General features: G+C 57.3%; 37 protein-coding genes and 3 pseudogenes (1 of these 40 cut by a window edge). 22 read left to right on the forward strand and 18 right to left on the reverse strand.

Annotated features, from left to right (window positions below):
* Together BW09_RS06685 and BW09_RS06690 are read left to right on the forward strand one after the other, a co-directional pair.
* Positions 1-107, forward strand: the 3' end of a protein-coding gene (locus BW09_RS06685; RefSeq protein WP_101028115.1) for a family 43 glycosylhydrolase. The gene continues 874 nt to the left of window position 1, outside the view; 107 of the gene's 981 nt are visible here — the last part of the coding sequence; its start codon lies beyond the left edge, outside the window; the stop codon is at positions 105-107.
* 73 nt (positions 108-180) lie between these two features.
* Positions 181-1,134 carry a DUF4143 domain-containing protein gene (locus BW09_RS06690; RefSeq protein WP_241451298.1) on the forward strand — a complete coding sequence of 318 codons (954 nt, stop codon included), beginning with the start codon at positions 181-183 and terminating at the stop codon, positions 1,132-1,134.
* A gap of 117 nt (positions 1,135-1,251) precedes the next feature.
* Here BW09_RS06690 and BW09_RS06695 read toward each other — a convergent pair whose 3' ends face one another.
* Positions 1,252-1,422, reverse strand: coding sequence for a hypothetical protein (locus BW09_RS06695; RefSeq protein ID WP_003829636.1), 171 nt, complete (start codon positions 1,420-1,422; stop codon positions 1,252-1,254).
* Positions 1,423-1,842: 420 nt separating this feature from the next.
* Here BW09_RS06695 and BW09_RS06700 point away from each other — a divergent pair, with 420 nt between their 5' ends.
* Together BW09_RS06700 and BW09_RS06705 are read left to right on the forward strand one after the other, a co-directional pair.
* Entirely contained in the window at positions 1,843-3,744 is a 1,902-nt protein-coding gene (locus tag BW09_RS06700) for an ABC transporter ATP-binding protein (protein WP_044090448.1), read from the forward strand.
* Between the two features lie 10 nt (positions 3,745-3,754).
* Positions 3,755-5,563, forward strand: coding sequence for an ABC transporter ATP-binding protein (locus BW09_RS06705; RefSeq protein ID WP_044090445.1), 1,809 nt, complete (start codon positions 3,755-3,757; stop codon positions 5,561-5,563).
* A 25-nt stretch (positions 5,564-5,588) separates the two neighbouring features.
* On the opposite strand, the gene BW09_RS06710 is transcribed toward BW09_RS06705, so the two are convergent.
* Entirely contained in the window at positions 5,589-6,659 is a 1,071-nt protein-coding gene (locus BW09_RS06710; protein WP_044090443.1) for a Fic family protein, read from the reverse strand.
* Positions 6,660-6,937: 278 nt separating this feature from the next.
* Between BW09_RS06710 and BW09_RS06715 the strand changes: the two genes are divergently transcribed.
* From BW09_RS06715 to BW09_RS06725, 3 genes are all read left to right on the forward strand, one after another.
* Positions 6,938-7,897, forward strand: coding sequence for a TatD family hydrolase (locus tag BW09_RS06715; protein WP_140463036.1), 960 nt, complete (start codon positions 6,938-6,940; stop codon positions 7,895-7,897).
* A gap of 181 nt (positions 7,898-8,078) precedes the next feature.
* A complete protein-coding gene (locus tag BW09_RS06720; protein ID WP_308810340.1) occupies positions 8,079-10,748 on the forward strand; it encodes a KUP/HAK/KT family potassium transporter in 2,670 nt (889 codons plus the stop codon).
* A gap of 115 nt (positions 10,749-10,863) precedes the next feature.
* The gene (locus BW09_RS06725) at positions 10,864-11,724 is read left to right on the forward strand and encodes a class II glutamine amidotransferase (RefSeq protein ID WP_140463038.1); all 861 of its coding nucleotides are present in this window, start codon (positions 10,864-10,866) and stop codon (positions 11,722-11,724) included.
* Positions 11,725-11,814: 90 nt separating this feature from the next.
* On the opposite strand, the gene BW09_RS06730 is transcribed toward BW09_RS06725, so the two are convergent.
* The 3 genes from BW09_RS06730 to BW09_RS06740 form a co-directional block, all read right to left on the reverse strand.
* Complete coding sequence (locus BW09_RS06730; RefSeq protein ID WP_140463040.1) at positions 11,815-12,525, reverse strand: HD domain-containing protein; 711 nt, start codon at positions 12,523-12,525, stop codon at positions 11,815-11,817.
* 356 nt (positions 12,526-12,881) lie between these two features.
* Complete coding sequence (locus BW09_RS10930) at positions 12,882-14,159, reverse strand: ATP-binding cassette domain-containing protein (protein ID WP_044090439.1); 1,278 nt, start codon at positions 14,157-14,159, stop codon at positions 12,882-12,884.
* Entirely contained in the window at positions 14,156-15,643 is a 1,488-nt protein-coding gene (locus BW09_RS06740) for an ABC transporter permease (protein WP_140463042.1), read from the reverse strand. The genes BW09_RS10930 and BW09_RS06740 overlap by 4 nt, the downstream gene beginning before the upstream one ends.
* Before the next feature lie 558 nt (positions 15,644-16,201).
* On the opposite strand from BW09_RS06740, the gene BW09_RS06745 reads away from it, so the two are divergent.
* Complete coding sequence (locus BW09_RS06745) at positions 16,202-17,674, forward strand: LCP family protein (protein ID WP_181161712.1); 1,473 nt, start codon at positions 16,202-16,204, stop codon at positions 17,672-17,674.
* Positions 17,674-19,773: a DUF6541 family protein gene (locus BW09_RS06750; protein WP_140463046.1), complete on the forward strand. Its 2,100-nt coding sequence runs from the start codon at positions 17,674-17,676 to the stop codon at positions 19,771-19,773. Before BW09_RS06745 ends, BW09_RS06750 begins: the two co-directional genes overlap by 1 nt.
* Before the next feature lie 285 nt (positions 19,774-20,058).
* Here the strand turns inward: BW09_RS06750 and BW09_RS06755 are convergent, their stop codons facing one another.
* A complete protein-coding gene (locus BW09_RS06755; RefSeq protein ID WP_140463048.1) occupies positions 20,059-21,072 on the reverse strand; it encodes a glycosyltransferase family 2 protein in 1,014 nt (337 codons plus the stop codon).
* A 46-nt stretch (positions 21,073-21,118) separates the two neighbouring features.
* On the opposite strand from BW09_RS06755, the gene BW09_RS06760 reads away from it, so the two are divergent.
* On the forward strand, positions 21,119-24,808 hold the full coding sequence (locus BW09_RS06760; protein WP_181161713.1) for a YfhO family protein: 3,690 nt from the start codon (positions 21,119-21,121) through the stop codon (positions 24,806-24,808).
* Positions 24,809-25,904: 1,096 nt separating this feature from the next.
* Here BW09_RS06760 and BW09_RS10935 read toward each other — a convergent pair.
* Complete coding sequence (locus BW09_RS10935; protein ID WP_181161714.1) at positions 25,905-27,638, reverse strand: DUF6020 family protein; 1,734 nt, start codon at positions 27,636-27,638, stop codon at positions 25,905-25,907.
* 228 nt (positions 27,639-27,866) lie between these two features.
* Between BW09_RS10935 and BW09_RS06775 the strand changes: the two genes are divergently transcribed.
* Entirely contained in the window at positions 27,867-29,057 is a 1,191-nt protein-coding gene (locus BW09_RS06775) for an ATP-binding protein (protein WP_140463057.1), read from the forward strand.
* 909 nt (positions 29,058-29,966) lie between these two features.
* On the opposite strand, the gene BW09_RS06780 is transcribed toward BW09_RS06775, so the two are convergent.
* The 6 genes and pseudogenes from BW09_RS06780 to BW09_RS06805 all read right to left on the reverse strand — a co-directional run.
* Positions 29,967-30,533 carry a PIN domain-containing protein gene (locus tag BW09_RS06780; RefSeq protein WP_140463059.1) on the reverse strand — a complete coding sequence of 189 codons (567 nt, stop codon included), beginning with the start codon at positions 30,531-30,533 and terminating at the stop codon, positions 29,967-29,969.
* A gap of 36 nt (positions 30,534-30,569) precedes the next feature.
* A complete protein-coding gene (locus BW09_RS06785) occupies positions 30,570-31,094 on the reverse strand; it encodes a helix-turn-helix domain-containing protein (protein WP_140463061.1) in 525 nt (174 codons plus the stop codon).
* A 623-nt stretch (positions 31,095-31,717) separates the two neighbouring features.
* Positions 31,718-31,837: pseudogene (locus BW09_RS11155) on the reverse strand (excalibur calcium-binding domain-containing protein); the annotation flags it as partial.
* Between the two features lie 467 nt (positions 31,838-32,304).
* On the reverse strand, positions 32,305-33,573 hold the full coding sequence (locus BW09_RS06795) for an ISL3 family transposase (protein WP_140464818.1): 1,269 nt from the start codon (positions 33,571-33,573) through the stop codon (positions 32,305-32,307).
* Positions 33,574-33,711: 138 nt separating this feature from the next.
* Positions 33,712-34,041 (reverse strand): PASTA domain-containing protein, encoded by a 330-nt coding sequence (locus BW09_RS06800; protein ID WP_181161715.1) that lies wholly within the window; start codon positions 34,039-34,041, stop codon positions 33,712-33,714.
* A gap of 215 nt (positions 34,042-34,256) precedes the next feature.
* Positions 34,257-34,472 (reverse strand): annotated as a pseudogene (locus tag BW09_RS06805) (glycosyl transferase); the annotation flags it as partial.
* Between the two features lie 935 nt (positions 34,473-35,407).
* Here BW09_RS06805 and BW09_RS06810 point away from each other — a divergent pair.
* The 4 genes from BW09_RS06810 (at position 35,408) to BW09_RS06825 (ending at position 37,643) form a co-directional block, all read left to right on the forward strand.
* On the forward strand, positions 35,408-35,659 hold the full coding sequence (locus BW09_RS06810) for an ATP/GTP-binding protein (protein ID WP_140464089.1): 252 nt from the start codon (positions 35,408-35,410) through the stop codon (positions 35,657-35,659).
* Between the two features lie 197 nt (positions 35,660-35,856).
* Positions 35,857-36,102, forward strand: coding sequence for an RICIN domain-containing protein (locus tag BW09_RS06815; protein WP_181162089.1), 246 nt, complete (start codon positions 35,857-35,859; stop codon positions 36,100-36,102).
* A 197-nt stretch (positions 36,103-36,299) separates the two neighbouring features.
* Complete coding sequence (locus BW09_RS06820; protein ID WP_140464093.1) at positions 36,300-37,100, forward strand: hypothetical protein; 801 nt, start codon at positions 36,300-36,302, stop codon at positions 37,098-37,100.
* A gap of 174 nt (positions 37,101-37,274) precedes the next feature.
* Positions 37,275-37,643 carry a hypothetical protein gene (locus BW09_RS06825; protein WP_375137568.1) on the forward strand — a complete coding sequence of 123 codons (369 nt, stop codon included), beginning with the start codon at positions 37,275-37,277 and terminating at the stop codon, positions 37,641-37,643.
* Between the two features lie 77 nt (positions 37,644-37,720).
* Here the strand turns inward: BW09_RS06825 and BW09_RS06830 are convergent.
* A pseudogene (locus BW09_RS06830) lies at positions 37,721-38,287 on the reverse strand (glycosyl transferase); the annotation flags it as partial.
* 50 nt (positions 38,288-38,337) lie between these two features.
* Positions 38,338-39,054, reverse strand: a complete 717-nt coding sequence (locus BW09_RS06835; protein WP_140464098.1) for a glycosyltransferase family 2 protein — start codon at positions 39,052-39,054, stop codon at positions 38,338-38,340.
* Between the two features lie 303 nt (positions 39,055-39,357).
* Here BW09_RS06835 and BW09_RS06840 point away from each other — a divergent pair, with 303 nt between their 5' ends.
* From BW09_RS06840 to BW09_RS06870, 7 genes are all read left to right on the forward strand, one after another.
* Positions 39,358-41,556, forward strand: a complete 2,199-nt coding sequence (locus tag BW09_RS06840) for a hypothetical protein (protein WP_258185017.1) — start codon at positions 39,358-39,360, stop codon at positions 41,554-41,556.
* A gap of 49 nt (positions 41,557-41,605) precedes the next feature.
* On the forward strand, positions 41,606-42,628 hold the full coding sequence (rfbB, locus tag BW09_RS06845) for a dTDP-glucose 4,6-dehydratase (RefSeq protein WP_140464100.1): 1,023 nt from the start codon (positions 41,606-41,608) through the stop codon (positions 42,626-42,628).
* 6 nt (positions 42,629-42,634) lie between these two features.
* Positions 42,635-44,089: a sugar nucleotide-binding protein gene (locus tag BW09_RS06850; RefSeq protein ID WP_140464102.1), complete on the forward strand. Its 1,455-nt coding sequence runs from the start codon at positions 42,635-42,637 to the stop codon at positions 44,087-44,089.
* Positions 44,090-44,313: 224 nt separating this feature from the next.
* Positions 44,314-45,951, forward strand: a complete 1,638-nt coding sequence (locus tag BW09_RS06855; RefSeq protein WP_140464104.1) for an RNA-binding domain-containing protein — start codon at positions 44,314-44,316, stop codon at positions 45,949-45,951.
* Between the two features lie 131 nt (positions 45,952-46,082).
* The gene (gene rfbA, locus BW09_RS06860; protein ID WP_140464106.1) at positions 46,083-46,979 is read left to right on the forward strand and encodes a glucose-1-phosphate thymidylyltransferase RfbA; all 897 of its coding nucleotides are present in this window, start codon (positions 46,083-46,085) and stop codon (positions 46,977-46,979) included.
* Between the two features lie 20 nt (positions 46,980-46,999).
* Complete coding sequence (locus tag BW09_RS06865) at positions 47,000-48,301, forward strand: glycosyltransferase family 2 protein (protein WP_140464820.1); 1,302 nt, start codon at positions 47,000-47,002, stop codon at positions 48,299-48,301.
* Between the two features lie 80 nt (positions 48,302-48,381).
* Positions 48,382-50,343: a rhamnan synthesis F family protein gene (locus BW09_RS06870; RefSeq protein WP_044089844.1), complete on the forward strand. Its 1,962-nt coding sequence runs from the start codon at positions 48,382-48,384 to the stop codon at positions 50,341-50,343.
* 74 nt (positions 50,344-50,417) lie between these two features.
* Here the strand turns inward: BW09_RS06870 and BW09_RS06875 are convergent, their stop codons facing one another.
* The 3 genes from BW09_RS06875 to BW09_RS06885 all read right to left on the reverse strand — a co-directional run bounded on the left by BW09_RS06875 (position 50,418) and on the right by BW09_RS06885 (position 53,595).
* Complete coding sequence (locus BW09_RS06875; protein ID WP_140462932.1) at positions 50,418-51,677, reverse strand: ABC transporter ATP-binding protein; 1,260 nt, start codon at positions 51,675-51,677, stop codon at positions 50,418-50,420.
* Positions 51,677-52,507: an ABC transporter permease gene (locus BW09_RS06880; RefSeq protein ID WP_044089847.1), complete on the reverse strand. Its 831-nt coding sequence runs from the start codon at positions 52,505-52,507 to the stop codon at positions 51,677-51,679. The genes BW09_RS06875 and BW09_RS06880 overlap by 1 nt, the downstream gene beginning before the upstream one ends.
* A 122-nt stretch (positions 52,508-52,629) precedes the next feature.
* The gene (locus BW09_RS06885; RefSeq protein WP_258185018.1) at positions 52,630-53,595 is read right to left on the reverse strand and encodes a glycosyltransferase family A protein; all 966 of its coding nucleotides are present in this window, start codon (positions 53,593-53,595) and stop codon (positions 52,630-52,632) included.
* Positions 53,596-54,015 lie beyond the last annotated feature (420 nt).

Below are 54,015 nucleotides of genomic sequence, written 5' to 3' on the forward strand. Positions count from 1 at the left end.
GTTGCCATCGCGAAGTGGTATTCGCGCCGCTCGATTATGATTCGGACGGCTCGTTGGTTCCCGTTCGCCCGCAAGTTGGTTCCTACGTGCGTTCGCTGGCGTTCTGACCTGTAGGATGTCTGTCTCTGTCTGTTCTCGTTGTCTTCGCCTTGCTTGCGTTTTGTACGTTTTATCTGTTTCGTGAGTTTCGTGCGTTCTGCGGATTTCATGCGTTTCGCGCAGTGCCGTACGCTGATCACCATTCAGCGTGCGGCACTTTTGCATATCTCACGTGTTGCGGGAGATGCCGATTCCGTCGCACAATACGTAAAACGTGAATGTTATGTGGATCGACGGGAGGTTCCCGATTATCTACATGAACGGCTCACCGACCTGTGGTACAAGTATCTGCTGATTGGTGGCATGCCCGACGCAGTGCAGTCATTCGTGGATTCTGCCGATATTGTCAAGATCCGCAATACTCAGCAGGCCATATTCGATACCTATGAATACGACATCACCAAATATGTCTCCGATTTGGTGGAACGTCGTCATATCAAGAGCATTTACGAGGCGATTCCAAGTCAGCTCAATGCGGAAAACAAACGATTCAAGTTCTCCAAGTTGGGCAAGAATATCAGGTTCGCTCATATGCAGACGGCGTTCGATTGGTTGGCGAACGCAGGTATCGCCTTGCCTACTTCGCGCGTGCAGAACCCTGAATACCCGCTGACGGAGCATACCGACGAGAACACGTTTAAACTGTACATGAACGATGTCGGTTTGCTGACCTCCCGTTTGATACGCAGTGTGGACTTGGAGATTGTGAATCACCGATCCAGTATGAATTACGGGTCGATTTTCGAGAATGCAGCGGCTCAGGAACTGTTTGCACAGGGATTGGAACTGCATTACTTCAACCAGAACCGTATTGGGGAAGTTGATTTTGTTGTGCAGCAAGGTCTGGATGATATTTCACTGGTTGAAATCAAATCAAGCAAGGACTATACGCGGCATCGGGCCATGAACAACCTACTGGATACCGACAATTATCGGTTTGCCCATGCCTACGTGTTCCATGATGGCAACGTGGAGACTGTTGGCCGAACCGAATACCTGCCCATATATATGCTGGGTTGTTTGAGCGTGATGTAACGCGCACCACTTTCCCGGGAATGTGTCGCGGATTGGGTCTGTTGCCCGTCCTAGAGGTTCGATCCATTGACCCAGCCCTGTTACTTCACCCTTACCGTCCGCAATGGAGTGAACCGACTAATCCATATCCGCAAAATCGACAAGCGTCACTGTACCGTCTTGCGCCGCGCGGGCGGCGACGTGCTCGTCGAAGCCTGATTTGGAGAACAGCATGTAATGGCTGGTTTCGGGGTGCAGCAGTCTGGCGCGATTGCGCAGCACTTCCAACTGCTGCAGACCGGATGGCATGCTGCGCCATTTGCATTCGCAGAATAGAATCGTAATTTACTTAATTGTGATTCTATAATTTGGTCGACTGGTATGCAACAGGTCTCGAGCGTGCATTGCCGCATGCGCAACGTTTCGCGCGACACATTCCGGGGAATGCGTCGCGAATTGGGTCGTGCCGCGTTGCTAATGCGGGGAACACGCAGAGTTGCAGGCTGTTGCGATTGGACGCAGGCCGCCTAGACTAGTACGCGTTTGCGAAAGTCGAACGTGCTTCGACCGATGAAGGAGAGCTCCGGTCATGCGGCCAATGACAGGCGCAGTGCGAAGCACGGCACGGCTGATCGTGAATCGTGGCGGCAGCGATTGCCGCGTGCGGCGCAGGAGCATGCCGCACCATACCACAAGCAAACAATCCCCAAGAAACGGTGATCCCCTCACATGTACGTCGATCCGGGAATCAATACCAGCGCAAGCAACCTCAAATGGGTGCTGCCATACTGCAAACCAGACCTGCCCCGCGTGGTAGGCGCGCTCCTACTGTTCATCGCCAACAACACGATGGCCCTGACCATTCCGATTCTGTCCGGCATCATCGTGGACCGCGTCATCGTCGGCGGACATGCCGACGAACTGCCGCGTCTGTGTGGACTGATGATCCTCATGACCATCATCCGCGTGGGCGCGCGATACGGCTACCAGATGTGGATGGAGCGTTTCGGCCAGAACTCGGTCTACCGCCTCGTCTCCGACGAATACGAGAAGCTGCACGAGCTCGACTTCACGTACTTCAACCACACACGCACCGGCGACATCATGAGCCGCCTGACCTCCGACACTGACGCGATCCGCCACTGCCTGAGTTGGGTGAGCTATCAGATCGCCGACTGCGTGGTCATGTTCGTGGGCGCCCTGTGCGTGATGTTCGCTATCGATTGGCGACTCGCGCTCGTCCTGGCCTGCGTCACGCCGTTCATTTTTGTGCTCACGCGCGGCCTGTCCACGCACGCCCACCCGCTGTTCTTCTCCATCCGCAACTCGCTGGCCTCCCTCAACTCCATGGTCGAAGAGAACATCGAGGGCAACCGTGTGGTCAAGGCATTCGTGCGCGAACCGTACGAGACCGAAAAGTTCGACGAGCACAACGATGATTACATGCAGCGCAACATGGCCCTGGCCTACAACTCGCGCAAGTACATGCCTTGGCTGGACGGCCTCGGCTTCTCGCTGCAGCTCATCACGCTCGGCCTCGGCGGCTTTCTTGTCATCAAGGGCTACATGACCCTCGGCAATCTGGTGAGTTTCAACTCCTTCCTGTGGATGATCGACGGCCCGGTGCGCCAGTCCGGCTGGCTCATCAACGACTGGCAGCGATTCAACGCCAGCTGCATCAAGATTCGTAAGCTGCTCACCGAACAGCCGCGCATCGTGGAGAAGCCCGACGCGGCCGAAGCCGTCAAGCAGGCGGTCACGATCGTCGAGCAAGTCAAGCACGATGATGAGGCTACCGGAGCGCCCGGGGCTTCCGGAACATCCGGTGCCCAGCAGTCCGCCGAACGCAAGTCCTGCCCGCTGCGCATCAAGGGCGACATCCGCTTCGACCACGTCAGTTTCGCCTTCCCGGACGACCCGGAGACCCCGATCCTCAAGGACCTCGACTTCACCGTGCCCGCCGGCTCCAAGCTCGGCATCCTCGGCGAAACCGGCGCGGGCAAGTCCACGCTCGTCAGCCTTATCTCCCGCTTCTACGACCCGACCGTGGGCCATGTGCTCATCGACGGCATCGACGCACGCGACTGGCCGCTGGCCACCTTGCGCTCGCAGGTGTGCATCGTGGCGCAGGATACGTTCCTGTTCTCCGACACCATCGGCGGCAACATCGGTTTTGGTGCCAGCGATGATAGCGACGACCGATATATCCGGAAAATGGCCCAGATCGCCGGCGCGGACAATTTCATCAGGTCGATGCCGCAGGGTTATGACACCGTCGTGGGCGAACGCGGCGTGGGCCTGTCCGGCGGGCAGAAGCAGCGCCTGTCGCTGGCCCGCGCGCTCGCGGACGATCCGTCGATCCTGATTATGGACGATACGACCTCGGCCGTCGATATGGAGACCGAGGCGGAGATCCAGAAGCACCTCAAGGAGATGGACGGCGGCAAGACCATCGTCGCCATCGCCCACCGCATCTCGTCGGTCAAGGATTCCGACCTGATTCTGGTGCTCGAGCACGGGCGTATCGTCGAACGCGGCACCCACGCCGAACTCGTGGCCGCACACGGCCGCTACTGGGACATCTACCACAAGCAGCTCGGACTCCAGTCCGGCGCCGCACAGGGGTTTTAGAAGAGGACTTATGGCACAACGCAATACATTCCGCGAGGATGAGGAGCTGGAGGAGTCCATCGACCTCCACGACATCGCTCGCGTCGGCAAATATCTCAAACCGTATATGGCACAGGTGGCGCGCATTCTCGTCGTCGTCATCTCGATGAGCTGCATCGTCGTCGCCGTGCCGTACCTGACCAAGATCATGATCGACGAGGCGATCCCGAACAAGGACCTCGGCAAGCTCGGCATCCTCGCCGTAATCCTCGCCGCGCTGATCGTGCTGTACGAGTTCGGGCTGCGCTACCGCACGGTGGCGATCACGCGCGTCGGCCAGCTCATGCTCAAGGACATGCGCCGCGATATCTTCACGCATATCCAGACGCTGCCCTTCAGCTACTTCGATTCGCGCCCGCACGGCAAGATCCTGATCCGCGTGGTCAACTATGTGAACACGCTTTCGGACACGCTGAGCTCCGGTCTGATCAACGTGATCTCCGACGTGTTCACCTTCGTGATCACGCTGATCGTGATGTTCGTGATCGACTGGCAGCTGGCCCTGTGGAGCCTGATCCTGTTCCCGGTGCTCATCATCTGGGTGCGCGTGCTGCAGATCTTCCAGCGGCGCGCCTTCCAGAAGCTCTCCAACAAGCAGAGCAACCTGAACGCCTACATCCACGAGTCGATCGCCGGCGTGAAGACCACGCAGACCTTCGCGCAGGAGCAGGCCCAGTTCAGGACCTTCCAGGAGCAGCAGGGCGAGGTGCGTTCCGCGTGGATGCACGCCGTGCACATCCAGTTCCTCATGTGGCCGGGCGTGCAGACCATCTCCGTGATGACCATCTCGTTCATCTACTTCGTCGGCGTGATGGGCTTCGGGGGCGTGAACGTGACCACCGGCGTGCTCATCGCGTTCGTCGGCTACGCGAACAACTTCTGGAATCCGGTGATCAACATCGGCAACTTCTACAACCAGCTCATCACCTGCTCGGCGTACCTCGAGCGCATCTTCGAGACGCTCGACGTCACGCCGGAGATCCGCAACAAGCCCGACGCGGCGGACCTGCCGCAGATCCGCGGGCGCGTCGACTTCAACGACGTGGTGTTCCGCTACGAGAAGGACGGCCGCAACATCCTCAACCTCGTGGACTTCCACGTCGAACCGGGGCGCACGATCGCGCTGGTCGGCCCGACGGGCGCCGGCAAGACGACGATCATCAACCTGCTGTCGCGCTTCTACGACGTGTCCGAGGGCTCGGTGACGATCGACGGCCACGACGTGCGCGACGTGACGCTCGCATCGCTGCGCCGGCAGATGGGCGTGATGCTGCAGGACACCTTCATCTTCTCCGGCAACGTGCGCGAGAACATCCGCTACGGCAAGCTCGACGCCACCGACGAGGAAATCGAGGCGGCGGCGAAGGCCGTGCACGCGCACGAGTTCATCATGGAACTGCCCGACGGGTACGACACGGTGGTGGAGGAGCGCGGATCGACCCTGTCGGCCGGCCAGCGCCAGCTCATCGCCTTCGCGCGCGTGCTGCTCGCCGACCCGCGTATCCTGATCCTGGACGAGGCGACGAGCAACATCGACACGCGCACCGAGGAGGCGCTGCAGGCCGGCCTGCAGCATCTGCTCAAGGGGCGCACGAGCTTCATCATCGCGCACCGCCTGTCGACGATCGAGAACGCGGATGAGATCTTCTACATCGATCACGGCCAGATCGTCGAGCACGGCTCGCACGCGCAGCTGCTCGCCGCCAAGGGCGCGTACTACCGCCTCTACGAGTCGCAGTACGCGATGATTCGCGTGGCCAGCGGAGCGCCGGAAGAGTGACGAGATGTTGCGCACAAGGATGCGTTTAGCGGCGTTTCACATAGCGGGTGTTGCGACCAGCACCGATTTTGATGATCGTACCGGAGTCCAACAGTGATTTCAGCGTGCGCTCAATGGTGGTGGTGCTGGTATCGGGCATGCGAGCGAGAATATCGGCCTTGGAGAGTGGAACTAGGGATTGATCAAGCAGTGCTTCAATCCGCGTTCCCTTGGTGGCTACTCGCGGTGCTCCCTGCGTTCTGCCGCCTGCCGTGAGATTGATGCGTTCGTCGAATTCCTTGCACGCGGACAGTATGATGCCAAGCAGGTAGTTCGTGAATGGCGCATAATCATTGGCGTTGTCGTCCCATCCTTGGGTGCTTGCGGCCAGCGCCTCATAATAAGTGCTTTTACTTTGCTCGATAAGGTGTTCGATACTGATGTATTTGCCGACCATATAGCCATTGCGGTACAACATCAGGAGCGTGAGTAGCCGACTCATGCGGCCGTTGCCGTCATTGAACGGATGTATGCAGGTGAAATCGAGAATGAACATGGCGATGGCAAGCAATGGATCGGTATGTTCATCTCGGATTGCTTGCGTGTAGGCGGAACACGCGCGTTCGATCAGTTCCGGTGTGGCAAGTGCGGACGGTGGGGCGAATCGCACGGTGCTGGTCCCGTGTGCATCTCGTTCGATGATGACGTTGTCACTGTCCTTGAAATGCCCCGCAAAGGTCAGTGGTGTGTGCCGGAAGAGGTCGCGGTGCAGTTGAAGAATGACGTTCGGGGTAATCGGAATATAGTCGTGGCTTTCGTGAATAGCTGATAGCACGTCACGGTAACCGGCAATTTCTTCTTCATTGCGATTGCGCGGTGTGACTTTCTCCGAGACGAGATCGTTGAGCCTGTTATCGCTGGTAGAAATACCTTCGATGCGGTTTGAGGCATCTGTGCTTTGGACGCGCGCGACGGCAACCAGCGTCTCCAATATATCCGGTCTGATCGTTGTCTGTATGCTTTGGCGCCCTTTTGCCTCGTGAATCGCGGCAAGCAAACTCGTGGTGTGCGGGGTGAGCAACGTCTTACCTGATTCGATGTAGTCGAATGATCTCATACTGCCTCATTTTCTGCATCATACGAACTTTTCTGCATCATATTTTATCAAAATGAGGCAGAAAATGGGCTGATGAGGCAGAAAAGGCGGCAGGATGGTGGCCATCTCGCTTGCCGGTTGCGCTACTTTCCCGGGAATGTTGCGCTCGTGGCAAGAGACGGCAAGTTCAGGCGGCCGAGATTGGCGATACCCGTCGTGTAGTCGAACGTCTTACCGGACTGCCTTACGAGCGTTGCTGGCGGTAGCCTACACTGAGAAACAGCCTACACTGAGAAACCATGAGCAAGCACCACCATCGCGACCGTAGCTGGGCCCCGGCACCTGAAGCATTGCCGGACGACGCCCAGACCATCGACAACCACACTCACGTGGCCTCCGTAATCCCTTTCGCGCGCGCTATGAGCCATGAGGCGCAGGAGAAGGGGCAGCCCGAAGTCCCGGTGTACGACGTCGACCAATTGCTGGCGCAGGCGCAATCTGTCGGCATTGGGGGTATCATCGACTGCGGTTGCGAGCTGCCGCACCTGATGACCGCCGTCCAGATGGCCCTCGATCATCCAGGTAACGTGCACGCGGCGCTCGCAATACACCCCAATGAGGCCGTGTTGCACGGCCATCGCGGGGTCCCCGGGCCAGACGGGTTGCCGGTGACATACAAGCCATATCACGACGTGAGCTTCGAGGACGCGCTCGCCGAAGTGCATCGTCTCACCACGCAATACCCCGAGCAGGTGGTGGCCATCGGCGAGACCGGTATGGACTTGTTCCGCACCGGCGACGGCGCGAAGGAACTGCAGCGCGAGGCGTTCCGCGCGCACATCGCGCTCGCCAAGGAGCTGGGATTGCCGATGCAGATCCATGACCGCGACTCGCATCGCGAGGTCATCGAAACACTGCTGGCAGACGGTTCGCCTGAGCGCACGGTGTTCCATTCCTATTCCGGCGACGCCGAGATGGCGCAGATCGCGCGCGAGCAGGGATGGTACCTGAGCTTCTCCGGCACGGTGAGTTACAAGGGCAACGATGGCATCCGCGAATCGCTACGCATCGTGGGCCTCGACCATGCGATGGTGGAGACCGATGCCCCGTATCTGACGCCGATGCCATACCGCGGCCGCACCAATGCGCCCTACATGATTCCGTACACGCTGCGTGCCATGGCGGATACGCTCGACCTGCCGATTGCCGAGGTGGCGCGGGGTACGCGGGAGACCACGCGCGCGGTGTACGGCATCTGAGGTGTACTGAAGGGCGGCGGTACCTCAGTTTGTCCCATACGAGGCCTCTTATAGGACTGTCATGCGGCGAAGTTGTTAAGAATTCGTTAGGGCGCTACCATGGCTCTCGATACTTCGAGAATCGAGAAACGGGACATATTGCGGGATTGAGGTTTCCACGCCCGCACGGAGGACTGAACGTATGGCTGAATCGAACGAGCAGGCCGCGCGCGCCCAAAAACCCCAGGTCAAGGGCACAGCAACCAATCAGAATGCTCGGCCGGCCACCAAAGGGCAGCCGAAAGCTCGCAATACCAAGCCGGCGCAGGCCAATACCACCCAGGCCAAGCCTGTGGCCAATCCGAGCCAAGCCAAGCCGACTCAATCCAATACCACCCAGGCCAAGGCGGAGCCGAAAGCCGCAGCCAAGCAGCAGCCGGCGAAAACGGCCGCCGAACAGACCGCGAAAGCCCTGAAACAGGAGGAGGCGGCCTTGCTGCGAGCGGATACATACACCAACGCCCCCAAAGTCTCCCGCCGGACGCTCACCAAAGAGGAGCGCGAGGCCATCGCCAAGCAGCGTGAAGAGGAGAACAAGGAAGCCGAGAAACTCGCCTCCACCGCGGCGCGCGGCCGTATCGGCCGCTGGTGGGCACGCCTGCAGTCCGGTCCGAACAAAATCACGCTTTCCATGGCCATCGTGGCGCTCGGCGTGGTATACGGCGACATCGGCACCTCGCCCCTCTACACCGCGCAGACGTTCCTCTCCGGCCAGGGCGGTCTCGGCAGCGCGGACCGTGAAGCCGTGCTGGGCATGCTCTCGCTGGTGTTCTGGTCGATTACGCTGATCACCACCGTGAAATACGTGCTCATCGCCATGCGCATCGACAACAACGGCGAAGGCGGCATCTTCGCGCTGTATTCGCTGATTCGCCGTCGTGGCGCGTGGCTGGCCATCCCCGCCATGGTGGGTGGTGCCGCCTTCCTCGCCGACTCCGTGCTCACGCCGGCCGTCTCCATCAGCTCGGCAGTGGAGGGCTTGCAGACGCTGCCGCCGTTGGAACACGTATTCGAGGAGAATCCCAGCCTGACCCTGATGATCACCGTGGTCATCATTGTGGTGCTGTTCTCCGTGCAGTCGCGCGGTACCGAATCCATCGGCCGCGTGTTCGGTTCCATCGTGCTGGTCTGGTTCACCTTCCTCGCAGTCGTGGGCCTGGTCAACCTATCCAACGACTGGACCGTGTTCGAGGCGCTCAATCCGATTTACGGCGTCAAATTCCTGTTCAGCCCGCATAACGCGGCAGGCATCGCCCTGATGGGCACTGTGTTCCTCTCCACCACCGGCGCCGAGGCGCTCTATTCCGACATGGGTCATGTGGGCCGCGGCAACATCTATTTCACTTGGCCGTTCATCAAAGTGGCGCTCGTGTGCAATTACTTCGGCCAAGGTGCATGGATCCTCGCCAACAGCCGCAACCCCGAATACAACACGATGAAGACGCTCAACCCGTTCTTCCAGATGATGACGCCGAACGTGCGCTACGTGGCGGTCGTGCTGTCCGTCACCGCCGGCGTCATCGCCTCGCAGGCGCTGATCACCGGTGCGTTCACGATGGTCTCCGAAGCCACGCGCCTCAACTGGATGCCGCATCTTCAGGTGCGTTACCCGGCCCGTACGCGCGGCCAGCTCTACATTCCGGTGGTCAACGGCGTGCTGTGCGTCTCCACGCTGATCGTGCTCGGCATCTTCAAGGATTCCGAACACATCTCCGCCGCCTATGGTCTGGCGCTGACCATCACGATGATCACCACCACCGTGCTGCTCGCCGTGTACCTCTGGTATTCGGGTCGCCGCATCGGCGCCGTGATCTTCACCGTGGTGTTCCTCGCTATCCAGATCATGTTCTTCGTGGCCTCCATGGCCAAGTTCCTGCACGGCGGCTGGTTCACGATGCTGCTGACCTTGGCTATCCTGTTCGTCATGTACACGTGGAACGAAGGCACCAAGCTGGAACGCGCGCAGCGGCGCCACATGCGTCCCGTCGACTTCCTGCCCGCGTTGGACAAGCTCCACAGCGACTTCCGCATCCCCTATTTCGCGGACAATATCGTCTACCTGACCTCCGATTCGGAAACCAAGCGACTCGATACGGACATCTTCTTCTCCATCTTCGCCGATCACCCCAAGCGCGCCCGCGCCTGGTGGGCGGTGAGCGTGGAGACCACCGACGAGCCGTTCACCCGCGAATACTCGGTGGAGAACTTCGGCACCAGCTACCTGTACCGCGTGCGGTTCCGTCTGGGATTCAAGGTCTCCCAGTCCATTCCGGCATACATCCACCAGATCATGCACGACCTGTCCAAAACCGGCGAACTGCCCAAGCAGCGTTCGCTCTACCCCAAGGTGGACGCCGACCCGGATATCGGCACCATCCGGTACGTGCTGATTCACAAGGCGCTCATGCCGGAATCCAAGGTGTCCTCGCGCGGCGCCCTCTCGCTGCAGGCCAAGTACGCGATCCGCCACATGGCCGGCTCTCCGGTCAAATGGTTCGGCCTAGCCCCCTACAATCCGCTGGTCGAAGTGCAGCCGTTGTTCGTCTCCACGAGGCGGCCACCGCGTTTGAAGCGTACGGATTTCGTGCGTGGTCCGGTGCCGTCGCGTCGGAAAGCCGACCCCGCGGCCGTGCCCGATCCGCTCGACACTACCAACGGCCTCGGCGAACTGGTCAAGGCGGTGGAATCCGAAGCCTCCGCGCCGGGCGGTCGTCCGGCTTCCGGCAAGCCTCGCGGCAAGTCCGATTTCACCCGTGCGGATGCCGACACCGTGGCGCGCATGGCCCGCGCGTCGCGTCAGAAGCCGGAATAACCAATTATCGGATAGACAGACCATTGGCATGTTCCCCGGTGCCGGACGCGCTCTATAAGCAATCCCTATAACCCAGCCCGCAAGTCGGATGATATGCCCGGTAGATTGTGTTGGTATGTGCAGATTACTGGGATACGCGACGGCAGGTGCGGACCTGAGCCTCAACGACATCCTCGGCGCGAAGAACGTCGAGGACTTCCGCGAACTCTCGGAAATCCACAATGACGGCTGGGGCGTGGCGCAACTGACCAACCCCGGCGAGGCGCCGTACGTCCGTGATGGCGGCGCACCCTCGCCCGAGACCGGCGTGAAGATCTACAAGTCCACGGTGGCGGCCCGTTTCGATCATGCGTTCCGCGCGCTGGCCAGCGAGCCGGCTCGCGGGGCCATCTGGCACCTGCGTCTGGCGAGCTCCAATCTGCCGCTCATCATTGAGAACCAGCACCCGTTCTACGCCAATGGCTTGAGCTTCATCCATAACGGCGATATCTCTGACGCCAACGGCCGCAACATCGTGACCAACCGTTCCTACCCGGTCGACCGCAGCGTCTTCCTCTCCACCGGCGGACGCTCGGATTCCGCCATTTTCTTCGCGGTGATTCTTGAGTACGTCGGCTTCGGCTTCCCGCTTGACGAGGCGGTCGCTCAGGCCGTGCGCGAGCTGCGTCAGTCGTATCCGAAGTCCAGCTACAACTGCATCATCCAGTCCGAGGACCAGATGGTTGCCTTGTGCGCCGCGGGCCGTGAAAAGACCAGCCCGCGCATCGTCGAAATCTACGACGAATACGGCCGCGGCGAGCAGGCCGCCGACTACCGTGTGATGCGCTACCGCACTCTGACGGATCGCGACGGCAAGCAGAACGGCGTCGTGGTGTCTTCCTCCGGCTACGACCAGGAAGGCTGGCAGGAACTGGAGAACGACCAGATGATTGTGGCCTCCAATCGCAACGGCACTTTCCGTCTGCGTTCCATCTGATTCACTTGAGGTAAGCCCCTTATACCTCATACCCCTCGTTACCTCGTAGAGCCATGAGGAGGACGGACTGGGCCACTAGCGGCGGTTGGCTCAGATCACAATCTGATGGTATTTCTCGGCCAGCGCGGGGATATCCGGGACGCCGTACTTGTCGACCAGCTCCAGCCACTGACGCTTGTTCTGCTCGCCGAAACGCTCGGCGCGGGCGGTGTAGGCGTCCACGGTCAGGAACTTGGGCGGCAGCGACTTGCTGTTGAACTTGTCCGCGTACATCACCACTTCCTGCTCCAGGTTCACGGGCACATAGTCGTCCGGCGGCAGCGGCAGATCCTGCGCGACCACCGCCTCGCGCGTAAGCCCCACTCCGGTATGATTACGGGCGAATTGGGCGATCGACTCATCCACGCCTTCGTCGAGCAGGTACCTGTAGCCCCTCAGCCCGTGCGTGATGTACTTCTTGCCGCTGAATTTCAATGGTTCGCCGTCGGTGCCGTCATGCTTGAACACCAGATACGTGCCGATGTCATGCAGCAGGCCGCCGATCAGCACCAGATGCTCGTCCAGCAGTCTGGGCGGCACCTGGCCGCCGACCACGCCGTCCGGCGAAGGCACCAAGGACTCGCCGCCAGCCGGCAACGTGCATCGGCGAGTGAACAGGGCGTTCTGACGTCGTACGATCTGGCAGCCGATGGTCGCCACGATCACGCAATGCGTATGCACCAGATCATAGGCCGCCTGCGAAGGCGCAATCTTCTTGTGCAGCTCGTCGATCTGCTCCAACGTGGGGATATATCCGCTCATGGTGCCCAGCTCCATTCCGTGTAAGCCAAACTCTCCCTAAGAATATCGCGCGTGGGGCATTGTAATGCGTCAACACTGCACAGAATGGGAGTATCTGCCTTCAGTGAGGTACTTTTCCGCTTGCGCGGACAGATAACTGCTTTCAGTGAGGTACCACAAACATGAAATCCCAAGTATAAGTGTTGAAATGACGCCGCTTATACTTGGGATTGCTGTTATTTGGTACCTCACTGAACGGAGATACCTTTCTGCGCTAAGGGGAATGTACCTCACTGAAAGCAGTTAGGCAGTTAGAAGGGGCTCCATGAATGCGGTTCCTTCTAACTGCCTCTATTCGTTGCACGGAATCGTCTGCGTCACACTTCGAACAGCGTGTCGGCGGCCTCGGCGATCTCGCGGGAGGCGGTCAGCACGATGACGCAGTGCTTCGGATCACCACTGTGCGCCAACTTGGCCAGTGCGGCGAACACGGCCACGGTGTCGTCGTCGTTCAGCCCGCGCGTCGGCTCGTCCAGAATCAGCACTTCCGCCTCGGTGCTGATGGCGCGTGCGATGGCCACCAGTCGCTGCTGCACCAGCGGCATCTTGCCCACCGCCATGCCGGTCGTGGCCTCGGAGAAGCCGACCTTGGCGAGCAGCTCGCGGGCGATCACCGGGCGGGGCTTGAGGAAGTTGCGGTTCGAGGCATCCATCGCATACAGCACGTTGTGCTCGGCGTCCAGATACGGCTGCACGGCATGCAGCTGCGGCACGATGCCCAGACGGTGTCCACGCAGCTCGATCGGCTCCAATTCGGCGATGTTTGCGCTTTTGTTCATCACCGCACCGGAGGTGGGCTGCACGAGACCGGTCATCACGCCCATCAGTGCGCGACGCTTGAGGTCCGCTGTAATGCCGGCATCGGTGTCGTCGCTGACGAGCAGGGCATACGAATGCCCTGCATAGCAGGCGAACTCCACGTCATCCAACACGTTGACCCTGCCCTTGGCGCCCGCCAGCGTGACCTTGTTCAGCGCGAACGTGGGGTAGGTCTTGAGCAGGACGTCATCCGCGCCGCCGCCTACCAGCACGCGATCGATGCGCGAGGCCAGCGTCATGGTCGGCTCGGCCTTGTGCGAGGCGTCCTCGTGATCCACCAGTGTGGATCGTTTCTCCGACTTCGCCAGTCCGAGCGTCTCGTTCACGCGCGCGGCATTCCGCGCGGTGACCTCGGCGCTGGCGTTTGCCGAAGCGAGGGCGTCCGCCTCGGCTTCGCTGGGCTCGCGGCCATCGGCGGCCTCGGCATCGCCGGCAGCAGCGGCAGTATTGGCGACTGCTTCTTCGGAGCGGTTGTTTGCCTGCGATTCCGCGGCGTCAGCGGTATTTGCGTCGGCGACTGACTCCGCGGAATCGCAGGCATCCGCAGTGTCCGCCGCGTTCTCCGCAGCCGCGAGGCTGCTGTAGATGTCGTTCGCGGCAGCGCCCTCGGTGCCGACGGCACCATCGGTATCCTCGGTGTCGTCGTCCTCGTCATCAAAGGTGACGCTGAACTGGATGAAGTCGGCGGGGGAGCGATTGTCGTCGCCTTGCGCCTTCAGCTCGCCGTCCTGCTCCAATTCCTCGGAAGTGTTCTCGGAAGTGTTCTTCTCGCTCATGCCTGTGCCTCCGCATCATCGTGGGTGGTTGACGTCGTGGATTCAGCCGGGTTGGACTGTCCGGCAGGCTGCGACTTGCCGGCCTCCTGGCCTGAAGCCTCAGACTCAATGATTTCGGTCTCGCTCACGGTCCCCCAGTCGCCATCGGCGGCGAACAGCTTGTCGGCGCGGAAGAACGCCAGACGCACGGCCGCCAGGATTGCCAGCGCCAGAATGGCGCCGAGACCGCCCCAGACCATATTCCAGATGAGGCCGGATGCCACAGTCACCTCATGGCCGGTGCCGATCAGCGCGCCGGCCAGCGGCTTTGTGACGAAGACGCCGGCCACGAGGCCGATCACGTAGAACGGCAGTGTCTCGAAGAACACCTCCAGCATGAACTGCCATCCGAGGCGTCCACGCGATACGCCGGACACCAGAGCCATGCCGATCTCGTCATCGCGTTTCGGCCCCCACACGCCGAACAGTACGAGCGCGAGCAACAGCACCCCGCCAACGGCGAGCAGCACAATCGTGCCGGTCTTCACATTGCCAGTCACCGCATCGAGCGGCTCCAGCGACTTGGTGTACGCATCCAGCGCGGGGGAGGAGATCGCGAAGCCGGACGCCGGAAGCTTCGCCTTCTTCAGCTCGGCGACCAGCTTGTCGTAGGTTTCGGCGTTCGTCACGTTGAACACCACGTTCAGGTCGGGCACCTGCCAGCCGGAGACCGAGTGGTCGTCGGCGGACGGGTCCAGGCCGGCCTTGGAGTACGCCTGATAGTTGGTGAAGATCGCGTTCTCGCGGTTACGGGCCGTGACCACCGGATTGTCGGAGTCGGCGGCGGCCGTGTACTCGTAGATGCCGCGCACGGTGAGCTCATAGGTGGTATCGGCATCGGCCGCTGTGGCCACCTTGAACTTGTCGCCCACCTTCAGGCCGTTGGCCTTGGCGAAGGCGGAGGAGACCAGCGCGCTGGTCACGTCCGGGTCGGAGGACTGGTTGTCGTAGCTCAGGTTCTTGCCGTCCACCAGCTTGAAGGTGCCCAAGTCGCTCGCCTTGGCCGCGTCGGCCGTCCAGAAGGCGCGCCAGAGCAGCTGGCCGCCGGTTTTGTCGTCGGATGCGGAGTCCAGCGAGGACTCGCCCTCGACTGCCTTGAGGTCGCCAGTCGTGCGCGCCGGCACGGTTTCGGTCACAGTGAAGTCCAGATTCACGCCGGCCTGCTGGATTACCGTGGCGTATTCGGTGTACGACGTCCACGTCATGTACTGCTTGGTGCTCGCCGAGTCGGTGGGGGACACCTTCTTCCATGCCGCCGCGCTCGGACGGATGGCCAGATTGGCCGCCTGCGCGTTGTATTCATCGGTGTGCGCCGCGGTGTTTTCCTGCACGACGGCCAGCCCGGCAACCGTGCCGAACGTGACCGCGAGCGTAATCAGCGCGGTCAGGGCCGTGCGTCCTTTGGCCCGCATCAAAGCCCGCCAGGCATTGCTGAGGACGAACATGTGTACCTCTCCCGTTCTCCTAGGCCTCTCCTAAGCCGAACCCATCCGAATGCCTCACGCCTATCCATGCGATGCGGACGATTCGGATGATTCGAGCTTCTCGAAACTCATCAACTAATCAATACGGCTCCACTATTATTGCGCTTCGTGACCGTTGTCTTGCGCATTACTGTTATACCTCTCAATGAAGTCTGAAAGTATTCTGTGAATCATGTAGCGGTTTACCGGAGGCATCCGTTGTTTCAGGCCGTTCTGTTACACTATGCACCGACGTAAAAAGTACACCTATCAATTCGCGGGCGATGCGCTCCCGGGTGATGGGGTTTGCCCGGCGATGTCTTCGCAAGTCCCATGTCCCGTGAGTTCTTTCGGCCTTGAAGGACCGTTCGCGGTTCCGAAGACTTCGGAGCGCTTCGTTCGGGGTCGGTGGGCGGCTGGGCGTCGGAATATGGGATTCCGGCAGACGCTAGCCGTCCGTAATGCAGCCGGTCCGTTGGTCGTCGTCGGATTACTGCGTCTGCAGCAACCGCGCGCCCCGCGAAAAGGAAGGCAATGGTTATGGCAAGACGCAGTGCGCATGGCAGCAGACCGGTCCCGAATCTGGGCTGGCAGAGGGTGCAGGGTCCGCACCATACCGGCGCATACCGCGTGAGCCGCACTGGAGCCAAGGTCACGTCTCTGGTGGTGCTCGCCGTTCTGGCGTTCTTCGGCACATTCGCCGGGGTGACGTGGGCGGACCTCAGCAATACGGTGGAGCAGCAGGGCGTCGACCTTCTGCCCCAGAAAACTGCCAGCGGCAAGAAGACCGAAAGTCTGCCGGTGGACCCATATGCCAAGAGCGCGATCGATATTCTGCTGATTGGCCAGGATACGCGCGATGGCGACGGCAATGCGGCGGTGGGTGGCGATGACGCCGACCTGGCCTCTCTGCACAACGCCGATACCACGATGATCCTGCACATCTCGGCGGACCGCAAGTTCGTCGATCTGGTCTCCGTCCCTCGTGATCTGATAGTGACCACGCCGGGCTGCGAGACGTCGAACGGCACGATGTACGCCCAGTCCGAGGTGATGTTCAACTCCATCTTCCCCAACGCGTATGCCCAGGGCGGCGATATCGCTTCAGCGGCGAGCTGCACGGTGGCCGAAGTCAACTATCTCAGCGGATTGAACATCCAACAGTTCATGGTGGTTGATTTCAGCGGCCTGTCCAATATGATCGACGCCATCGGCGGTGTGGACATCTGCATCCCGACATACACGCGCGACGGCTACACCGGCATCGAGCTGGGCCGTGGCATGCATCACCTCGATGGCCAGACCGCCACCCAGTTCGCGCGCATGCGCCACGGTGCGGGCACCGACGGTTCGGACACCATGCGCACCACCCGCCAGCAGTATCTCATCAGGCGTGTGATCAATACCGTGCTGTCGAAGAACATGGTGACCCAGTCTGGCCAGCTCTATCAGCTGGCCAAGGCCGCATTGAAGTCGGTGCAGATGAGCCAGGGACTGGCCGATGCCGCCACGCTCGCCGGTCTTGCCGCCAGCATGAAGGACTTCGATATGAATCGCCTGTATTCGCAGACGATTCCGATCACCGAATACATCTATGATCCCAACCGCAGCCAGCTGGCCGACGGCGCGGAGGACGTGTGGAAGAAGCTGCGCGAAGACAAGCCGCTGGTGGAAGAGACTACGTCAACCGAGTCGACCGATTCCGCGAACGGTTCCGATGCCGGCTCTGATGCCGCCGACACCGGCTCCTCGACTGACACCGGTACTTCGACCGATGCTGGTACTTCGACCGACTCCGGCACCGCCGATACGTCCGGTTCGGATACGTCCGACGGCTCCACCTATGACGCCGCCACCGACACCTACAAGATGGCCGACGGCACCATCATCGACGCGGCGACCGGCGGCATCATCGACGCGGAGACAGGTGCTATCAAGAGTCAGGTCACCGGACAGTACATCGGTCTCGCGGCGCGGTACATCGAAGTCACCTACTGTGGCGTGAAGTACTGATGACGGTGCGTTCGCCATTGTCCGCGATTGCTGCTCCTGATGGGATGCAGTCTCAGGCTGGCGCTGGCAGGCCGATTCGTGTGCTGCCGGTGCTGGCCGGACTCGCCGGTGTAATCGCCGCGTTCTGCATTGTGGTGGCGTGGTTCCCAAGCGCCTTGTGGGGCACGCCGATTCAGGGCATCGACGCTCCAGCGCATTATTACTTCGTCCGCAAGCTGCTCAACCATGGCCCCTCGGTGCTGCTCACCTTGCAGTCCAACGATGGGTTCTATCCGCCGCTGTTCCATGTGTGCGCCGCGCTGCTGGTGGCGATTGGCGGGGCGCTCGGCATTCCTGCGTTCACCGGCAGCATGGCCGTGATGGATGCGGTCAACTGCGTGTGGATTCTTGGTGCCGGACTGCTCTGGCCGCTGGGCATGCTGTTGCTGTGCCGGTATTTCTTCCGCCGCGCGTCGGTGGTTACGCGCTGCATGCTGGCGTTTGCCGTGCCGGTGTTGGCGGTGAGCTCCGGTGCCAATCCCTATCAGATGCTCTATGCCGGTCCGCTGCTGAGCTACGGCTTCGCAAGCAATCTGCTACCGTTCCTGATGCTGGCCACGTTGCATTTCATGGACGCGATCACGGACACGCGCGCAGAGCGGAATGAGCGGAATGAGCGGCTGCTCAAGACCGGACTGCTCACGCTGCTCGCCTTCGTGGTGGTCGCGGGCGCACAGCCGAAGATGATGTTCACCTACATCCTCGTCATGCTGCCGTTCGTGCTGGTGCGTCTGCCGTGGAAGCTGATTGCGGCGGTGTTCGCCGGGCTCGCCGTGTGCGCAGTGGGATTCTTCATCTTCGCGGTGAACATCTACAAGAATTCACGCTACTTCCACCCCGAGCAGTGGTTCCATACACACAAGCCCGCCATGACCCTGCCCACCTCGCTCACCTATGCGTTCAGCGATGGCATGGTGACCGGAGATCCGGCCAAGGGACTGATTTCCTTTAATGTGCCGACAGTGGCTGGTCGGGCGATGATAGCGCTGCTGGTTTTTGCGATCGTGGCGGCGATTGCGGCGGTGGTCATGAACCTTGTTCCTTTCGTTCCGCGTTCGAAGGTGGTCCGCGGGCTCGGTGCTGCCGATCGGCCTGACGTCGCCCTCGGCAAGGATGCGCTGGCGCTGCTGCTGGCGTTCGGATTCGTGCTGTTCGTGTTCGAATGCGGCGCTACGCTTACCGGTGCGATTCCGAATGTCGTGACCGCCGTCTGGTATCGCAACGAAGTGCGCACGATGACGATGCTGCCGCTGGGTATCCTCCCATTGATCGCCTTCGCCGGCGCCTGCCTTGATCGATGGGTGATTCGTGTGCGGAATGCGGGCGATGACTCCGTGAGGGGTGGCAGTGCGATGGCCGCCAGCGCGGAGGCTGGCCGTACCGTGGTCGTCAGCGCAGAGACTCCCAGCGCGGTGGCTTCCCACGCGGTGACCGGCAGCGCGATGACCGCACGGGTAGTGGCTTCCCGCGCAGTGTCCGCGATTTGCGCATCGCTGATGGTTGCGGTGCTGATCGGCGCGCAGACCGTCAACCCGGTCAAGGCCATGATGGTCGAATCGCTGACGAATGCCGCGTCGTTGGAGAAATCCGACCCCAACGAGCAGCTCACCACCGCCAAGTTCGACGCACTCAAGCGCATGGTTGGTGTGACGGGCACGGATGCGCTGATCATCTCCGACCCGCTCAACGGCTCCATGTATGCCACCGCCTTGTTCAACGCGAACATGCTGTATCCGGTGTATAACCCGCAAGACACCATCCATGGTCAGATTTTCGGCCAGGTGGAACGCGATTTCGCCTCCGGCGACAGCGCCACGATGCTCGGCAACGCCTGCGGTATCAACCCGAGTCAGCCCACGTATTTCCTCTCGATGGGCCCGCAGGCGCCAAGCCTCGAGTTCCAGTTCAAGGCGCAGTTCAACCAGTTCCATGATGCCGCGCTCATCGCCAAATACGTGGAATCCGGCGCCCTGAAGCCAGTCGCCACCCTCGACCTCACCACCTACGGTGACTACGCCGCCGACTGGGCCCTCTACCAACTCAACTGCCCAGCGCGTTAGTATGCCGCGTCAGAAATTCGTCGAGTGATATTGGCCCCCTCGTCAGAGGAGGCCAATACCGGCTTGTATGGCTCCCCTTGTCAGGGGAGCTGTCGGCGTAGCCGACTGAGGGGTAGTCGTCAGAGGGACCAGCACCACTTAACCAATTATGAGACAGTCCGCTAGTATCCTGCGTCAGAAATACGTCAATGAATTCACTACCCCTCAGTCCCGCTTCGCGGGCCAGCTCCCCTGACAAGGGGAGCCAGAATACACTCAACCAATTACAAGCCATCAGTTAATCCGCTATTCCGATTCCGGCCAATGCCGGCGGTTCGGGCTCTTGTCATCGAGGCTCTCGCCGTCTGGATTGCCCAGATGGCTTTCCTCGATGAGGTAGTTGGGGCGGTGCTTGGTCTGCATGAAGACGCGGCCGAGATACTCGCCGATGATGCCTAGACAGAGGAGCTGCACGCCGCCGAGGAACAGCATGACGACCATCGTCGAGGCGTATCCGGGCACGTCAACGCCGGAAATCAGCGTGCGGAAGATGAGGAACAGTGCGTAGAGGAATGCGGCGGCCGAGATAAGGGAGCCCGCCCAGGTGGCGATTTTCAACGGCGCGATGGTGAAGCTGGTGATGCCGTCCATCGCCAGATGGAAGAGCTTCGGGTAGCTCCATTTGGTGGTGCCGGCGACGCGCTTGTCGCGATCGTACAGGAATTCGATCTTCTTGAACCCGATCCAGCTGAACAGCGCCTTGGAATTGCGCTCGGACTCGTCGAGCCGCTGCAGAGCTTCGATGCATTTGCGGTCGAGCAGTCGGAAGTCGCCGGTATCCCGCTGAATCTCCACACCGGAGATTTTCTGCAGCAGACTGTAATACCAGCGGCTCGTGGCCTTCTTGAGCCAGCTTTCACCCTCGCGGCTGCGCCGGCGGGCATACACGTCCTCGTATCCCTGGAACCAGAGTTCGGCCATTTCGGGAATGAGCTCCGGCGGATCCTGCAGATCGGCGTCGATGATGACCAATCCATCGGTATGCGTGTGCATGATGCCCGCATACATGGCTTTTTCCTTGCCAAAATTGCGTGAGAGAAACAGATAGTCCACATCATCGGGATGCCGGGAAGCGTATTCGCGGATGAGCGGACGGGTGTCGTCCTTGGAACCGTCGTCCACAAACAGGAGCGTGTACCGCAGACGCTCAGGTGCGTTGGCGATGAGCCTGTCCATGCGGTCGAACAGTACCGGCAACGACTCCTGTTCGTTGTAGCAGGGAATCATGATCGTCAACGTGCGAACATCAGCGTCACTCATTATTCACTCCTCAGCTCGCAGAACCAGCCACACTATAATAAGCCACATGTCTTCCAGCAATGCATCGGTACCCATACGCGCCAGTCGAACGCTTCCCGGCGTCATGGGGTATCTGGCTTGCTTCGCGTTGCCCATCGCGCTGCTTGCATTGCTGTGTGCGATCCGCGGCGTCTACCCGTTCGGCGGTGAATCGTTCCTCTCCGGCGATCTGCGCTACCAGTACGTCGATTTCTTCGTCTGGTTCCGCTCCCTCCTGCTGGGGCAGGGCGGGAACCTGATGTTCTCCTTCGCGCAGGGCATGGGCGTGGGCACATGGGGACTGTACAGCTTCTATCTGGCGAGCCCGTTGAACCTGTTCGTCGTGTTCTTCGACGACGCGCATATCGTGCTGTTCATCTGGCTGATCGTCGCGGTGAAGCTCGGACTGGCCGAAATGAGCATGGTGTTCTTCCTGCGTCGCCGATTCCAGCTCAACGGACCCATCGCAGCCATGTTCGGTCTCGCCGTGGTATTCGGCACATGGACGGCGAGCAACCTGCGCAGCCCCATGTGGCTTGACAACCTCATCCTGCTGCCGCTCATCTGCTGGGCCGCCTACCGGTTCATCAACCATGGACGCTGGCGGCTGCTCGTCGCCCTGCTCGCCGCATCAGTGATCATCTGCTGGTACACGGCCTACATGACCATCTTCTTCCTCGTCTTCTACGCCGTCCTCGAGCAGATGACGCTCGCCGCCCGCACCGGCACGCGATTCCGCGACAACAACCTCTGGCGCAAGGTATTGGGCATGGCCGGCTGCGGAGTGCTCGCCCTGCTCCTGAGCATGTGGACGTTCCTGCCGACCATTCAGGCGCAATCCGCCAGCCAGGGTGCGATGTCGTCGCGCGTGCGCGGCTATGTGGCGCAGGCGCAGCAGCTCGCCCAAGGCCTCGTGGGGCGATTCCTGCCGGTACTGCTGGTCTCCGGAGTTTTGGTGGTATTGGCGATCATCGCGGCGATTGCGTTGGCCGTGGTGCGCGGGCGTGCGCGGCGCGCGGATGTTGCGGGGGCTTCGGGGGCTTCGGGGGTTGCGGACCGCGATCGTATTGGCGTCGGCGAGATGGCTGCGACAACCGAAACGACGCCTGCAGCCACAGCGTCGGATTCCGGTGCGGCGGCCGGCAGCGCCGCCCGTCACGATGGAGACGCATCGTTTGGCTTGGTGGACGCATACGCGCACACGGTGGCATGGCGCATATGCGTGGCGCTGTTCGCTGCCGGCAGCGCGGTTCTGGCGATTGCGCTCGCGCGCATTCCAGCGCTCGCCCATATCTGGGACCTCGGCACGCGTACGGACCTGAAGGGACTGCTACTCGGCTTCACCCCTACCGCATGGCAGGAAGAGCAGATTCCGCAATTGTTCGCCGGATTCGCTGTGACCGTGCTCACTGTTGTGTTCTTTGTGCTGCCGTCGATTGCGCTGTCCGTGCGCAAAACCGCGGCGGTCATTCTGGTGTTTACACTCGCCTCCACATGGCTGATTCCTCTGGAAATGCTGTGGTGCGGTCTGCGATATCCGAAAGGATTCTATTCGCGTCCGGCCATCTATGCTGTGTTTCTGATGGTGTTGCTCGCCTCGGCCGCGTGCCGCGAGCTGTTTGCCGGGCGATTGCCGTGGAAGCGGGATTCGCGCGGCGGCGTTGTGGGGCCTGTAACGCAACCCAGCATCGCGGGCGCGGCTGCGGTTACAGGCGCTGATGGCGGTGTTGCCGGTATCGGCATCAGCTCTGGCGCGGGTCTTCGCAACGGTATCGGCATCGGCACTGGTTGGGCGCGCGCGCTGACCGCGCTTATCGTCGTCATCACCATCCCCGAGTTCATCATCGCAGCCAATCACACTTTCTCCGTCGTGTATCGAGATTATCCGCAGGCCCATGCGACCGCCTATGCCGCGAACTCGCGCGCACAGGCCCAGCGCCTCGCCGAACTGGACGACGGCGTGTACCGGTTCGAGAAGAACTACACTCGCGCCAATCTGGGAGCGCTGAACGAGGGCATGGCCTCCGGATTCAGACAGCTGTCCATATACTCGTCCGCCAACAGCGCGGCGGCCGTGGACTTCCTCGCCGCGCTCGGCTACAGCCAGACCGACGAGAATCTCACCCGTTACGCCGCGCCCAGCCTGCTCAGCGATTCGCTGCTCGGCGTGAAATACGTGTCGCTCAGCGGATTGAGTGGAGATGTTGCCGGTTCGGGGGATACAGATTCTGACGGTGCTGCCTCGGACGATGCTGCTTCTGACGATGCTGCTTCTGACGGTGCTGCTTCTGACGGTGCTGCCTCGGACGATGCCGGCTCGTCAGATTCGTCCCGGAATGCGTCCGGCTCGTCCGCGCAGTCCGTGAGCGGGCGCTCGCAATACCTTGGCATGACGCGCGTCTTGGATGCCGCCGGCGTGGGCGCTGAAGCGGTGTATCGCAATCCGAACGCCCTTCCTCTGGCGTATGGCGTGCCGGCAAGCGTGGCCGGCAGCGCGATGCCCAAGTCGGGCGACCCGTTCGAGAACCAGAACGCGTTCGCTTCCGCGCTGGTGGGACATGCGGTTTCCCCGTTCAAGCAGGTCGAGGCCAAGGCCGCTGACAATCCGGATGGCACACGTACGTGGACCATCCAAGTGCCCGAGGGCTCGGTCGGCTACGTGTATGTGTCCACGCAGGCCACCGTGGACTTCGGTCTGAGCATCGACGGTGGAGCGGTGATCACTGAAAACAACCGTTTCGAGCACGCCTTGCATCCGCTGGCGGGGGAGACGTCTGGGGTGGCTGGCGACGTTGAAGCCGATGCCGGTGCCGAGACTGATACTGCTGGCAATGGTGAGTCAGCGAGCAATCAGGGCGATACCGAGCGCGAGGCGGCCGACCAAGGGGACGCCAGCCATGGGACAGCTGATTCGGAGGGCGCCGATGTCCAGTCGGGTGATACCGGTGCTTCGCGGGGTGGAAGCGTCGGCGTGGGCACGGCCGAGTATGCCGGCGGCACCCACACGGTGACCCTCTCGTCGCCGACCGGAGCTCCGGTGACCGGCGACCAACCCGCCGCCACCTGCATGTTCGCGGTATTGGACATGAGCGAGGTGCAGTCGATCACCCGACAGCTCGCGCAGAACCCGCTTAATATCGAGCAATTCGAGGACGACCGCATCCGCGGTACCTTCGAGGCGGAGGATGGTGCTGCCGGTGACGTGGAATCGAGTGACAGTACTGACACCGGTGTGGGCGTTGCCGGGGACACGGATGCCGGTTCTGCTGATTCGAGCGCGAGCACTCATTCGGGCTCCAGTTCGGGTTCCTCCTCGGGTTCGGGTTCTTCCTCGGGCGCGGGTTCCTCCTCGGGCTCCGACTCCGGTTCGGGTGTGGGCTCTTCCTCGGGCGCGGGCTCCGGTTCGGGTGTGGGCTCCGACTCCGGTTCGTCTGTGGAAGCTGAATCCGGTGCGGCCGCACAGTCGCTGCTCGTCACCACTCCTTACAGCAAGGGCTGGAAGGTCACTGTCAATGGCGTAAAGGTTGCGGCCCAGCCAGCGTTCGGCGGCGCGGCCACCGTGATTCCCGTACAGCCAGGGCACAATACCATCGACATGCGCTTCATCACGCCCGGACTCATCCCCGGTGCCGTTGTTAGTGCCGTCACCGCTTTGGGCTGCGTCGGTGCCGCGGTCATCGCCGCCGCCCGGCGTAAGCACGGGCAGCGCAGGTTGTAGCTGACTGAGATTGTTGGTGCAACGCAACAACTACGATGATGGCCGTTAATAGGGTTTGTTGCCCAGGTTTGTCGTCGTAGCAGTACGTTTGCTGTGGTCTTACGGGCCCATATCTCGCTAAACGTACACTGAGAGCTGCTCAGTGTACGTTTAGCGAGGTCTTATCGGCAGAGTTCATGGCTGGCGTTCGCGTCCCTGTAGCGGTTTTCGCCCGTTTTGCGTTTCAGGGACAATGGTTCGTGTCTCTGTGTCGGTGTCAATCGATTGACGTGTTTACAGAGGCGAGTATTGGTGTCTTCTGTAGTGGGTTTTCTCCGATTTCGCGTTTCGGAGACAATAATGCATGTCCCTGTGGAGGTGTCAATCGATTGATTTGCTTACAGGGACAGGCGTTCGTGTCCCTGTAGCGGATTATCTCGGGTTTTGCGTTTCTGGGACAGCGATTCGTGTCTCTGTGGAGATGTCAATCGATTGACGTGCTTACAGGGGCAAGAATTCGTGTCCCTGTAGCGGATTTTCGCTCGTTTTACGTTTCCGGGACAGATTGGTGGTCCTGTGTGCGCCCTGCGCGCAGTCCTTCGATGCGGGCGTGGTGCTGAAAACCGCGGAATTCCGCCGTTTTGTAATGTGTAGTTTCGGGGTGTCAACGGCGTTCCTGTGCAGACGTTGTCCCTGTAGCTCCAAAAGGGTCGTTCCGGGCTACAGGGACAAGAAAACCTGCCACGCTGGCGCATTCGTGGTTGTTTTGCACTCGCGTGGCACGCCTGTGGTGTTGCGGGCGCGCCGCCGCTGTGAGTGCTCACATAAAACCGCAGAATTTCGTCGTTTCTCGGCGTGTGGTTTCGATGGTTCGGTGATGTTCCCGTGTTCGCGTTGCCACGCTGGTGTATTCTCGACGGTTTTGCACTCGCGTGGCACGAAGCAAGCGCGAAGTACGCGGAATCGCGCTTTAAGCCACTATTCGCTTCCGTGACAGAATTCAGATGGAATCCGGCAGTTGAAATCGGACGCAGCGCAGCCGGGATTCCATCAGGTGCCTCGGATGCAGCCCTTAATCGGTGTCGAGTCGCTGAGTGTGGTCTGCTGTGTCGGTGAATCAATCAGCCTTCGAGAGGTCGTGGCCTTCGTCGAATGATTCCTGTTCCCGTGCTGAATCCCGCACGGTCGGCTCATCCCGGCAGCTCGGATCGCCCAATCGGCCCGCATCTTGGTCCCCAAGGCACACGGCGGTGAGCATCGGTGCGCAGAGGAACACCGCAAGCAGCACGCGCAGTTCGACGTTCAGCGCCGCGACCATGATGGACAGCACGATTCCGACCGGAATCAGAAACAGCGACAAGAGCTGGGCCCGCCCGCGACGCACCGCCATAATCGCCAGTGCAACCAGCCACCAATCCAGCAGCGCCACGTTCAGCAGATAATGCGGCACCAGCCCCATCGGCGACTCGGCGAGCACTTCGGGCGCGGTATGCGTGATGCCCGAGGCATAGAGGTATTGGTCGTTCGCCACCATCAGCGGATTGACCAGCGAACCCTCGAACTGCCAGTATGCGTTCACGCATGAGCCGAAGTTCGAGAAGCACAATGACGCCCAGTTTGACAGGAACTCAGGAAGATCATCGTTGCTCAGTTCGAACAGCTTCTCCTGGTCGGCGATCAGGGGTTGATAGTTCTTCGCCCAGTCATCCGCCGATCGGAAGGAGGTGAAGTACCGGTCGGCGGACTCGGGCAGATTCTGCGGATTGCCGTTCTGGTTTTCGTGGTAGATGTATCCGATCTGCTGCAACGGAACGCCCAGCATCTCGGTGGTCTCGGACGGTTCGGCCTTGAGTCCGTAGTCCTCGAACGAGCCCCACGCGGCAGTGAGCATCGCGAATGCTGCGATCAGTGCTACGACGCGCTTCCATTGCGCGCGGTATCGAATCGCCAGGAAAACCAGCACCGCCAGCACGAACAGGATGTTGTTCTTGCGGTATTCGTTGCAGATGAACAGCAGTACCGCCACTGCGGCGATGAACCAAGGGCTATTAAGCAGTGGTGAAGTGATGCGGGACGCGTGTGCGCGCAGACGCTGGCGGGTGCCGGTTGAAGACCCGGCTGTGGCCTCGGCAGGGGACCCGGCCGAGTGTTCGAAGCATGAAGTGCCGGCTGTTGGCGACGTCGTATACGTGCCATCTGCAGTACCTGCTGCATCTGGTCCGACGGTCCCGTCCGCCGGGTTGTGGTTACCGCGGCATCCGCGCCCGCCGATTCTCCCGCCGCCCCCGCCGCGCCCGCTGCTCTCGCCGATTCTCCCGCCGCTCCCGCTCGACGCGATGAGTTCATACAGCGCCACTGCAAGCAGCAGCGTGAATCCGGCCGCTACCGTGTCTTTGGTGCGGATTGTGGCGTACAGCGGGAACAGCGGATACAGGGCGTACGCGAGAGTGAGCGCCGCGATCCATCTGCGGCTCAGATGCCGGGTCAGCAGCGCCAACGTGGCGATGATGCACGACGCCAGCACAATCGATTGGATGAGATTCGTGGTGCCGAGGTCGTTGCGTCCGAGCAGGCCTTGGAAGACGTAGGTGTCCAGCAGCGAGTGGTGTTTGCTGTACTGGCCGCCGGCGAATTGCGCTCGCTGCCAAGTGGAGTCGTTCGTATTGAATCCCGGCCATACGTGTGCCAGGCAAGCCAGATACACCGGCAACGGCAACGCGATGAACCAGTATCGGCGCAGCCATGTCCGCCATGATTGCAGTGGGTGGGAGGGTCCGCTTGAGTGGTCCGCCGTCGAGCGTGCTGCTGCGGATGCTGCTGCTGCGGACGCTATTTCCTCTGCTGCATGCATATGCATCAGTCTAATATCCGCCCATCTTTTGGCATCTCGGCCTTCGCCTCCCGGCTTCGAAAGCGCGGTCGGGAACGACGCGGCTATGCGCCTATTGGTGCTATTGAAGACAGCGGTAATGTCGTTGAGTATTTTTGCTCAGTTGTTGAGTAAAAATACTCAACAACTGAGCATTTTTCTGACAGAGATGTACAATGGCTCTGTAGAGCGGTTTTTGAAAGGTTGGGCATGATTCAATACGAGAGATCACTGGTGCAGCGTCTCATAGGGCGCCTTAATGAGCCTCGTCGATTCATTCAGGTTGTCGTTGGGCCGCGACAAACAGGAAAAACCACGGCTGTGCGTCAGGCCTTGAAAAAAGTGAGACTTGAACATCGATTCGCGCGGGCGTCTCAGGATCTCACCATGCCACGCGAATGGCTGCGCCGTGAATGGGACCAGGCCAGACTGCTCGCGGCGCGATCTGAAGATCCATTCATACTTGTCATTGATGAGATTCAGATGATTCCCCAATGGTCTTCTGTAGTTAAGGCTTTGTGGGACGAGGATACCGATAACGACACGAATCTGCTCGTGGTGCTTACGGGCTCTTCGGCGTTGTTGTTGCAAAAAGGGCTTAGGGAATCCTTGACTGGCAGATTTGAACTGTTGCATTCGCAGCAATGGGACTATGCCGAATGCCGCGACGCGTTTGACATGGGATTGGAGGACTACCTGTTCTTTGGTGGTTACCCAGGTGCGTTGCCATTGCGCGGTGATAAGGAACGTTGGCTGGCGTATATGACCGACTCCATTATCAATCCCAGCGTTCTCAACGATGTAATCGGTTTGGAACGTATTACCAAGCCGGCTCTTATGTGCGCCCTATTCTCTCTCGGATCTGCGTATTCCGCACAGGAACTGTCATACCGCAAAATCATGGGGCAGCTTGATGATGCGGGGAATACTACCACTATTGCTCATTATTTGAATGTGCTTTCTGACGCGGGATTGCTTACCGGCATTCAGAAATACAGTGACAAAACCGTGCGCAAGCGTGCATCATCGCCGCGTCTGGCTGTGCATGATACTGCCTTGATGACGGCGTCTTATGGCCCCGACAGAGATTTGTTGCTCTCTGATGCGAACCGGCGCGGGCATCTTGTCGAAAGCGCGGTCGGCGCCTACTTGCTCCGGCGTTCTGTGCAAGAGGGATTCGAAGTCAATTGGTGGCGCGACAAATACAATCGCGAGGTCGATTTTGTGGTGTCCAGCGGCCAAAGACGTACTGCCATCGAGGTTAAGAGCGGGCGCATCCGCAGACTTGATGGTCTGGATGCCTTCTGCGCCGAGTACCCCGGAACCGCCACCATGGTCGTGGGCTCATATGAGACGCCGTTGGAGGATTTCCTATTGGGAAAGGTGCCTTTGTTCGGTTGAAGTCCCGCGATGATGTACGTGCATGAAGAGGCACAGGCTTTACGCTGGCCGGTATCCGTGCCTGATGCTCGTCCGCTCGGCTGTTTTTATTTGCTTCGTAACTGCATTTTGGGGGGTGTGATTCCTTGAAATCGTTGGAATTCCGCCAAAATGTTATTTGCCTGGTATTTGCTTCCGCGTGATTTGACGTCGCGTGTGTTTCGTCGTGAGCTGTTGTCGTGGGTTGTGCCACGCTGGCGCATTTGTGGTGGTTTTGCGCTCGCGTGGCGGTGTTTCGTGTCCCTGTGGGAGGGTCGATCGATTGACGTGCCTACAGGGGCGGGATTTCGTGTCCCGGTAGCGGTTTTTCGCATGTTTTGTGTTTCAGGGACGGATTGATGCCCCTGTGTGCGGCCTGTGTGCCGGTCTTTGAAGTGGGTGGCTCGTCGAAAACCGCGGTATTCCGCCGTTTCCTGCGACCGAGTTTCGAAATGCCGGTGGCATTGTCGTGCCGGAGTTGTCCCTGTAACCGCAAAACGGCCATTCGGGGCTACGGGGACGAGAAAACCTGTCCCTGTAGCGAGTCCGGGGCGTTTTCCGCGCTTCCGGGACAACGGTTTGGTGTTCGTCTTGCCCAGTCCATCCGCTCGGCCGCTTGTATTTGCTTCGTAACTGCATTTTTGGGGTATGATTCCTCGGAATCGTTGGAATTCCGCCAAAATGTTATTTGCCTGGTATTTGCTTCCGCGTGAGTCGTCATGCTCTCGAGCGGCGCTGTCGGCATCATTCCGCTGGCTACGTTTGCTGCAAGCTTGCGGTATCTTGCCGGTGTTTGGGCTCCATGGTGATATTGTGCCGACGTATTCGTCGACTTCGCATTCGCCGCGCTCGTAGCAGACCTTGCCGGTCTGGTAGTTCGAGCGTGGGCTGTCAGTCTTGTTCGTCAAGCGCGGCGAGGGCGGGGTAGATTTGCTGGGCGAATTGCGGTAAACCCGACCTCTGGAGCATGTGCGCGTAGTCTTCGGGCGTCTGGGGGTATTCCTTGTAGCTTCGCAATGCGGTATAGCCGACTTGTGCGACACGCCCCGGGTCAAGGTCGAACACGTCGAGGAGGAAAACATCCGGGTGCTTGATATCGATGTCCAACGAGGAAGTGGATGATTCGGGGAAATCCTTGAGGTTGAAGGTGACGAGAGTCTGTGCGAGGGAATGGTCGGCCGCGGCGAGCACATGGCGGTCCTTCTCGTCGCAGATCATGTCTTCGATAAGACTCTCGTAGCCGGTCACTGTGGCGTCTGGGAAGGCGCGGGTCATTGCGGTGATGCGTCGTACGGCGCGTTCTTCTCCGACGCGGATGGATAGGTTCTTTCGAAGTTCCGTGAGCACTCCGGAAGACCAGTAAGGTGTGAAGAATCGTTCTTCGGCAAGACGGAGAATCAAATCGTTGACGATTTCACCGTAGAGAACGCAGGTGTCAAAGAAGACTGGGAAACTCATGGCTCGGGAACTCCTTATCCGCGGATGCCTGCGGGCTCATGAGATAAGGGGGTTGTCGAGCGTCGCCTGCGGGTTCTCGTCCGCGGCGATGCCGTCGAAAACGGCCAGATTCTCTTGATGGCGCGTCTCGGCGTACCTCTGCAGGTCGGCGAGCAGCACTCGGCGGTGGCGGCCGACTTTCTCGAACGGAATCTTCCCCTGTTCCAGCAGTTTCACCAACGTCGGACGGGACACTCCGAGGAAATCGGCCGCGTCCTGGGTGGTCAGCTGCGTGTCGTACGGAGCGACGAACACGGCCTTGCCGCGCGCAAGCTGATCGGCCACCTGCAGCAGGGCGTTCGCCAACTCAGGAGTCAGGGGACGGGCCGGCCTGCCGGGCACTTTGAGTGTCGCTACGGGAAAGTCGGGCTGCGCCGCCATCTCGGCGAACCGGCTGTCGACGGTCTTGGCGGGGTCCTCCGGAAGGCTGGACAGCGCCTCCCTGATATCCAGAAGCTGCTTACGGTCATCCACATTCGGCATATATGTCGCAGAATCCTTGGCGATGCTTCGCGTCCCCATAGTCATTCCTTCCCGTTCCCGAGCCATCAGCTCCTGCAATGGATGCTTGAACTCATCCATCATAGTCATTAAACGAAATATTCGCAAATCCGATGTCTGCTTGTTTCCTGTGAGAGTCGGTGGAGTGGAGAGAGCTTGCTGGAATGTTGGCGCCACGCCATGTGTCGTCATGGTCTGTGCCACGCTGGTGCATTTGTGGTGGTTTTGCGCGTTCGTGGCGGTGTTTCCTGTCCCTGTGGAGGTGTCGATCGATTGACGCGCCTACAGGGGCGGGATTTCGTGTCCCGGTAGCGGTTTTTCGCATGTTTTGCGCTTCAGGGACGGATTGATGGCACTGAGTGCGGCCTGTGTGCCGGCCGTCGACGTGGGCGGGTAGTCGAAAACCGCGGAATTCCGCCGTTTCCTGCGACCGGGTTCCGAGGTGCCGATGGCATTGCCGTGCCGGCGTTGTCCCTGTAGCCGCAAAACGGCCGTTCGGGGCTACAGGGACGAGAAAACCTGTCCCTGTAGCGAGTCCGAGATGATTTCTGCGCTTCCGGGACAATGACTGCCGATATTCCTGTTGGGCGGTTCATCGTCAGGTAATGCCTGTTGGACCCTGACGATTACTCTCATGCTGTCGTTTACTCACAGGCTATGCCATCTCGATCCCGGTCAAGCTTGGTGGAGTATCCGGGCTGACTTTGATATAGCGGGGCTGCGCCGGCGGCTCGTGCTGCATCGCAATTAGCGTAATACACGTTCTGCTGGGCCTGCTGCTGTTGCAGTGCTTGTTGACGAGCTTGCTCTTCTGCTTGGCGCTGGGCTTCAGCCGCAGCGGCCTCGGCTTGTTTCCTTGCCTGCTCCTCATCTGCGGCTTTCTTCGCGGCTTCTTCTTCGGCAGCTTGCCGGGCGGCTTCTTCTTCCTTCTTTTTGGACTCTTCCTCGGCCTTTTTCTTAGCTTCTTCCGCTTTGATGTCGCTTTCCTTACGCACGTTGATGATGGGCTTGTCTCCATCGGTTACTGATTGGATGATCCAGTTGGATGCCATAAGGACCATTTTGCCGGTGTCGCTTTTTACCTCGTAATCTTCTTCGGTGAAGCCGGCGTCCTTGAGGGCTTTCTTTGCATCCGATAGAGAAAGGCCTTTTTCGGCAATGTTAGCGATTCGTGAAACATCTGGCTCTTCGGGTGTTTGTGTGGGTGTGGAGCACTGGTCCGGCCTTCTGGTTATTGGCGTCCGGGGAGTTGGAGGTCAAGTCCTCCGCATTTGAGCATGACGAGGCTGATGAGGTTGTCGAGGTTGCGGTAGCCGTAGCCGATCTTGATGGTGGTCTTGATCTTGTTGTTGATGGCCTCGAGCCTGGCGTTGGACAGTCCGGAACGGATGGTTGTGAGGATGTCGAAGTGGCGTCTGGCGATCTTCTCGCCGAGCGGGACGAATCCCGGGATGCCGGACAGGAACGCGTCCGCGGCCCATTGGCGCAGCATGGGCGCGGCCTCGTCCGCCGTCTGCTTGAGGATCATCCTGAGGCGTTCCTTGAGCTTGTACGCCTCCCAGAGGGTCTCGTTGGTGTTCGCCACGCACTCCAATTGGGCCTTCTGGCCGGCGGTCAGGTCGCCCTCGTTCTTCAGCAGCGCCCATCTGGCGCCCTTGATCGGGTCCTTGGCGCCTTTCCGGGTCGTGCCGGTCTTTCTGGCCTCGCGCCATGCGGCGGTTCGGACCTTGTCGAGCGCGTCGGTCGCCCAGGACACGATGTGGAACCCGTCGAGGATGCGTTCGGCCTGCGGGCACCAGCGGAACGCGCACTCGTCGATCCACCGCGCCCCGTCGCCGGTGATCACCTGGATGGATGCGCGCTGGGCCGGCGTCAGCTGCTGGAAGAACAGGTCGAAGACCTTCTCCCCGTGCCCCGGGTGCATCCAGACCACGCGCCCGCGGTCGTGGTCGATGACCACGGTCATGTACTTGTGGCCCTTCCGGTAGCTGGTCTCGTCCACGCCGATGGAACGCAGATGGTCGAACAGGCCGGCGCCCTGTTCGGCGCGCAGGTCGTCGGCCACGCGCCGGCAGATCGGCCCCACGCTCTTCCAGTCGACGCGAGTCAGGGCCGACACGGCGCTGCGCGGCGCGTGCACGCTCAGCCACGCGACCTGTTGCTCGAAGTCATACGTGTACGCGCTCTTGCGTCTCGCCCACGGCACCATCGCGACCGTCACGCCATGCCCGGCGCAGGCCACGCGCCGAGGCGCGTACTCCAGGAAAAGCCTCGCGCAGCCGATGTCGAGATGCCGCCATCGTCGCGTGGGCAGACGGTCATACGGCCGGCCATGCCCGCCGCATTCGGCGCACCGGCCCGTGTCCCTCGCATACGGGCGGACCGGGACGACGACGGTCTCACGGCCGGTGCGATCCCGTTCGATGCGGGGCGTGCCGATCACGACGTTGGCGGGCAGATGCAGCATGCGCTTGAGCGCGCCGGCTGATATGGTGGGCACAGGCGTTCCTCTGTTCTTCGGTTCTATTTCTTGGCGGAAACAAACCTAACAGGCGAACGCCCCTTCCATACCCGCATACACAAAAGCCCCGGCCACAACGCCGAGGCTCAACACCCCACCACACAAACTGGCGAAGGCTCAAACATCTTTGCTGATTGTCAAGGTGATTGTGGTGCTCGCGCTGGTCGAATCGCCGGCTTGGGGATCCTGCGAAAGGACTATCCACTCTTTTTCATCTGCATCTTTGCCGTCTTTGTCTACTGACGTTATGTTGCTAAAACCTTGATCTCGCAAGATGTCGTGTGCTTCAGACAGGGCTTTTCCAGTGACGTCAGGAACCGTGATTCTCGGTGATTCGGAGCAGCCGCTCAGTGTTAATCCGATGAGCAGCACAATCGCAATGGTGGCGAGCCGGATGTGTAGCCCGGCACGTTTGGAATAATTGATAATGGCGGGATGACGAGTCATGGTACCTCTCCTCATTCATCAATGAAATGATGCTAATTCTTCATTGAATTAGCATCAGTATACTGAAAATGAACGAAAATGAACAAGGATATATTGAAAGCACAGCAGTGTCAACGATGAATAACGACATGAGCCGCGATGATGCCAATTATGTTGAATCCTGGTTTGATGTACTGTAGGCGTTTTGGAAGTGGCAATCCTCAAGGTTGTCTGCTTCAGGGGTGCTTCAGATATGCGTATTTGTTGGTTTTCGTTACGAAGGCCTTGCGGTTGTTTTTGGCGATGACGTCGAGGATGATGCCGGTGACGATGAGCAGCAGACCGACGATGACGAGCATGATGGCACCGATCAGTGTGGGGAAGTGCGCGACCATGCCGGTGCCGACGAATTCCGCCGTGACCAGCCCGCACAGCACGACGCTGATGATGCCTCTGCCTGATGCTCGTCCGCTTGATTGTTGCTATTTGCTTCGTAACTGCATGTTTGGGGTATGATTCCTCAGAATCGTTGGAATTCCGCCGAAATGTTATTTGCTTGGTATTTGCTTCCGCGTGAGTCGTCGTGCTCTCGAGCAGCGCTTTCGACATCATTCCGCTGGCTATGCTTGCTGCAATCTTGCCGGTATCTTGTCAGTATCTCATCATTATCTCATCATTATCTTTTCATGATGAGATATATCTTTTCATCGGTGAGAAGATAAGGTGAGAAGATAAGAAGACGCTTCCATCCGATAGGGTGCACGTTTGTGCTTTGCATTCCTTGACATGGAGTGATGGGACATGAGCGGTGCAAGTACGGCTGTCACATTGTCTCGCAGACGTTCGGCAAGATGGTTCATGCTTGGATTGCATCATGCAATGAATGCAATCCAAGCGCCGGTATGATACCACCATGATCTCCTCTGATACGAAGAGGAGGGGATGGAAGTTGGCTTCCATCCCCTCCCAGGGTCTCACGCCATCTGCGAGGCAATCCATCCCGTCTTCACGTGATGGTGACACGGCCTTCCGCATTCCAGCGGTTTCGCCCGGCCAGTGGACTACACCTTCCTAACGGTTCAAGGCTTACGCCCGTGAAGGTATCCGGCAGTGACCTAGCAAGCCAACTCCGCCAACCCGACCGGACGGCAAGTCGGTTGGGGAAGGCCTCATTAAGCTTGTTGATATGGATGACAGCCGATACATTCCGACAACCTCAACCAACGTATGTTGATTCTGCGCAGAGCACATGCAATGTCAACGGTGAATGACGACATGAGCTGCGAGGATGCCAATGACCAGGCCGGGTTCGCACTTCACCGGCCGATTGCGCCCTGCCCGCGCTTGCCGTCCTGCTGCCCCCGGCCTCCTATAGTGTGGTTTCGATGTGGTAGCGTGGCCGGTGTTTGGATTCCATGTAGATTTTGCCGCTACTGGTTCCGCTGATCGTCTCATCGATCCCGACCAGGTGTGGTTGGTGGAGAAGAGCAAGGACGGAGCGTCCGAGCTGTACCCGGTGACTGATCTGAAGGTGCGCAGGGAAGAGAATGTCGGCAGGAACTATCTCAATGGCGTGTATGGTGCCATCCCGAAGCCGGCGTTCCACTCCTTGTTCGCCAGAATCATCGGGGGGCGGTGATTCCAAGTGAGCCGCAGAAAAGACAGGAAAGCTGTTCCACGGCATGGTCGTAACGCGCGGCGTCATGCCCGTACAAGGGCGAAGCGCTACCTCGTCGTCTGCGGAGGGCAGTCAACGGAACCTGAGTACTTCGAGCATTGCAATTCGTTGATGGGCTCGGGAGCCGTCGGATGGGAGATCGTGGGTTCGTTATTGTCTTGAGTCGGATCAACGGCATCAGCGGGAGCGTGGATCTGAACGCGTTCGGGTACAAGACGTATCAGGCTGCGATCGATGTGCGCAATCAGACGGCGATCAGCATCCCCAACGGCACGTACAAGATCGCATCCGCGAAGAAATCCTCCGCCGTGCTGGACGTGTCCGGCGGTTCCACGGCGAACGCCGCGAACGTGCAGTTGTACGCCGGCAACGACACCGACGCGCAGAAGTGGGTGGTGAAGTAGCGGATTAAGTGTTTCGCGAAGCCCTGGAATGACGTGGGCGGGTTTGGGGGAGCCGTTCCACGCCATTCCATGGCTGAATTGGCTTGTTGTCGCGTACACTGGGGACAGCGATGACAGCGATGACGCCCGATCAGTTCTCGTTCGTTTTCGCGGAGCCCTTATAAGCTGATGCCATGTGAGTAGGGAGGAGGTACGCCATGAGCAGCGATGATTTCAGATTCGAGCTGGATTGCGCTCGGGAACGCGTAACTCCGAGGACGCTGAATCAGGCGGTGTCCGTATTCAGCAAGGTGTTGTCTGCGGCGGATGCGTCCGATTGGCGCGTTTCCAGTGTGGAGTTGCACAGTATTGCTCTTGCGGCTAGGCCGACAGTGGTTGACGAGAATGCGGAACGGGCATTTGGTGCTTTGAATGATTTCACGAATATGGCCACTAGAGTTACGGAAAACGATGCAAACCGAGAGGAGATTTCCCGGTTCGGCGGGATTTGGTCGCCGATGAGTGATTTGATCAAGGAAACCGGAGCGGATATCACTGTTGTCTCGCGTGATGTGGAAGGTGTTTTTACTCCTGTGCTGATGGCGAATGTCAGTAGGCTATTGGTTCGCAGCGCGCGTCGTTCGTTCGGCCATGTGCGAGGTAGAGTGGATAAGATTATTTTGCAGCCCACGCATCGTACTCTTGGTCTTGTTGATTGTGTCACTCAGAACCGTGTCGACGCGAAGTTCGGAACGGAATTGGATTCGGTTGTCCAGCAAATCCAAATGGGTATGGAAGTCGATATACGAGGCTTTGCACGTGTCAGTGACGGAGTGCTGCTGTCTATGGAGGCTGAGGAAATAGAAATCACGCCGGCCAAGCACCATGCGCTTGTTACTGCGGAGAACCTTGAAGGCACAATTGGTATGGATTTCACTGGTGGACTTGGCTCCGTCGATTTCGTATCTGCACTGCGTGACAGTGATGTCGACGATGCTACGACGGGAGCGGAACGATGAACGGTAGTGATACTTCGCAGAACTATCCGAAGCGTGCCGTGGTGGATACGAACGTCATCGTCAATGTGACGCTCGGTGTGGCGGATACCTACCACTGACCCATCGTATCTGCCCCGTTCCAAGCGTCTGCTCAATGATGGCATTGCCGGCAAATTGGAGCTATTGTTGCCGTCAATGGTGATGATTGAACTGTCCAGCAACTTTATCGTTCGTTCCGGCAGAGCCGGGCAATCCCGTTCAGAAGAACGGTGCCATAAAAGGCAACTGCTGCAGTGGTGCCGTGACAGCGACTTGTTCATGGTTGATTTGACGGCGAATGCTGCCGGGTGGTTCAGCGAAACGCCGGCAGTGCAGGACTTATGTCCGGGGGATGCCGCGATTCTTGCCAGTGCTCATTACGCGCATGCCACGCATGTCTACACATGGGATGACAAGTTCATCGCCACGGTGCGTAAAGCTCGTGAATCTGGACAGACCGATATCGTTGCGTGTAATCCTCCGGAACTACCTCCTGTACAGGGAGAGCTGGGGCTGGCGGATTAGCTATGCATTGTGGGAAGTGCGCTCGGAACGCGTGCTCCCCACAATGCTGTTTCGCTGAGTGTTCTGCAGCGCTTGCCTCAGTGCCGCTTTAGATATGCGAACTTGTTGGCGTCCACCACGAAGGTCTTGCGGTCGTTTTTGGCGATGACGTCGAGGATGATGCCGGTGACGATAAGCAGCAGACCGACGATGACGAGCATGATGGCACCGATCAGTGTGGGGAAGTGGGCGACCATGCCAGTGCCGACGAATTCGGCGGTGACCAGCCCGCACAGCACGACGCCGATGATGCCGATGATCAGGCCGAGCCCGCCGAAGAAGGGCAGCGGCTTGTATTCGCGGATCATGCGGAAGATGGTGCTCATCACCTTGATGCCGTCGCCCACGGTGTTGAGTTTGGAGACCGAGCCTTCGGGCCGGTCGCGGTACTGAATCGGCATCTCGTAGAGGCGCAGATTGTTGTTGAGCGAGTGGATGGTCATCTCGGTTTCGATTTCGAAGCCGCGTGAAAGCACCGGGTAAGTCTTGACGAACGTGAAGTTGAAGGCACGGTAGCCGGTCATGATGTCGGTGACGTGCGCGCCGAACAGTCCGTTGATGGAGTCGCGCACAAGACGGTTGCCGAAGTTGTGGAACGGGCGTTTGTAGCGTTATTGCTTTGACGGCTTAACGCGGTGTGAGGCGACTGTCCATCTCAGTCCCAAGGCTGAATATCTTTTCGTTTGATGAATCTATTCCGGGCAATCCACAACATGTGTCTGAGCCCCGTTTTCAGATAATTCTGTTTCGTCTCCCCATATCTGATTTTTTGGACAACCTTTAATTCCTTAAACTGCGTATGGAGTGCTTCGTATGCGTTTAGTTTGATTTGGGGAGAAAGGTTCCAATCACCTTCAGTCAGGTGAAGAGAATCTACCACATCTTTGGTGAAAACCCACATTCCTGACAAGGAGTCATGGATGTGCAAGCCGTAAAGAAGTCGAATTTCGATGTTGAGTGCTCGAACGCCAAGTTGAAGCGCGAAAGGTATGTTTTTGTCAGGGTAACGCGTGCATGATGCAAACGATATACCGCTGCTCTGCATGGTTTGCCATAGCTGTGGCACATCCTCGATTGGGTAAGTGCCATCAGAATCCGCGCATACAATGACATCGCCGGAGGCTGCCTTGATGCCAGTCATGTAGGCATAGCCATATCCAATGCCATCGGCAGTTCGATCATCCTGCAAGAGCTTAAAGCGAGGCGTTGTTTTTTCCACCTGCTGTCCAACTTCTACGGTGTTATCTGTGGATTTATTGCTGACGCAGATTATCTCGTCAAAGAAGTCTGGGATTTCGCTGATGAAATCAGCGAGGAACGAGGCTTCGTTACGACACGGCATAACTAGGGATACGTTCCTACCGTTTAGCATAGCTCTATAACTCCTTGGTGTGTCTAACTAGCTGCCAGTAGAGCAAGTGTACAGCATCTTCCAAGCTGCTCTTTAGTATTATATGCGGCAAGAGTTGTTACCTCGTCGGAGAGTCGTATTTTGTTGTGTATTGGAGTCGGTAGGGTAGTGAACAGACTTGGGTCGTGGTTTTTCTTCGAATCTTGCTACTTAACCGGCTCTTCGCAGGTCTCTTCGCAGGGTGCTCTCGCAGGGGATATCAAATATGAAGATAGATACATGCTTAATGGCAAGTTTTTAGGATATTGAGAGGAATGCTTGACAGTGGGATTCTGGTTTAATGACAATAAGGATGTGGATTCATATAAACGTTGGATCCTGAGTATCGTTCTGGTAATAATCGCATCTGTAGGTTGTGCGGTTGTATTTGCCGTGAAGGCGATTCCTGTATTGCAGGAAGTATTTTTTAATTTAATTTCCTCTAATACTATACTGATAACAATTATTGCTCTTCGCGCCTGTATAGCGTCAATGTTTTTTATGTTAATCATTTCGTGCGTCGTGTATGGGTCGAGCAAGGTGGGGCTATTTTTGCATTCACGTCGATTATTGTTCGGTTTCATACTGGTAATTGGTGCAGTAATCCTTAATATTAATGGCTCATCGTTAGGCATGTGGAATTACTGGCTCGGGCATGATGCGTCTGTGGGTGTTGTGTGGGGTACGCCTCGCGCTATTAGAACTGATGAATATGCGACAGGAACCCCTTTTGCATTCGCCCAAGAATATGAGCATTATGATTACTTTAATGGTTTAATTAGCGGTAATCCTGCAGATATGTTTATGAATAATAAGTATGCGCCGGTATGGACGCCTGCGGAAATCTTCCGTCCGTTCCACTGGGGCTACCTTCTGTTGGGAAGCGAGAGGGGACTTGCATTCTACTGGGCAGCCCGTCTCGTTGTGCTGTTCCTTGCTGCATATGAGTTTTTCCTGACTGTTTCCAACAATGGTAAAGGTGAGGAGCATAAAGGCATTGCATGTTTGGGAGCCGTGCTTATCACTTTCGCTCCGCTGACTCAATGGTGGTTTGCGGTGAACTCATTGCCGGAAATGCTCATCGCTGTCTTTGTATCTATCGTTTGCTTCGATAGATATCTTGGTGGGAATCGTACTATGATTCGAGCTATTTATGTCGGAGTGATATTGCTGTGCGCAGGCATGTTCATATTGAGCTTGTATCCTGCGTGGCAGATTCCTCTGGCTTATTTGCTTGTGCTACTTATTATTTGCACAGTGGTGCGGCATTGGGGGAATATTCGTTTCTCCGGCAAGGACATTCTCGTTCTTGTGGCTGAGATCGTTGTGTTTTGCGTCATTTTGGCATCGGCATTCGTGATGTCTTGGGACACCATTCAGACGACGCTTCACACCGCTTATCCTGGAGCAAGGCAGTCCACGGGTGGCGGGCTCAATCCTCTCGTACTTGTCTCATCAGTAAGTTCATTGTTCCTTCCTTTCAAAGAGTGGATCAGCGTTCCGGGAATCGAGTTTTCGAATGCCACCGAGGTATCGGCGTTTGTTGATTTATTCCCTGTGGGTATAGTCCTCGCTGTGATCAATATGATCAGGAACAAGAAGGTCGACGTCCTCAATACATGCGTAATTGGACTTGTCGCTTTCTTTACGTTGTTTGCTTGCGTTGGATTCCCGTTAGGACTTTCAAAAATACTGTTCCTGACCCCCGTCACCTCCAGCAGAACCATTGTGGTTTTCGGTGTGGCGAATATTATTCTGCTGATTCGCGCGGCATCGCAGAACACTCGGGAAACCAACATGCGCGTAGTGATTCCAGTCGTGTTGGTTTACGCTGTGGTTATTGCTGCGATAAACCACTTCACCTACCCCCTGTATATGGGGCGCCTGTTGACCGCCGGCTGTGCCGTCATTGTTGCCGTTCTCTCATTCTCTTTCATTGCGGGTAATCAGAGAATCGTCAGCAATGTTGCGGTCCCGTTATCGATACTCGGCATGGTTGCTTCAGGAATGTCGGTAAACCCTATCCAATATGGAGCTGCTCCGCTTACCCAACAGCCGCTGACTCGACAGATACAGGATTTGCAGCAGAACAGTACAGGTATGTGGGTCGCTGATGGAGACGATAGCGCAAGACTGGCTAATCTGTTGGTGGCGAATGGGATTAAAACCCTCAATGCTTTGGAAGTCGTACCGGATTTGAATACATGGAAAACTCTGGATACGTCTGGCAAGTGGGAGAATACATACAACCGGTACGCCTACATTGCTGTTCAAATTCAGCAGAGTGAGGCGACAGAACCCTTTAGACTGGATTTTGGAGATGCCTTTACGCTTCAGGTCACTCCCGCTCAATTGCACAAACTTGGTGTGAGCAACGTGCTTTCTACCCAGAAGCTTGATGAGATGCAATTCGACGGATACCGTTTTGACCGAATCGGCAAGACGATTGACGGCCGTACTCCATACAGGCTAGTGGAAAACTGACCTTATAGACCCTGCATCTTATGGCACACCTGGCGGTATGCTGAATGCTATGGCTGATGAAGTTTTTACTCCTCATAACATCATTGTGACCGGTGGCTGTGGGTTCATCGGGTCGAATTTCGTGCATTACGTGTACAACAACCATCCGGACGTGCATGTGACCGTATTGGACGCGTTGACGTATGCGGGCAATCTGGAGAACATCAAGGGCATCCTGGGTGACCGGGTGGAGTTCGTGCACGGCAACATCTGCGACGCGGAGCTGCTGGACAGGCTGGTTCCGGGTCATGACGCGATCGTGCATTACGCGGCCGAGTCGCATAACGACAACAGCATCGCGAACCCGGAGCCGTTTTTGAAGACGAACGTGGAGGGCACGTTCCGTCTGCTGGAGGCGTGCCGCAAGTACGATGTGCGCTACCACCACGTCTCCACCGACGAGGTGTACGGCGACCTCGCGCTGGACGACCCCGCCAAGTTCACGGAGGAGACCCCGTACCATCCCTCCAGCCCGTATTCGTCGACGAAGGCGTCGTCGGACCTGCTGGTGCGCGCCTGGCACCGCACGTTCGGCATCCGCGCCACGATCTCGAACTGCAGCAACAATTATGGCCCGTACCAGCATGTGGAGAAGTTCATCCCCCGTCAGATCACGAACATCCTCGACGGCATGCGTCCGAAACTGTACGGGCAGGGTCTGAACGTGCGTGACTGGATCCACACGGACGACCATTCCACGGGCGTGTGGACGATCCTGACGAAGGGCCGGGTCGGCGAGACGTATCTGATCGGCGCGAACGGGGAGAAGAACAACATCACCGTGCTGCGCATGATCCTGAGGATGATGGGCCAGAGCGAGGACGCGTTCGACTGGGTGAGGGACCGTCCGGGCCATGACCGCCGGTACGCGATCGACTCGACCAAATTGCAGACCGAGCTCGGTTGGAAGCCGAAGCATACGGACTTCGAGTCCGGTTTGGAGCGGACCATCCAGTGGTATACGGACAACCGCGCCTGGTGGGAGCCCGCGAAGGCCGCCACCGAAGCCAAGTACAAGCAGCAGGGACAGTGATCGGGTATGTCGTTTGAGTTCGAGAAGGAATTGAGAGTCACGGAGACGAATATCCCGGGTTTGCTGGTGTTCGATCTGCCGGTGCATGGGGACAGTCGTGGCTGGTTCAAGGAGAACTGGCAGCGGCAGAAGATGATGGCGTTGGGTCTGCCGGATTTCGGTCCGGTGCAGAACAACATCAGCTATAACGCGAAGAAGGGCGTGACGCGCGGCATCCATGCGGAGCCGTGGGACAAGTACATCTCGATCGCGGCGGGCGAGATCTTCGGCGCGTGGGTGGACCTCAGGCCGGGCGAGAGTTTCGGCCAGGTGTTCACGACCCGGTTGGATCCGTCGAAGGCGATTTATGTGCCGCGTGGCGTGGGCAACAGCTTCCAGGCGTTGCAGGACGGGACCGTGTACACGTATCTGGTGAACGCGCATTGGAGCCTGGAGCAGAAGAGGACCTATACGTTCGTGAACCTCGCGGACCCGGAGCTGGACATCCAATGGCCCATCCCGTTGGAAGAGTCGGAGCGCAGCGAGGCGGACCTGCATCATCCGATGCTCAGGGACGCCAAGCCCATGGCGCCGAAGCGCACCCTGGTGACGGGTTGCAACGGGCAGTTGGGTCATGCTATCCGCGCGTATGCGGAGGCGCATGGTCTTGAGGGCTTCGAGTATACGGACATCGACGAGTTCGACTTCTCCGACCCGAAGGCGTACGACAAGTATGACTGGAGCCTGTACGGGACGATCATCAACGCGGGCGCGTTCACGGCTGTGGACAGGGCGGAGACGGCGGAGGGCCGTCCGGTCGCGTGGAAGGCGAACGCGCAGGGGCCGGCCCTTTTGGCCCGGGTGGCGAGGGAGCATCACATCACGCTGGTGCACGTGAGCTCCGATTACGTGTTCGACGGGACCGCCGAGGAGCATACGGAGACGGAGGCGTTCGCCCCGTTGGGCGTGTACGGCCAGACCAAGGCGGCCGGTGACATCGCGGTGGCCAACGCGCCGGAGCATTACATCCTGCGTTCCAGCTGGGTGATCGGCGAGGGTCATAACTTCGTGAAGACGATGATGGGCCTGTCCGACCGTGTGGCCGACCCCGAGGACAAGTTGGAGCAGGTGACGGTGGTGGACGACCAGTACGGTCGTCTGACGTTCACGCGTGACATGGCGGAGGCGATCTTCCACTTGTTGGACAGCCATGCGCCGTATGGTACGTACAACCTGACGGGTTCGGGCGAGGTGAAAAGCTGGGCTGACATCGCCCGTGAGGTGTTCGACCTGACGAACGGGAACGGGGGGAAGGTCAAGCCGATCAGCACGACTGAGTATTTCGCGAACGCGAAGAACCCGGTCAGCCCAAGGCCCACGCATAGCGCGCTCGACCTGTCCAAGATCGAGGCCGCCGGCTACACGCCCGCCGACTGGCAGGAAAGCCTCAAAGCCTACGTAAAGAAAGAACTCAACAAATAAGTCTTTGCGCGGATAGCAGCCGACGGCGTATGTGCTGTACGAGAAGCGGTTCTCCCCAGACGGAGAGCCGCTTCTCGTATTCATTCGCAATGGTATGTAGTTGCGGAGTGATGTGGTCTCGTCGGTTTCCCGCATATCCTTTCAGTATCTTATCATCGATGATAAGATAATTTACCATGATAAGATAATGATAAGATACTGAAGAGATATGAGAGGCGAGTGCCATGCTATTGCCGCAGAAGGAATCAATCCGGGTGGAGTTCAAGAGCGAGCGAACGGGTCCCGTTGATGATTCCGTGATTATCAACAACATGGTTGCGTTTGCGAATACGCAAGGCGGAACGTTATATCTCGGTATTGAGGATGACGGCACTGTGACGGGTGTGAGCAAGAAACATCGCAACATCAACCAGTTGGCCGCATATGTGTTCAACAACACCGTCCCTCCAGTGCAAGTACGCCCTTCGGTTATCAATGATTCCTGCGGACTCCAGGTCGTGAGCATCTCGGTGGACGAATCGCAGCAGCTGATTTGCACCAAGGGTGGCCGTGTGATTCAACGCGTGTTGAAGGCAGATGGCGAACCTGAGAATGTGACCATGTATCCATATGAGTTCATATCACGTCTTTCCGGCATCGGGCAGTACGATTACAGTGCGCAGCCGGCTCCGGATTCCTCTCTGAATGATTTGGACGGCGATGCTCGAAATATGCTGCGGGAAGGAATCGCTAGGACCCATGCCGATGATCAGTTGCTGGCTCTGGCGGACGCCGAGTTCGATGGGGCGACGGGTCTGGTCACTCGTGACATCAAAGACGGCATTGTTAGACCGAGTGTTGCGGGCATCGTAACCATTGGTACACATCATGCGTTGAGACGAACAATGCCAACTGCCACCGCGACGTTTCAGGTGATGCGCGACGGGTCTCCGGTGGTGGATGAGACGCTTCGTCTGCCTTTGGTGGCGATGCTTGCGCGCATTGAAGAGCTGCTTGCACCTTGGAACACACAGACGGAGGTCATGCTGGGGCCACGGCATGCCGTTTTTTATGACATTGATCGAAGTGCTTTCCGTGAGGCGATGGTGAACGCATTCTGCCATCGGGATTACACGCTGCTTGGTCCGGTTCGATTTCAGATGGATGAGGCGGGCCTTACGATAGCCAATCCCGGTGGGTTTATGCGAGGCGTGAGCTTTGAGAATTTGCTCACTGTATCGCCGACTCCGCGGAACCGACAGCTTGCCGATGTGCTCAAGCGCTGCGGCTATGTTGAACGGACGGGACGTGGCATCGACCGCATCTTTGCTCGCACGGTAGCGGCTGGAAGGCCGTTGCCGGATTATTCGCAGTCCACTCCTGATGAAGTGGTGCTATTCTTCCGGAAGGCCAAGGTAGATGAAGGATTTGTCCGCATGGTCGATGCTCTTACTGAGAAACGACGCTCACCACTGCCGGTGGAAAGCCTCATCGTTGTTGCGGCATTGAACCAATACGGGACATTGACGGATGAAGACATTGCATTCAGGACGAGCATAGACCGCGAACGTGTGCAAATGGCGTTGGATGATTTGCGTTCGCTGGATGCTATTGAGGGCAACGGTAATCGGTATGCGTTAGTGGAGGAGAAAGAGAAAGACGCTGGCGATCCGGTGATTCTCAACACGCGGAGTTATCAGGAACGCTGCGCATCAGTGTTGGATTATATTCGTCAGGCAGGTGGAGCGACCTCGGTTTCCCAGATGGCTCGACATTTCGGGGTGAGTTACGCTACTGCGTCCCGCCTTCTTAAACGTATGCAGGATGATGGCATGGTTCGGCGCGATGGCGCCGCCAGAAGTTCAAGGTATTCCGTGGCATGAAGTTTACCTGTACCCGCTGTATGCGATGAAACCGCACAGACTTTCTGTCCGGTTCGATGCGGTGGAAGGTTATGGGTAAGCTAAGTACGGTTGAAAATATCGTGCGCTGTAACAGGAAAGCAGGTAGGAACATGAAGGGCATCATTCTCGCCGGCGGGTCGGGTACGAGGCTGTATCCGTTGACGACGGTGACATCGAAGCAGCTGCTCCCGGTGTACGACAAGCCGATGATCTACTACCCGCTGAGCGTGCTCATGATGGCGGGCATCCGCGACATCCTCATTATCTCCACGCCGAAGGATCTACCGAACTTTGAGCGTCTGCTTGGCGATGGCTCTCAGTACGGTGTGAACTTCTCCTACAAAGTGCAGCCATCTCCCGATGGACTTGCTCAGGCGTTCATCTTGGGCGAGGAGTTCATCGCGGGCGAGCCCTGCGCGCTGGTGCTCGGCGACAACATCTTCTACGGCAACGGCCTCGGCCGCACGCTGCGCAAGGCCGCAGCCGTGGAGCATGGTGCCACGGTGTTCGGCTATTACGTGGACGATCCCGAGCGTTACGGCGTGGTCGAGTTTGATGAGCATAAGAAGGCCATTTCCATCGTGGAGAAGCCCGAGCATCCTGCCAGCAACTATGCTGTGACCGGTCTGTATTTCTATGATGCGCGTGTCACCGAGTTCGCCAAGCAGGTCAAGCCTTCGGCTCGTGGAGAGCTGGAAATCACCGACCTCAACAGGATGTACCTCGAAGACGGGACCTTGAACGTGCAGACGCTTGGCCGCGGCTACGCTTGGCTGGACACCGGCACGATGGATTCCCTGTACGAGGCAGGCGAGTTCGTCCGCACCGTGCAGCGCGCGCAGGGACTGCCTATCGCCGTGGCCGAGGAAATCGCCTACGAGAACGGGTGGATTTCCAAGGACGAGCTCCTCGAATCCGCCGAGCGGTATGGCAAGAGCCCGTACGGCAAGCATCTTAAGGACGTGGCGGACGACAAGATCATCGTCAAGTCGCGCGAAGAACGCTGACATAGCAGAGGTATAGCTGTATGCTGCCCCTTTTTTCTTTTGTTGTCATTGCCTATAACGTCGAGCGATATATTGGCCGTTGCTTACAGAGCATTAAGGCTCAGACGGTTCAGGATTTTGAAGTCATTGTGGTCAATGATGCGAGCAAAGATGGCACTCTTTCGGTAATACAGCAAGAAGTAAAGGGAGACAGTCGTTTCCGTGTAGTGAACAAAAGCCAAAATGAGGGTGCTCATTTGGCACGACGCGCTGGCGCGTTGTCATCCACCGGACGATATGTGATTTTCGTCGATGGAGATGACGCAGTTACGCGGAATTGTCTCGAGTTGCTTCAGCCGGTGCTGACCAATAATAGCTACGATTTTCTTCGCTTCGGACGCAACGTCATACCGTTGGGTACTTCGGAGTCAGATATTGCTTTCTCATATGCCAATGAGGAGATGTTCAACCAAGGAGATTGCGTACTCTCAGGATTAGAGATACTGCTGAGCATTTTTTCGCAACGTAATCATCGTTACACGTGGAGCATCATCGATTGTGCATTCAATGGTGAATTTGTTCGGCAGGGTTTTCAAGAGATGACTGATTATCCGCTTGGACGCATGCAGGATTCGTATGAGATGTTTGTATTGTGTTCAAAAGCGCAGATTGTACGCATGATTCCTGATATCCGTGGATTGAAATACTATCTTGGAGCTGGAGTTTCGGGTAGGTCTAAAGAATCTGTAGATAAATTCAATTATCTTCAGCAATCAGCTCGCCAAGATATTGAATACGTTGCTTCATATGCGCGAACATGTGATGATTCCACTACTAATGATTGTGCAAGTTGGCTGAAGCAGGAATATCTGAGAATTATCGGAAATGAGTGGGTGACGAGGTTGTCGCCAGATGTTCAGACAGAGGCCGTGATCCGGCTTATGCTTACATGGCCGGCAGAAGACGTGTATAGCATTGTGTTGGGTCCGATAATGGCGAGAGGTCAATGGCTGCTTACACAAGACTCCATTCCTGTGGATGATGACGAGTTTTATCGTTGGGGCCGCCTTCTCGATGATCGGGTACTGCCAAAGATGGACTCTTCTGCGGCTCTTGCATATCGGGAGTTATGTTCGAAGGTTGACAGCCATGTTGTTGCCTTGAAGCAGAAACGCGAAGAGCGCCAGCGGGAGGAAGCAAGACAGAAAGAACTACTGGAAGCGCAGAAAAGAGCTGAGCGAAGTGCTCTTGCGCGTTGTGCAGACACGGTGATTCCAGAAGGTTCATTGCCTAGAGATGTGATTCGTCTGGTTCGCATGCATCTGCATAACAAGGGAAAATAAGTGTTTTATGTCATACAGCCTTATGCCATACAGTCTGATGGAAGGAAGGGAATAAGAACGTGAGCGTTGAGAATACGCATATGCATCGTCTGGGTATTTACTGTTTTTATGACAATCAAGGTCGAGCTGCACGATTCATCAAGCCTTTTCTCGATGACTTGATGAATAATATCGATGATCTGGTTGTGGTGGTGAATGGGAAGCTTGACGAACAGGCCCGACGTCTGTTCCAGAACTATACTCAGGACATTATTGTTCGTGAGAATAAGGGACTTGATGTCGCTGCTTACAAGCAGGCCATTCTTACCCTCGGCTGGGAAAAGCTCGAGTCCTATGATGAAGTGATCTGCCTGAACGACACCGTCATGGGACCGGTGTATCCGTTCCGAGAGATGTTCCATGTCATGGATGCAAAGCCCGTGGATTTCTGGGGTATCACTGCATACGCGGGTGAGATGGTCAACAAGGAAGTCATCCCCACGCATTTGCAAGCCTATTGGCATGCATACCGTCGTTCGCTGGTCTCATCACCCGCTTTCCACGAATATTGGGAGACCATGCCGTTGTGGAAGGATTATGCCGAGGTCACCCGTAAGCATGAGATGACTTTCACCAAGCATTTTGCCGACCTGGGGTTCACCTGGGCTTCGTACATCGATTGGCGTAAATACAAGGGTTACTCGTCATACCCATTGCTGTATATGCCCAAGCTGCTGATTAGCGACGACCGCTGCCCAGTGTTCAAGCGTCGTTCCTTCTTCGTGGACTACAGCGCGTATTTTGACCAGACTGCCGGCCAGCCCGCTCTGGATCTGTTCGATTACTTGCGTGATCATACCGATTACGACACGGATATGATTTGGGATGCAGTGCTTTCAGGCCACAATATCGACGATATCCGCAAAGCTATGCATCTGGATTACGTTTTGCCAACGCAGGCGCTGAATCCTCGTACGCATGATAAACCACGTTCAGCGTTCATCTACCATGTATACTTCATGGATTTGTTGGAGGACACATGCCATTACATTGCTTCACTGCCTGACGAGACCGATCTGTATATCACTTCTACCGAGAATAAGATTCCGCAGATTCGTGACTATATGCAACAGCACGGTGTTAGCCATCCTGCCACTTTTATTCCGGTGGTGAACCGTGGTCGTGATGTCTCTGCGCTGCTGGTTGCAGCTTGTCCGGTGGTATTGAGCGGGAAATATGATATCGTCGGCTTCGCACACGACAAGAAGTCGAGTCAGAATCAGGAAAATGGACACCACGGCACTGAGAGCCAGGGCTTCGCCTATAAGCTGATGGAAAACACGCTTGGCAGCAAGGCGTATGTAGAGAATATTCTGACGCTATTCGCGGAGAATCCGCGACTCGGCCAAGTAGCTCCTACGCCGCCGTACCATGCCCTGTATTTTGCGCACACCATTCCAGCGGATTGGGGCGCGAACTATGACATCACCAAAGAGCTTCTGGAAGAGCGGCTCAATATTCATGTCCCGCTTTCGCCATATAAGCCCACGGCATCAGCTATCGGCTCGTGCTATTGGTTCCGTGTAGAAGCATTGAAGCCCCTGTTTGAATACGGTTGGAAGTATGAGGACTTCCTGCCGGAGGGACAAATGGGTGAAGATGGTACCGTTTCACACGCGATTGAACGTGCCAATGGATATATCTGCCAGTCGCAGGGATATTACCCGGCATGGGTACTTTCCGATCGATATGCGCGCATTGAGGTCGATTCGTTGTTCTACACCACGGCAATGATGATGGGTTCGTCAGTGGAAGCACGTCGAGGGGAATCCCTCCTCAGCAACATGTATGGCCTGCATGCGGCAACCACTCGTTTCAGGACACTCAAAGCAGCCAAGCATCGTGTGCATCTGGGTCTACAGGCAGTGGCTGCGCAGACGGTACGCAAGCTTCCCGAGCCAGCTCAAAACGTGATTTATACGGCCGCATGGACGCCAATCAGCGCAGTGCGATACGTGCTGGGACAGTTGCGTGCTGGTGTGCGATATTTGCGCAAGCATTAAAGCAAAAAGCTAAGTCGGTTTCGCTCCATATTGGAATGAAACCGACTTAGCTTTTTCTGCTCAACTGGGTGGAATCAATCTAGCTGTGTGACATGCATTGTGTTTTTGTTCAATAATGCATAGCCGTTATTTCCCGGAATACGCAACGCAAAATCGAGTGAACGATTTTCATCGGTATAGGCAAGCTGCTGGTTTGATTTGACATTGTCAGGATCTGGCAAGATGCGCAGTTGAGCTGTAATACGGTAATTTCCATTGCAGATAGCATTGAGCGGCAACTCGAATGTTGCGGTTTGGTGTCCACGTTTCGTTTGTTGTAATTCGGCTGCTGTGTCATACACAATACCGCCGCGTTGCATATCCAGTACCGTGAGGATGAGATAGAAAGCTACCTTTTCGTTGAATTCATATTCAACATGGAATCGGAACGGATCACTGGTCTTGACCAGTGGCGAACTATCTGCTCGTACCTCCAGTTTGGGCACGCGCTCGCTTAAACCTGCTGGATATTGTCCTTCCGAAAGCTGCTCTTCTTGTGATTTCTTTGTTGATTTCAGATTCTCGAGAGTGTACTGATCGGCGACATCATTTTTGTTGCCAGAAACTACAATCTCACCATTTTTGATGAGAATCGCTTTATCGCAATATTTCTTTACCGCATCCATAGAATGAGTTACTAGGATAACGGTCTTGCTCGGATCATGCTTGATCTGGGAGAAGAAATTGTCGCATTTGCGCTGGAATGCTTCGTCTCCGACGGCCAGAACCTCATCGAGTACAAGAATATCGCCTTGCGCTTTGATAGCCACAGAGAAGGCAAGACGTACCTGCATGCCGGAAGAATAGTTCTTGAGCTTCTGATCCATGAATTCGCCAAGTTCGGCGAAATCCACGATATCGTCGTACATGGCGTCGATTTCTTCGCGGGTGAATCCGAGTAATGCACCATTGAGATATACGTTTTCGCGCCCTGTGAGTTCCGGATTAAAACCAACACCAAGCTCGATGAACGGTACCAGCTTTCCTTTGACTGTTACCTTACCTTGTTCGGGTTTGTAAATCTGAGAGATGATTTTCAGCAGTGTTGATTTGCCGGAGCCGTTACGCCCGACAATGCCGAAGAAATCTCCTTGGTGCACTTCAAAATTGATATCTCGCAGCACATGCTGTTCGGTGTATCCTTTAATGCCACGGGTCCAGTTCAGAAATGCCATTTTGAGACCTGTGGCCTGCTCGGTGGGCAAGCGGAAGTATTTGGCTACATGCTCGACCTTTAAAACAACTGGACGAGTATCGTTGGTGGCAGCAGTGTCGATTGTGTTGTTGCCGGACATTAGAGCACCTCCGCGAATTTGGCGCTGTACTTACGGAATACGTGAATGCCTAGCCAGAGGATCACAATGGAGCTGACGTAGGGGATCAGGCATAGCCACTTGTTATTCACTGTGGTCCAAACGGTCGGGATATATTCCGGTGAAAGCAGGTTGTGGCGAATATCCATAATGGTTTGGGTGGTGGGCATCAGCATCATTACTTTTGCTGCCCATCCAAAACCACGGTCGACCACCATTGAAATCGGGTAGATGATAGGGGTGGCATAGAACATTGCTTGCAGAACCACTTCCCAGATATGGCCGATATCTCGGAAATATACATACAAGGATCCAAGCAGCAGCGCCACTCCGAGAGAGATGGCATAGAGCTGGACGATGCTGGGAATTACGAGTAATACGCGCCATGTGTAATGTGCATGGGCAAATGTGCCGAAAAGAATAACCACTCCGAGATTGATGGCCAAAGAGATCATTGACCCCATGGTTGTGGATGCCACGATAATGTAGTTAGGGAAATGGATCTTACGCAGCAAGTCGCCACGATCAACGATGGAACGCATTCCCATGCCGGTGGATTCCGAGAAGAACTGCCACAAGCAGGTGCCGCACAATAGCGAAATAGGGAAAGTCGGAGTGCCATCCGAGAACTTCAAGAATTTGACGAATACCATGTACATCACAGCGAACAGCATGAGAGGCTGAAGCACGGACCACAGTACACCTAGGAACGATCCTTGATATCGCAGTTTGAAATTGGTTTTCACCAGCTCTTTGAAAACCACCAATGCATAGTGGTAGCGAGCCTGAAGTCTGTTGACTAGTTGCTTCACAAGCGTTCCATTCTACAAACGACAACAATGGCTGCCTGTTGGGCAGCGCAGTCTTCACTAGTTCCGCCTATTCTATGGGCTGGGGTAAACGCGACGCAGATACTGTGCCAGACATGCGGAAGCTATTGACGAGTGGCATCGTCCATGAGCTCATCAAAGCTGTCGTCTCTGACAATATCGGCGAAATCTCCGTTCAACGCTCTGCGAATCGTAGGGTATGCAAGTATCTGTTTAATTACTTTGTCGTTTCCGCCTGCGCTGTTTGTGCTCCAAAGAGCTTCTGTCTGTGAGTTTGGTACAAAACCGATACGGTTTTGAGTCCGTGCTTCTTCGGCGGAAATCAAAGAGATTACTTGGTTCGTTGTTGCAGAGACAACGGGAATACTGCCTATAACTTGCATGACCTTTATCCAGATGTCGTCTGCCCGCAGCGCCGTATCGCGAATTGCCTGCATATCAAACGTCTCCGGAGGCATGATGTGGGGTGGAAACAAGGTACCAGCACCGTTCGTTCCGAACAAACGCATCGAAGGCCGATCCAGCATTGCCGGATAATGTGCTGGCGCTTCAAAAATCCATTCGTTATACGGCTTAAGCGAGCCATCTACATTGAAGGTGATTAGATGAGTGCGAATCGATACGACCGCCTCAGGATGAGCCTGATGTGCCGCCACCAATTCAGAGATATATGTATTGGGGTATATCATGTCATCATCAAAAGTGATGACTAGATCATGAGTAAACTCCTGAAGTGCCCAATAGTATTTCTTATGAGGCTTCAAATCCTCTGTTACCCAGCGTATTTGTACATCATGAGCGAGTAAATGCGTAAGTGTCGCAGGCAAATCCTTTTCGCGGTTTGGGAAATCACCCTCATAAAGCCAAAGAACCACCTTATCCGGCAACATTTTCTGAGCCAGAATCGAACGAATCGACTCGTGGATAGTAGCAATCCGAGGTGGGTAAGAGGTCAACGAAACAATGATGCGTTGCTTTCTTCTGAGACGCCGAGCAGCGTGCGTCAATGTACGTCGTAGCTTGTTCTTTGATTCCCACAACCAGATGCGGGTATTCGCGTATATTCCCATAATAAACAAGAATACAGTGGAATGAAGTTCGGGACGGCTTCTGGTCTGCTGCTTACTGGCAATCCCCAAGAGTAACTCAGGTTTACGCCGTTTCAAAACAGTACGATGGGAGGGATTCCAGAGAAAGGCTGAAAGCAATGGAAATGTGGATATGCGAGTATGTTAAATCTACTTTGGGAAGAGGATTTAGGAGGGTGTCTTCTTGGCACTGGGCTCGTTTGCCTGAGCTTGGCGAGTATATTGCCACGCAGGCAGGCGTGCTCGAAGTGCGTGAGATTATCTGTGAAAATGAATGTGGCCCGCAGCACCCTACTTATATCGTTGGTGTGATAAGACGGTGACTACTTCATGTTCTTGACCTTGGCATCATAGACATGCTTTTCAAGCAGTCGAATCTGTCGGGTCGCGGCACAGTGGAGT

This window comes from Bifidobacterium sp. UTCIF-1 (assembly GCF_006408915.1).
Classification (GTDB): Bacteria; Actinomycetota; Actinomycetes; order Actinomycetales; family Bifidobacteriaceae; genus Bifidobacterium; species Bifidobacterium reuteri.

What these genes read in the sequence shown, in the direction of transcription:
- BW09_RS06695 (WP_003829636.1), bottom strand. Translation starts at nt 1,422, where the DNA reads ATGCCATCCGGTCTGCAGCAGTTGGAAGTGCTGCGCAATCGCGCCAGA.
- BW09_RS06700 (WP_044090448.1), top strand. Translation starts at nt 1,843, where the DNA reads ATGTACGTCGATCCGGGAATCAATACCAGCGCAAGCAACCTCAAATGG.
- BW09_RS06705 (WP_044090445.1), top strand. Translation starts at nt 3,755, where the DNA reads ATGGCACAACGCAATACATTCCGCGAGGATGAGGAGCTGGAGGAGTCC.
- BW09_RS06710 (WP_044090443.1), bottom strand. Translation starts at nt 6,659, where the DNA reads ATGAGATCATTCGACTACATCGAATCAGGTAAGACGTTGCTCACCCCG.
- BW09_RS06715 (WP_140463036.1), top strand. Translation starts at nt 6,938, where the DNA reads ATGAGCAAGCACCACCATCGCGACCGTAGCTGGGCCCCGGCACCTGAA.
- BW09_RS06720 (WP_308810340.1), top strand. Translation starts at nt 8,079, where the DNA reads ATGGCTGAATCGAACGAGCAGGCCGCGCGCGCCCAAAAACCCCAGGTC.
- BW09_RS06725 (WP_140463038.1), top strand. Translation starts at nt 10,864, where the DNA reads ATGTGCAGATTACTGGGATACGCGACGGCAGGTGCGGACCTGAGCCTC.
- BW09_RS06730 (WP_140463040.1), bottom strand. Translation starts at nt 12,525, where the DNA reads ATGAGCGGATATATCCCCACGTTGGAGCAGATCGACGAGCTGCACAAG.
- BW09_RS10930 (WP_044090439.1), bottom strand. Translation starts at nt 14,159, where the DNA reads ATGAGCGAGAAGAACACTTCCGAGAACACTTCCGAGGAATTGGAGCAG.
- BW09_RS06740 (WP_140463042.1), bottom strand. Translation starts at nt 15,643, where the DNA reads ATGTTCGTCCTCAGCAATGCCTGGCGGGCTTTGATGCGGGCCAAAGGA.
- BW09_RS06745 (WP_181161712.1), top strand. Translation starts at nt 16,202, where the DNA reads ATGGCAAGACGCAGTGCGCATGGCAGCAGACCGGTCCCGAATCTGGGC.
- BW09_RS06750 (WP_140463046.1), top strand. Translation starts at nt 17,674, where the DNA reads ATGACGGTGCGTTCGCCATTGTCCGCGATTGCTGCTCCTGATGGGATG.
- BW09_RS06755 (WP_140463048.1), bottom strand. Translation starts at nt 21,072, where the DNA reads ATGAGTGACGCTGATGTTCGCACGTTGACGATCATGATTCCCTGCTAC.
- BW09_RS06760 (WP_181161713.1), top strand. Translation starts at nt 21,119, where the DNA reads ATGTCTTCCAGCAATGCATCGGTACCCATACGCGCCAGTCGAACGCTT.
- BW09_RS10935 (WP_181161714.1), bottom strand. Translation starts at nt 27,638, where the DNA reads ATGCATGCAGCAGAGGAAATAGCGTCCGCAGCAGCAGCATCCGCAGCA.
- BW09_RS06775 (WP_140463057.1), top strand. Translation starts at nt 27,867, where the DNA reads ATGATTCAATACGAGAGATCACTGGTGCAGCGTCTCATAGGGCGCCTT.
- BW09_RS06780 (WP_140463059.1), bottom strand. Translation starts at nt 30,533, where the DNA reads ATGAGTTTCCCAGTCTTCTTTGACACCTGCGTTCTCTACGGTGAAATC.
- BW09_RS06785 (WP_140463061.1), bottom strand. Translation starts at nt 31,094, where the DNA reads ATGGGGACGCGAAGCATCGCCAAGGATTCTGCGACATATATGCCGAAT.
- BW09_RS06800 (WP_181161715.1), bottom strand. Translation starts at nt 34,041, where the DNA reads ATGACTCGTCATCCCGCCATTATCAATTATTCCAAACGTGCCGGGCTA.
- BW09_RS06820 (WP_140464093.1), top strand. Translation starts at nt 36,300, where the DNA reads ATGAGCAGCGATGATTTCAGATTCGAGCTGGATTGCGCTCGGGAACGC.
- BW09_RS06825 (WP_375137568.1), top strand. Translation starts at nt 37,275, where the DNA reads ATGGTGATGATTGAACTGTCCAGCAACTTTATCGTTCGTTCCGGCAGA.
- BW09_RS06835 (WP_140464098.1), bottom strand. Translation starts at nt 39,054, where the DNA reads ATGCTAAACGGTAGGAACGTATCCCTAGTTATGCCGTGTCGTAACGAA.
- rfbB (WP_140464100.1), top strand. Translation starts at nt 41,606, where the DNA reads ATGGCTGATGAAGTTTTTACTCCTCATAACATCATTGTGACCGGTGGC.
- BW09_RS06850 (WP_140464102.1), top strand. Translation starts at nt 42,635, where the DNA reads ATGTCGTTTGAGTTCGAGAAGGAATTGAGAGTCACGGAGACGAATATC.
- BW09_RS06855 (WP_140464104.1), top strand. Translation starts at nt 44,314, where the DNA reads ATGCTATTGCCGCAGAAGGAATCAATCCGGGTGGAGTTCAAGAGCGAG.
- rfbA (WP_140464106.1), top strand. Translation starts at nt 46,083, where the DNA reads ATGAAGGGCATCATTCTCGCCGGCGGGTCGGGTACGAGGCTGTATCCG.
- BW09_RS06865 (WP_140464820.1), top strand. Translation starts at nt 47,000, where the DNA reads ATGCTGCCCCTTTTTTCTTTTGTTGTCATTGCCTATAACGTCGAGCGA.
- BW09_RS06870 (WP_044089844.1), top strand. Translation starts at nt 48,382, where the DNA reads ATGCATCGTCTGGGTATTTACTGTTTTTATGACAATCAAGGTCGAGCT.
- BW09_RS06875 (WP_140462932.1), bottom strand. Translation starts at nt 51,677, where the DNA reads ATGTCCGGCAACAACACAATCGACACTGCTGCCACCAACGATACTCGT.
- BW09_RS06885 (WP_258185018.1), bottom strand. Translation starts at nt 53,595, where the DNA reads ATGGGAATATACGCGAATACCCGCATCTGGTTGTGGGAATCAAAGAAC.